This is a genomic window from Nocardiopsis sp. NPDC007018, from assembly GCF_040635075.1.
Lineage (GTDB): Bacteria > Actinomycetota > Actinomycetes > Streptosporangiales > Streptosporangiaceae > Nocardiopsis.
Window position 1 is genome coordinate 1 of record NZ_JBEYHA010000045.1, and the last position, 43,880, is coordinate 43,880.

Here is a 43,880-nt window from a genome sequence, read left to right on the forward strand (position 1 = left end):
GACGATCTCCCAGAGCCCATCGGGCAACACATCGCTCACAGGACGTGATCATGCCAGGCTCAGGAGCATCTCGCAGGGCTTTTGAGATGAGCTCTTAGGCCGTGTTCCCCACGCTCGCCCGGAAAAGGCCTATCCTCACCTTATCGACCCGTCGTTTGTCTGTGGGATGAAAGGAACACGCAACTCACGGCGCATCTGCTTTCACATGAGCCTCAAAAAAACTCCAGAAACATCGAGCGATGAAATTCCCACAGGTCGCACCGAACCCCACCCCCTCCTGGTCACGCTCTCCCCCTCCTGATTTGCCCCGCCCCGTCAGGGGAAGTGTTGTGGGGTAGCGCGACGATCCGGTACCTAGAGAGGTCCGCGACTGTGGACACCCCCCGCCAGCCCCCGCCCGACCCGCGTCCCAACGAGCCCTTCTGGCAGTTACGGGTGCTCGGTCGGCACGGAGCCGTGGTCGGGGGAGCCGTCCTGGTGTCGCCCGGCCTCCTGGTCACCTGCGCCCACGTCGTCTCGGACGTCCTCGGCACGGACCCCGACTCCCCGGACCACCCCGGGACGGAGGAGCCGGTCATCCTGCTCTCCTTCGACGGGCGCCCCTGGACGGCCTTCGTGAGCCCCGAGCTCTGGTCCTCCGGGCCGGGCAGCCGCGACCTCGCACTGCTCCAGTTCCCCAAAGGGCGCGGCCAGCCGGACACCGGGTTCCCCACCCTGGGCCGGGTCCGTGACCTGGAACGGGGGCAGCCGCTCACCACCGTCGGCTACCCGATGGACCTGCGCTCGCTCTCGGCCCAGCTGTCCTACGAGGGTATGAGCGGGCCCACCGACCACTCCCACCAGGTGCTCACGCCCCATCCGCACGCGGCACAGATCTCCCCCGGGTTCAGCGGATGCGCCGTGCGCGGCGCCTCGGGCGAGGTCGTGGGCATCGTGCAGCACACCCTCGACGACGGCCACCGGGACTCCGGCATCAGCTTCTTCCTCCCGGTGGAGGAGATGGTCGGGGCGCGTGACGGGGTGGGGGAACCCGTCACCCTGGAGCGGCTGGCGGTCGAGGCCCTGTGCGGCCGCCAGACCTACGAGAGCCTGCACGACACCCTGGAGTCGGTCTCCGTCGACCAGGCGCCCCCCGAACACCTGTTGAGCCCCCTCGAACTCCGCCGGGCCCGGCAGCGGCACGGCGCGCTCACCAACGCGTGGGACGTGTTCGTCCCGCTGCTGGACCACGTGTCGCCGCGCGGCGAGCCCCCACTGCACCTGGCCTGGGTCCACCACGTGTTCTGGGAACTACGGGGCTCGCGCCGGATCGTCCCGCCCGTGGTCTGGCGGTGGATCGGCGAGGAGGCCGACGGTCTCGGTCTCGGAAGCACCTGGGAGGAGGCCCTCAAGGAGCAGCGCGACCAGCGGACCGGCCGGACCGGTGAGCGGCTGGCGGACCGGAACGGCGCGCCCGGGGCGGACGCGTCGAAGCGCGCGCCCCAGCCCGAGACGATGGTGCTGTTCGAGCTCGAACAGGTGAGCGACGGCTACCAGCTGTCCCATAGCGTCGCCTACCACGTGGGGAGCGGTTACGATCTGCGCCCGCAGGACACCCGGCTGGTGCGTGAGGAACAGATCTGTGACCAGATCGGCGCGCTCATCAGGGACGTCTCCATGAACCGCCTGGTGCCGGCCAACGGCCGCCCGTTGCGGCTGCGGGTCCTGCTCCCCAAGAACCTCCTCCACCTGGACCTGGGCCAGGCCACGCTGCCGCACGACTCCGCCGCGATCCGTCCGCACCTGGGCGCGCTGCACGAGATCGTCTACCACATCCGCGACCGCGTCCTGGACCCCGACTTCATGACCTGGATGCCGGGCCAGTGGCAGGACCGTTCGCAGCGGCAGGCGCGCCAGGGGACCATCGGACCGCACAACCTCCTCCGCACCTGGGAACAGGAGGTGTCGGAGCTGGCCAACGTGCTCACCAACGACGACTACACGGTCTGTGTCGTGGACTCCGACGACCCGGACGCCGGACACGTGTACGAGGCGGTCATCCTCCAGGGCATCCCGACCATCCTGCGCGGCCCCAGGGCCGAGGTGGCCGCCCTGGTGAAGGAGATCCTCGAACAGGCGCCCGACGCACGGGTGCGGGTGGCCGCGCTCGCGGACCACCTGCGCAAGCGGTCGTGGTCCCACCCGGAGGGCCGGAGCGTGGCCCTCGTCCAGGACGACTTCGGCGACGAGCTGCTCCAGAGCGTGCTCACCAGGCCGCACCCATGAGAGGTGATCGGGATCTTCGGCAACGTGAACAAGTTTCACACGGAGCAATAACTCACGCAGGGGACTCACGACAGGAAAGACCTGACATAACACCGAAATCGGAGGAAACGACCACAGCTCGGGACGCATCTCGAACTCCGTTCCGCACGCATATGCTAGCGTGGAATGGTCCGGCATCCTTCGGCCGAAGAATGCCTCTCGCCGGAGCCTGCTTCTTGACGCCACAGGGCGGAAAAGACGAATGCCTCAGGATGATCTGACGCAGAAGTACCACCACGCGCTGCTCGAATTCGCCGAGACCGGTGGTCCCTCCGCCATCCTGATGGACGTCTCCCCCCTGATGGACCTCCACCACCGGACCGTCACCGCGCTCTCCCGCGCCGCACGTACCGCGCACCTGCCCGTGGTGCCCTTCGCCCCCGGCCGCTACCTGCCCCCGCAGGCCGAGCGGGCGGCGCCCTGGCCCCTGCTCTGCCCACTACCCCCCGAGGTCACCAGCGCGCTGGTCGTCACCGACGCCCACGACCGCGCCTGGCGCCAGCCCCGTGTGGGCACCTGGCTGGCCGCGCTGGGCGAACGGGTGTCCATCGCGCTCCTGCACCTGCTCGACCGCGGGTCCTGGGCCCGGGGACCGATCACCACCCAGCCGATGTCGTGGACGGGGCACGCGCCCAACGCGCCCGACGCGTGGGAGCCCGCCACGCCCCCGGACCCCGCCGACCCCGGACCGCCCCCAGGAGTGGTCCGCGCCGCGCCGGTCCTGGAGTGCTCGCCCGAAGCGATCACCGCCTGGGCCAGGGCCCTGCGTGATCCGGCGGGCGGCTGGGAGGCCGACGTGTGGGCCATCGGAGCCCCCCGCCGACAGGTGCGCGGACCCGACGCCGAACCGGTGACCCAGTTCCTCACCCACTCCTCGGCCGGGGCCCGGGAACTCGCCGTCCGGCTCGCCCAGGCGCCCGTGAACCTGCCCGTCGCCGAGATCATCCAGCGGAGCATCCCCCAGGCCCCGCGCGACGAGCGCGCCGCCATCACCGAGATCGCCGAGGTGTTCGGCAGCGACCTGATGGACCCGACCCACGTGCCCGGCCCGCTCAACGACCCGGCGAGCGCGGCCCTGCGGTTCCGTTCGGGTGCCCGGAGCGAGCTCCTCAGCCGCGACGGCGAGCTGAGCGCGATGAGGGCGGTCTTCTACGCCCTGGGCATCGAGTTCAAGGACCACGCCCGGGTCTACCAGTGGCTGTCCCGCATCGAGAGCGGGGTCTCCCAGGTGACGCCGGAGTCCCTGGAGGGCGAGGAGGAACTCGCGCGCGCGATGCTGCCCGCCCTGTCCGAGATGCCCGGCGAGTACCGCAGGTTCGCGGACCAGCTCCGCCTCGCCCTCGGCGACGCGCCGCCGGACCCCGTGGCCGCACGCGTCCCCGATCCGGGCCCGGTGCAGGGTCCGGGGCCGACGGGTCGGCCGGTCGACCCGGCCCCCGTCACGGAACCGCCGCCCCGCAAACTCCGCAAGCGCCACCGCCGACCCCCGCCCCTTCCACGAGAGGAACCCAGCGCCGCCGTGTCCGAGACGTCCACGCCCTCCACCGCCAGGGAGCCGTACGGTTCCGAGCCCATCCGGATCGGACGGGGCACCGGCGGTCAGCCACGGCACCAGCGCACACGGCAGATGGCCAGGTTCGGCGGCGTCCCGCCCACCAATCTGCACTTCACCGGGCGGGCGCTGGTCCTCGGACGCATCCACGAGTCCCTGGAGGAGGCCGAGGGGCCCGGCACCTTCCTCCTGTGCGGTGGCGGCGGCATCGGCAAGACGCAGATCGCCACCGAGTACGCGCACCTGCACCGGGACGACTACGACCTCATCTGGTGGTTCCCCTCCCACAACGACACGGACGTACAGCAGTCCTACGCCGCGCTCGGCCGGTACCTGGGCATCCAGGACGAGGCGGGCGGCCCCAGCGTCACCTCCCAACGGGTCCGGGAAGCTCTGGAGGACGACCCGGAGATCGGTCGCTGGCTGCTGATCTTCGACGACTTCACCGACCTGAGCCGGCTGGGGGTGCGCAACATCCCCCTGAACGGCCCCGGCAGCGTGCTGGTCACCTCCCGCGACCAGACGTGGCTCTCCAGCGGACGCAGCAACGGGATCGTCGTCCCCAAGCTCACCCCCGAGGAGAGCGTGGCGCTGCTGCGCAAGGTCTGCGCCCAGGGCCTGGAGGACGACACCACCGCCCTGGACATCGCCGAGAAGCTGGAGTACCTCCCTCTGGGCCTGGCCCAGATGGGCGCCTACCTGCGCGACTCGCTGATGAGCGCGGAGGACTTCCTCCAACTCCTCCAGGAGAAGTTCGCCGACCTGCTCGACCACGTGGAGCCGGAGGGTACCTACCCCGTCCCGCTCGCCGCCGCCTGGAACGTGCAACTGGACGACCTGCGGCGCAGCAACGAACCCGAACGCGAGCTCAAACGGATGGTGCGGGAGTTCATCCAGCTGTGCTCCTTCTTCGCCCCGCGCCCCCTGCCGCGCACACTGTTCCACCGGGCCCGGGGCCTGAGCACCGACCCCGCGCTGTCCCGGCTCCTCGGCAACGAGATGTACCTGTCCCGGGTGCTGAGGTACGTGAGCAGGCACAGCCTCGCCGAGTTCGACCGCACCAAGCACACCTTCCAGCTGCACGGCACCTTCCAGGCCGTGGTCCGCAGCACCCTGAGCACCGAGGAGCGGGTGCGGCACCAGGACCTCACCCACCGGCTGCTGGCCCAGAGCGACCCGCTGGCCCCCGACCGGCCGCAGAACTGGGACGAGTACCAGCTGCTGTTCACGCACGTCCGGGCCTCCGAGGCCTGGCGCAGCCACGACCCGCAGGTGCGCGGACTGGTCCGCAACGTCATCCTCTACCTCATCGAGACCCGGCACCCGATCGCCGCCCTGGAGCTGGCCGACCACGCCATCGGGGCCTGGTACGACGACCCGGCCCAGCGGTTCCAGATCCAGCTGATGCGCAACCGCATCCTCAGCAGCCGCGGCGACAACGAGACCGCCCTGGCCGAGGCGAGGGCGATGCACGCCGAGCAGGTGGAGCTGGAGGGGTCCGAGAGCGAGGAGGCGCTGGACGCCCACCGTGCCAGTGCGGTCGCCCTGACCAACCTGGGCCACTTCGAGGAGGCCCGGCGGATGTACGAGGAGATCCACCGGATCAGGGTGAGCCGGAACGGTGAGGAGGACGAGAGCACTCTGTCCTCGGCCCACGACCTCGCCTACTCCCTGCGGATCGCCGGTCGGTTCCGGGAGGCGCTGGAGATCGACGAGCGCAACCTCGAACAGCGCACCTACGTCTTCGGACCCAACGGCATCCCCACCCTGCGCAGCCGCCTGTCCGTCGGGGTCAGCCAGCTGGAGCTGGGCCGCCTCGACCAGGCCAGGGCCACCCTGGAGGACGCCCAGCGCAGGTTCGAGGCCACCGAGGCGGACGGCAGTGTGCACTCCATGGAGATCCCGCTGTCCCTTTCCCTGATCCACCGGAGGCGGGGCGAGCACGAACGGGCGCTGGAGTTGTCCGAAGGGGCCGGGGAGGCGCAGGCCCGCTGGTACCCGGGTACGGCCCGCTCAATGCTGTACTTCCAGAACGTGCACATGGTGAACCTGGCCTTCGGGGGCGAGCTGGCCGAGGCCGAGCGGACCGCCCGTGCCCTGTTGGACTCGGTGGAGACCACGTACGCGGAGCGGCACGTCTTCCCGTGGGTGGCCCGGGCCAACGCCGCCCTGGTGTTCCGGCTGTCCGGCCACCACGCCGAGGCCCTCGAACTCGACCGGCTGGCCCTGCGCAAACTGCGGGAGACGCACGGGGACAACCCCATGCTCTTCGCCCCGGTGGAGATCAACCTCGGCAACGACCTGTTCGCCCTCGGGCGGCTGAAGGAGGCGCTGGCCCAGGACCAGGCCAGCGAGCGGCTCTGCCAGGAGGTACTGCCCGAGGACCACCCCTCCCGGTGGGTGATCCGACGCAACCTGCTGATCAGCCGACAGGCTCTGGGCGAGGACGTGGAGGAGTCCTGGACGGAGCTGCGGAACGGGTACGCGGTCCGGTTCGGCCCCGATCACACGTTCGTCACCAGCATGAACGCCTTCGAACGGCACGACTGCGAGGTCTCCCCGGTCGCACGCTGACCACCCCGGAACACGGGGGCGGTCCCCCGGCTGTGGTCAGCGCACCCTCGCCACCAGGGACAGCCACTCCTCGGGGCCGAACCGGAGGAAGCCCCGGCCGGGGTTTTGCGAGTCACGCAGGAGCACCCGCCCCCGTTCCCTCAGGGAGGCCTCGCAACAACCATTGTTGGGCTCCGACCAGGACGACTTGCGCCACCCGGTGCCGTCACGTCCGTCCCGCCAGGTAGAACTGGCCGTTCCTCGCCCGGTCATAACTGTCAGGGCCCACCATCTCTTCACCACGCACGGCACCGTTGTGTAGTCGAATCAGGGACATCCTCCAACATTTTAACCTTTGGTCCACAACACCGCATTAATCGGTATCAGGAATGATCGAAGACTGGGGTCACAGTGAGCAATGTGATTGATTTTCGCACCGACGACGACGCCGTGATCAGCATCGAGGCCGTTCCCGTGCGGCGCCCGGGCGCCCAGCCGGTCTCCCGTGGCGGGACCGTCACCGGAGACCGCCGGCTCGACGCGGTCGTCTCCCGCGTCCGGCAGGTCGCCGCCGCCGTCTCCCGGGAACTGGGGTCCTTCGACCCGCGGGAGTTCGGGCCCACCAAGACCGAGATCGAGTTCGGGGTCAGCGTGAGCACCGAGGCGGACGTGTTCGTCGTCAGGGGCGCCGCCGAGTCCTCCTTCAAGGTGAAGATGACCTGGGAGCACGGCGGGTCCGGCGCGTAGCGTCCGGCCCCGGCCGCCACGCGCACCCCCGGACCAGGTCAGCCGACCCCGGCGACCAACCGATCGGAGAGACGGGCGGACCACTGCCCCCGGTCCGTCCCCAGGGCCGCCTCCCCCAGCCGCAGGAGCTGCACGTCCGAGGTCCCGGCGGGCGCGAAGACGTGGTGGGCGTCCCGCAGGTAGCGCTCGATCGGCCGGTGGGTGTAGAGCCCCTGAGCCGCGTGCACCTCCATGGCGTTACGCGCCGTGTCCAGGACGTACTCCACGTTCACGAGCTTGGCGTTGATCAGCTCGTTGTCGCAGGGCCGCCCCCGGTCCAGCAGGGAGACCGCGTGGTAGAGCGACAGCGCCGCCACCATCAGCCGGGACTGCATCTGCCCGAGCCTGAGCTTGACCGACGGCACCTCCGCCAGCGGCTTCCCGTATCGGAAGACCTCCGAGGCGTAGGCGCAGGTCTCCTCGACCAGGGCCCGGTGGATGCCCAGGGCCACCGCCGCCAGGTTGGCCCGCCCGTACAGCACGCTCGACGAGTAGGCCACCGACAGCCCGTCCCCCTCCGCGCCCAGCAGGTTCGCCGCGGGCACGCGGCAGTCCTCGAAGACCAGTTCGCCGAAGCTGAAACCGTGGAGGCCCATGGTGCCCTGGTGGTCTCCGAGCGAGAACCCCGGGCGGTCGGACTCCACCAGGAAGGCGGAGAGCCCCCGCGAACCGGGTCCCGTGCGGACCACCACACCGTGCAGGTCACCGACGTGGCTGTTGCCCACGAACACTTTCTGCCCGTTCAGGACGTAGTCGTCGCCGTCGCGCACCGCGCTGGCGGTCATCCCCAGGACGTGACCGCCCGAGCCGTACTCGGTGACCGCGATGGTGGGCAGGCAGCGCCCCGCGGCGACCTCCGGTAACCACGTGACGCGCTGCGCCTCGTCGCCGAAGTGCACGATCTTGGCGACCCCCAGCTGGGAGGCCTGGACCATGGCGCCCATCGCGCCGCTGACCCGGGCGATCTCCTCGATGACGATCGTCTTGGCCAGGTGCCCGAGCCCCATCCCGCCGTAGGCCGGGTCGACGGTGATCCCGATCCACCCCTGCTCGGCGATCAGCCGCGAGAGCTCGTGGTTCACGCGACGGTCGCGCTCCATCGCCGCGACCCGGGGCCCGACCTCCCTCAGCGCGAACTCGCGGACCCGCGCCCGCAGCTCGTCGTGGCGCCCGTCCCCGAAGTGCTGTTCCATGCCTGTCCCTTCCGCGCCAGGAACCTCCTGGTCGCATGGGGTTTCGACGCGCTGGGAACGACGTGGTTGCGGTTCTGGCCCCCTCCGGTCAGCGTCTGACCGGAAGCGGTCGGGCGCTGCTCCCCGCCCGGGCGGCAGCCGTGGCGCCCCGGGCACGCGAACGGCCCGGGGCGCGCGCCCGCCCCGGGCCGTCGGGAGGGAGGGACTGCGTGTCCTCCCGGGTAAGGACCTAGTCCCAGTCCAGGCCGCCACCCGTCTGGTACTCGATCACTCGGGTCTCGAAGAAGTTCTTCTCCTTCTGGAGGTCCATCATCTCCGACATCCACGGGAACGGGTTCTCGGTCTCGCCGAAGATGGGGGCGAGGCCGATCTGCTCGGCGCGGCGGTCGGTGATGAAGTGCATGTACTTCTCGCACAGCTCGGCGTTGAGGCCCAGCACGCCGCGCGGCATGGTCTCGCGGCCATAGGCGACCTCCAGCTCGCAGGCGTCGGTGAGCATCTGCCGCACCTCGGCCTGGAACTCCTCGGTCCACAGGTGCGGGTTCTCGATCTTGATCTGGTTGATCACGTCGATGCCGAAGTTCAGGTGGATCGACTCGTCGCGCAGGATGTACTGGTACTGCTCGGCGATGCCGACCATCTTGTTGCGGCGGCCCAGCGACAGGATCTGCGCGAAGCCGGTGTAGAACCACATGCCCTCGAAGATCACGTAGAACGCGACCAGGTCACGCAGGAAGGCCTGGTCGGCCTCGGGCGTGCCGGTGCGGAACTCCGGGTTCTCCAGGTTCTGCGTGTACTTGAGCGCCCAGGCGTCCTTGGCGGTGATCGAGGGGACCTCGCGGTACATGTTGAAGAGCTCGCCCTCGTCCAGGCCGAGGCTCTCGCAGATGTACTGGAAGGTGTGCGTGTGCACCGCCTCCTCGAAGGCCTGGCGCAGCAGGTACTGGCGGCACTCCGGGTTGGTGAGCTGGCGGTACACGGCCAGGACGATGTTGTTGGCGACCAGGGACTCCGCGGTGGCGAAGAAGCCGAGGTTGCGCTTGAGCATGAGGCGCTCGTCCTCGGTGAGCCCGTCCTTGGACTTCCACAGCGCGATGTCGGCCTGCATCGCCACCTCGGTGGGCATCCAGTGGTTGTTGCACCCGGACAGGTACTTCTCCCACGCCCACGTGTACTTGAGGGGCAGCAGCTGGTTGACGTCGGCACGGGCGTTGATCATCGACTTGTCGTCGACGTTGACGCGCTCGGCGTCGCGCTCGATCTCGCCGAGGCCGCTGGTGGCCGCTGCGCTGTTCTCGGAAACCGCGGTCATGCTCGAACTTTTCCGTTCTCCGGTCGGGCCGGGGTCGTCTTCGGGGAGAGGAGGGGGCGCGAGGGAGCGGGGGCGCCCGCCGGTGCGGCGGGCGCCCCGGGGCCCCTCGTTACTGGCAGGCCTCGCACTCGGGGTCCTCGATGCTGCACGCCTGGCCGTCGACGATCTCGAACTCGTCCTCGGGCTCGGGCGCCACCGGCTCGGTCACCGGGGCCGGGCTGGGTACCGGGCTCGCGACGGGAGCGGGCGACGGGGCGGCCACGGGAGCGGCGGGGGTGGAGGCGACCGCGTTCAGTCGGCCGTCCGTGCCCTTGAGCGTGCTCTTCTCCACGTGGGTGGCGCTCTGCGAACGCAGGTAGTAGGTGGTCTTGAGACCGGAGCGCCAGGCGCGGCGGTACAGGGCGTCCAGCTTCCTACCGCTGGGCGCGCCCATGTACAGGTTGAGCGACTGGGCCTGGTCGATCCACTTCTGGCGGCGCGAACCGGCGTCCACGAGCCAGTTGGGGTCGACCTCGAAGGCCGTGGCGTACAGGGCCTTGAGGTCGTCGGGCACGCGGTCGATGGCGCCCAGGCTGCCGTCGTGCATCTTCAGGGCGGACACCATCTCCTCGTCCCACAGGCCCCGCTCCTTGAGGTCGCGGACCAGGTAGTCGTTGACGACGGTGAAGTCGCCGGACATGTTCGACTTGACGAACAGGTTCCGGTAGACCGGCTCGATCGACTGGCTGACGCCGGTGATGTTGGCGATGGTCGCGGTGGGCGCGATCGCCATCACGTTGGAGTTGCGCATACCGGTGGTCCGGACCCGCTCGCGCAGGGAGTCCCAGTCCAGGGTCTCGCCGCGGTCCATGTCGAGGTCGCCGCCACGGGAGTCGGCCAGCAGGCGCAGGGAGTCGATGGGCAGGACGCCCCGGCTCCACAGCGAGCCCTCGAAGCTCTCGTAGGAACCGCGCTCCTTGGCCAGCTCCATGGACGCCTCGATGGCGTAGTAGCTGATCAGCTCCATGCTCTCGTCCGCGAAGGTCACCGCGCCCTCGGAGGCGAACGGCGTGCGGATCTTGAAGAGCGCGTCCTGGAAGCCCATGAGGCCCAGGCCGACCGGGCGGTGGCGCATGTTCGCGCGGCGCGCCTCGGGGATCGTGTAGAAGTTCACGTCGATGACGTTGTCGAGCATGCGCACGGCGGTGCGGACGGTGCGGCGCAGGCGCTCGACGTCGACGCCGTTCGGGCCGACGTGCTGGGCCAGGTTCACCGAGCCGAGGTTGCAGACCGCGACCTCGTCCTTGCTGGTGTTCAGCGTGATCTCGGTGCACAGGTTGGAGGAGTGCACCACGCCGGTGTGCTGCTGCGGCGAGCGCAGGTTCGACGGGTCCTTGAAGGTGATCCACGGGTGGCCGGTCTCGAACAGCATGGTGAGCATGCGGCGCCACAGGTCCACGGCGGGCATCTTCTTGAAGACCTTGATACGCCCGGCCTCGGCGGCGGCCTCGTACTGCTCGTAGGCCTCGGCGAAGTCCTTGCCGTACTTGTCGTGCAGGTCGGGGACCTCGTCCGGCGAGAACAGGGTCCAGGTGCCCTGCTCCTCCACACGCTGCATGAACAGGTCCGGAACCCAGTTCGCGGTGTTCATGTCGTGGGTGCGGCGGCGCTCGTCACCGGTGTTCTTGCGGAGGTCGAGGAACTCCTCGATGTCGATGTGCCAGGTCTCCAGGTACGCGCAGACCGCGCCCTTGCGCTTGCCGCCCTGGTTGACCGCGACCGCCGTGTCGTTGGCGATCTTCAGGAACGGGACGACGCCCTGGCTCTTGCCGTTGGTGCCCTTGATGTGCGAGCCCAGGCCGCGGACCGGGGTCCAGTCGTTGCCGAGGCCGCCCGAGTACTTGGACAGCATGGCGTTGTTGCTGATGCCGTGGAAGATGTCCTGGAGGTCGTCGCCGACCGTGGTGAGGAAGCAGGACGACAGCTGTGCGCGGACCGTGCCCGAGTTGAACAGGGTGGGCGTGGAGGCCATGAAGTCGAACGAGCTCAGCAGCTCGTAGAACTCGATGGCACGGGCCTCGCGGTCGTCCTCGTTGAGCGCCAGGCCCATCGCGACGCGCATGAAGAACGCCTGCGGGAGCTCGTAGCGGACCTCGTCGCTGTGCAGGAAGTAGCGGTCGTACAGGGTCTGGAGGCCGAGGAAGGTGAACTGCTCGTCACGGTCGGCGTGCAGGGCCTTGCCCAGGCGCTCCAGGTCGAACTGCGCCAGCGCCGGGTCCAGCTGTCCGAGGTCGATGCCGCGACCGACGTAGGCGGACAGGTAGGTGGCGTAGCGGTCCTCCATGTCGGACTGGCCGGCGGTCTCGGGGGCGCCGCTGACGAAGCTCAGGGCCTCGGTGCGGAGCTTGTCGAGCAGCAGGCGGGCGGCCACGTAGGAGTAGTTCGGGTCGACCTCCACGTAGCTGCGGGCGGCCATGACCAGGGCCAGCTCGACCTCGGAGTCGGCGATCCCGGGGTAGAAGCCCCGACGGGCCTCGGTGAGGACCTTGGCCGCCGAAACACCGGTGAGCCGCGCACAGGCCTCGGTTACGACGTGCTCGATCCGGTCGATGGCGGCGGGGGCGCCGCCGCCGTGGGTCGGCGCGGGCCGAACGGATGCGGGCACGGCCTCGACGTCAAGGGTCATACAGCGGCTCCAACCTCGGTAAAGAAGAGTCCCGGCGGGGAACGGGGTTCACGAGTAGCAGACGCGCGGCTCGCACCGGCGGTCCCATCGCACTGGATGCGGGTGGGCCCACGACCGGAGGGTCGCGGCGACTCCCCTCGAAGCCCCCTCGTCTGCGTTGTTGATGTCGGGTCCTGGAACCCGTGGGTGACCTACGCGATCTCCGCTTCCCGTGGCCGATCGGGCCTCGTGGCGCGGGCGGTCGTCGTTCCCGTCTGCTTCACCAGGGTGGGAACCCCGGTGAACCACCAACGGGACCCGATACTACATCTAGGGGGTGCCACCTTGGAACACCGCAAGATGATGGCGTGTCGCGGATTTCTCGGATTCATCGACGGATGTCGAACACACGCCTGGAGCGTGGTATGAGTGCCTCACGGGCGCCCTGTGACAGGGCGTCTCCGGCCGGGCTCGCGGGCCTTCGTGGGGGGTCGGACCCAGCCTAGGACGTCGGCGGGGCGGACGTGTCCGCACACCCGCCGGAGATCGGCCACAGGGCCCTGCCGACGCGCGGGAACGGGGTCGTAAGGCCGGGGGTCGACGACCGAACCTGGCGTACCCGGTCGGCCCGGATACGGGAATCGGACCCCGCGCGTCCGGAGGCGGACGATCACGACCCCGGGCGGGGCGGGAACGGGGGCGCGTCAGAAAGCTCACTTCCCGGGGGTGTCGCCCGCCGCGGCACGCCCCTTCCCCGTGCGGGGCGGCGTCCCGACCCGCGCGGCGCGCACCGTGCGGGTCACGCGTCCAGGAGGCGGTCCAGATCGTCCTCGGGCAGGCCCAGGTCGGTCCGGATGCGGAACCGGATGCGCAGGAGCTCCTCGAACAGGTCACGGGTGTAGGACGACAGCGTCCTGTGCGCGAACCAGCGCGCGCCCGCGGTGGCCCAGCGCTCCGCGCCCTCCAGGTCGTCGTGGGCGTAGAGGACCTCGGCGACGTGGATGTGGGTCTGGAGCCCGGGATGGTGACCGCTCTCCAGACGCTTGAGGTGTTCGTAGGCGAGCTCGCGCTCGTCCAGCTGGAGCAGCGCCCCGGCGCTCAGGGCGTGCGCGTCGACCACGGTGGGACCGCCGTCGTCCATGGCCCGCTGGTAGGCGGCGCAGGCCCGCTCGAACTCCTGGGCGATCTCCCACTGCTCACCCGCGCGCACGAACAGCTCCGCCCGGGTCACCTCACTGCCCGCGTCGACCCGGTTGGCCAGGTCCAGCAGCTGGGCGGCGATCCGGCCGTGCTCACCCGACCGGACGGCGTGGAATTCCAGCCGGTCGAGTTCTGCCGTCGTCACCTGGGTCAACCGCATCGCCCCCATCCCCTACTCGCACTCGCGCGTGCCGGTCAGGGCCTGGCACGCTCCAGCGCCTGCCAGAACCCCTGGCGCAGTCCGTCACGGACCTCGTCACGCAGCAGGTGGTCGATCGGGAGTGAGGACCCCTGGAGAAGTCTGGCCTCCAGGTCGGAGGGCATCCTGGGCCTTCGGGCCAGGACGGCCTCCACCCACAGGGCGGGCGCCTCACGTGCGATCGACTCCGCGAAGTCGTTTCCTTCCTTGTGCGCGACATGCACCGCGTCATCAACGGTATGCGTGCCGGGGCCCGTCTGCTGGGCATATCCAGGACTGGGGATGGATTCCTGGTATCCAGACGTGCCGAACCGGCTGTCGTACTCGGGACCAGTAGGCCGCCGTTCCCCGAATCCGGGGGCGGCGCCACCGCGGCGCGCGGTGTCAGTTGCCGTACTGGTCCCATAGGTAGGGTTTGCGTCCGCCCCACCTCCGAAGCCTGGTTCCTCACCGGGACCGAACCGCGGGTCCGGGCCGGGCGGGGCCGCGTTTCTCTGCGGTGGCCCCTGCTGGAGGTCGGCGAAGGAGGCCTGGGGCCCGGTCCCCGCGTCGAAGGACCGTTGCGGGCCCGTGCCGTTGAAGGACGGCTGGGGCCCGGTTCCGTTGGTGAAGGCGGGCTGGGCTCCGGTCAGTGTGTGACCCTGCGGCGGCGCCTGACCCGGTCTGCCGGGGAGGCCGAAGGCGCCCGGGTCGGCTCCGCGCATGGAAGGGTGCCCGCCGGTGCCGGAGGGCGGGTAGCCGCCCTGGCCGTTGGGCCCGTGGCCGTTCTGCGCCGCGGCGGGGTTCGGGGCGGGATGCGCCCCGGAGGCGCCGGGGTAGGAACCGTCGCCGTTCACACCGGGCGGTGCCTGACCGCCGGACGGGAAACCGTTCGCGTCGATGCCCCCGCCCGGGGAGCCCTCCGTTCCGGGCCCGGCCAGGTGGTCGACGCCGCGCTGCTGCGCTATCGAGCGGCGCATCGCGCGCAACTGCTCCATGGCGCTGCCCTGGGGCACGGGCTGTCCGCCGGTGCCCGCGAACATCGCCTCCAGGCCGCCGGTGGAGGCGGTGACCGACTCGGGCCGGCCGTTGCCGCCGGACGGGGCCGTCGCGGGCTGGCGGGGCTGGGGGGCCTCGGGTGCGCGCGGGGGCTCGTTGGCGGAGCGGCCGCGGCCGTTGGCGAAGGGGGTGGTGGTCTTGGCCGCGGTCTCCTGTGTGGAGCCGCCGCCGGAGAGGAGGTTGACGTGCGGGCGCAGGTGACCGGCGCCGATCTCGATGAGGTCGTCGCTCTCCCGGCGCAGGGCGCGGGAGATGGTCCAGTTGCCCTCGACCGAGATGTGCACGACGGTGACGCGCACGCCCATGTCCTGTACGTCGGCGACCACGGGCGCCATGTCCTCGTCGCCGCTGACCAGGACCGCGTCGGACAGGACCCCGGTGCGGGCCAGGGTGGTGAGGTCGCGCTGGACGTAGCTCTCCACGCCCTCGCGGCGGCCCGGGCGTATCCGGGCGGCCCTGAACTTGATGCCGGGGATGTCGGCGATGCCGTCCTGTTCCTGGGCCCGCCGGTCGTCGGCGATCGCCTCGTACCAGTAGCAGCGCAGGAGCGGCAGCCCCGTGCGGTCCCGGGCGACCTCGTTGAGGAACTGGACGAGACCGGAGTAGTCCCAGGCGACGGAGTCCCGGTTACGGGTTCCGTGCACGGCCATCGCACCGTCGGCGAGAAGGTATCCCGCGTCGACGAACAACGCGCAGCGGTCCACGTGACACCGCCCCCTTCCCTGTCGATCTCTGGGGCCATATCCATGACCGGGGCACAGCCTAGCCAAGTCTGTCTCGTTTTGCGTGCCATCGACGGACACCGAAAGTGACTCGGCGACTACCCACAGGAGGGGATTCGGGGTCGCACGCGTCCCCCCGGATGCCCCACCAGGCCCGGAAGGGCCACGGAAGGGGCATCCCGACCACCGGGCTCAGGTGCGCATGGGAGCCGTGAGAGCGACGACCCCGACCACCACCGCGTCCTGGCCGGACGGGATTCGGATATCCGTTTCGCGCCCGAGAACCGCGTCGAATCGGGCGACGTCGGTCCCGAACGCCATCGGATCGCCCACCGCCCCGCGAGCGGAACCCACGAAGACGTTGTCGGCGCTCCCGTGCCCACCGGTCGGCGCGAGCGGGGTTCCGCCCACCATCACCCGGTCTCCGCCGAGGTCGGCGTCCCCCTCCCAGGCCACCACGTCGAACCGGGCCGGGACCGACTCCGGCAACAGGCCGGACACCGGGAAACGCGCCCCCGTGTCGTCCTGGAAGACCGCGGTGGTCTCGTCGAGCACCATCGCCTGGTGGTAGCCCTCCACCGACGGGTCCTCCAGGACCACCACGAGGCTCCAACCGGCGTGCACGCCCCTGCCCTCGCTGGCCGGGACGTCGGCGACCCACCACTCGCCGCCGCCAGCGGAGCGCACCAGGGCGGTGACGTCGGCGAACGCCTGGTAGGCGCGGTAGCCGGGCAGGTCGGCGACGCGGGTGTCGGTGGCGGTGACGGTGGTGTAGGCGGCCATACCGGGGCCCTTGACCCGCGCGGTGGGCGACGCCGGCTCCCCCGCCGCCGAGAAGTACAGCCCGGCCCAGCGAACCGCGCCGCCCTCGGGGAGCTCCCAGACCGCCGAGCTGGACGAGGTGGTGGTGGGGTCCAGGTCGCGGTCGAGCGGGGCCATCACCCAGTTGTCGTTGTCGAGCCGGTCGCCGATCCGCTGGCGGGCGTCGGCGCAGGCCCCCGGGGCCTGCTCCGCGTGCTCTTCGTCCTCGTCGGTGTATCCGGGGTCGGTGGGTTCCGGGGAACCGGGGGGGTCGGAGGGCACCTCGGGTTCCGGCCCGCCGCCGTGACCGCCCTCGGCCCCCTCGCCGCCCCCATCGCCCTCGGGGGCGCCCGATTCCTCCTCCTCCGGCTCGGGTGAGGAGCCTCCCGGGGCGTCACCGAGCAGGTCGCCGAGCCCGCCCCCACCGGAACCCGGCGCGGCGGGCTCGTCGGCGTCCGCCGGGGCCGGACGCAGGTCCGCGTCCGGCGGGGGGTCCACCCGGCCGTCCCGGGCGGTGGTGCGCCCGTCCGGAGGGGCCACCTGGCCGCCGCCGGGCCACCCCCACCACGGCCAGGGCCACCCGCCCTTCGGCGGTTCGGGTTCGGTGCAGGTCAACAGGGCGTTGCCGACGGTCTCCGTGCGTACCTGCCCGGCGGTCGCGTAGCGGGCGGCGATGCCGTCCGGCGTCACCCCGCGCTCCCCGACCGCCTCGAATCTGGCCTCACCCGAGGAGATCACCACGCTGGCGGGCACGTGCACGTCGGCGTCGGACGCCACCCGGACGTCGAGGAACTGGGTGCTGTTCTCCCCCTCCGCCATACCGGTGCGTACGCACTCGCCGCCGCCGCTGCCCGCCGCGCAGCCCCAGTCGCCGTGACCGACCGCCAGGGGAACCGCGTTCCCGGCCCCGCCCGAGGAGACCATCTCCACCCCCGGGGGCAGGGTGATCGCGGCCAGTACGTCACCGGCGGTGGCCGTGCCGGTGTTGAGCACGTCGAGGACCATGATCCCGTCACTGCCCGGGACCAGCGAGCCGACCGGGTCGATGCCCGCCGCGAACACGGGGCCGGGGTCCTGCGGCGCCTCGGGCGCGTCCGGCTCCTCCGGGGCGGGCGGGGCGTCGGGGGTGTCCGGCGCCGGCGGCTCCTCCGGCTCGGGGGCGGGCTCCGGCACCGAGGCGGCGGGGACGTCGGCGGGCACCGAGGGCGCGGGTTCCGGATCGGGCGCGGGCGCCGCCGGGGCCGGGTCGGCGGGGTCGGCCGGGCCCTGGGCGGGCGGGTCGGCGGGCGCCGCCGGGTTCCCGGCGGCCGGGGCGTCCTCCTGGGGAGCGGCCACCGGCGGGGGGTCGGAGGGCGGCACGCCCTCTCCGCCCACCAGGGCGAGCGCGACCGCGACGGCCACGCCCGCGGCAGCGGCGGCCCCGGCGGAGACCTGCTGCTGGCGCCGGGACATCCGGTTCCACCAGGCCCCGGTCGCGGCGCCGCCCGGTGTCACGGTGAGGTAGCCCGTGGCCCCGAAACCCACCACCAGCGGCAGCACGATCCCGCGCAGGCCGACGTTGACGTCCATGAGCTCCGCGTACACCTCGCGGCAGTCCCCGCAGTCGTCCATGTGCCGGTCGACCTTGGTGGTGTCGCGCTTGGACAGGCCGCCGCGCACGTACGCGCCGAGCAGGCCGAGCGTGGGCCGGCAGGCCTCGGCGGCGCCCCCGCCCGCCAGGTGCATCTGGAGGTAGGCCTGGCGCAGACCCTCCCGGGCGCGGTAGGCCAACGCGGCCACACCGTTGGCGTTCATCCCGAGGATGGTGGCGGCCTCGGCGGGTTTGACCCCCTCGATCTCCGTGTGCCACAGCACCGACTGCCAGCGTTCGGGCAGGGACAGGAAGGCGCGGGCGATCAGCGAGCGTTCGAGGCCCTCCAGCGCCGGGTCGACGAAGGGTTCGCCGGAGTCGTAGGTCTCCATGTCGTCGGTGACGACCTGGCGTCGGTCCCCCCGCCCCCGGTCGTAGGCGGCGTTGCGGACCGCCGTGAGCAGGTACGGGCGGAAGGCGTCGCTGGGTCCGCCGCCGCGCTGGATGACGCTGAGCACCTTCGTGAACGCCTCGGCCACCGCGTCCTCGACCTCGGCCTCACCCCGTAGGAGCTGGCGGGCCAGGCCCCGGGCGGCTCCCGCGTGGCGTTCGTAGAGGGTGCCGTAGGCGGCGTTGTCGCCGGCCTTCACCCGTTCGATGATCTCCGCGTCACCGATGAGTGTCTCAGTGTGCTCGCCTTCGGCGTGGGTCACACCGCGCCCTTTCCCTCGTGGTCCCGTATCCCCCCGCCGCGAGCCAGATCCGGGGTTCGGGAGGCAGGGGTTCGGCGTCGGGGCATCACGTGCTCGAAAAAATATCTCGTATCCGCGTCATAGCCGCTACCGATCTCCGTGATTGGGGTGAGGGCGAACGGAGGGGGCCCACCGCGGGGGCGCGGGCCCACCTTCGTTCACCTGGCCAAACGACGACCGGGAGCGATGCCATGCGCGAGACCGATGTGGGAGCCGGAACACGGGGCCGTGTGGTGCGCCGTGCCCGGGATCTACGGACGCCGTGGGGGCGCCGGAGCGCGGAGCGGGGATGGGGCCCGGCCGAGGACTGGTGGACGCCCTCCGTGGACGCCGTCTGTGAGGCGCACACGTCCGGGGAGGACCTCGTCGACGCGTGTTCCCGGCTCGGGGAGGCCCGGGCCCGTTCGGGAGTGGACGTCGGCCGGGCCCTGGCCGACCTCGCCGCCTTCGGCGAGGTCGTGGGCTGGGGGCACGTCCCGCTCTCCCTCGTGCGGGCACTGGCCGAGGGCTGGGTCGAGGGCGGCCGGGGCCGGGACACCTGCCAGGACCCGTTGACGGGGCTGGCCAACGCGTCGTACCTGCGCACCCGTGTCCGCGAGCTCTACCGGAGCGCGGAGGAGACGGTCCCGGCCGCGTTCGACCACCGCCTCGTCGTGGTGTCCCTGGACCCCGCCCTCGACCCCTGGCGGCGCGCGGCCCGGCTGATCGTCCTGGGGCACGAGCTGAGCCGCTTCTTCACCCGGGGCGAGTCGCTGTGCCTGGTGAGCCGGGGCCGGATCGCGGTCGTGGCGCGGGACGTCCCGGCGCTCAGGACCGAGCTCGACGAGCTGCGGTCGGGGATCGGCTGGGAGCACGGCGCCGCCGTCTGGTCCGTGCCGCTGCCCGCGACCCACGGCGAGGCGGCCGCCCTGATCGACGGCCTGGGCGGTGCGGTCCGCGACGAATGACCCTCAGACGCCGCGTCGGAGCACACCGCCCTCCCAGAGGGGAGAGGGCCGGTCCCGACGCGGCACCGCCGACCGCCGCGCACGTCTGAGGGGGCGTACGCGGGGCGGTCGGCCCCGTCCGACGGGCCCGGGCCCTCTGGCCCCCGAGTCGAGGGGCGGCCCACGAGGCCCGTCGGACGGACACGGGCACCGCACCGCGGTGCCCCGGGGGCGCGCTCACACAGGGGAGGTGGGCGCGCCCTTCGTCGTCCGGTCCCGGGACGTCCCGCCCCACGGGGCACGGGAGAATCGCCGCGAACGACGGACGCCCCCGGCGTCCGCCCTCCGCCCCCGACCCCCCGAAGGAAACCATGGAGAAGGAAGAAGAGATCCGCCTGCTGTCCCGTATCGGACAGATCCTCCTGCACTCGGCGCCTCCCGGGTCGAGGGAGGTCGAATGCACCGCCGCGATGGTCGGCGACATGGGAGAGATGTGGACAAGGGCCGTCGTCGCCGACGGCTCCGAAGCACACGTCAGCACCCCGATCGATCTCAGTTCCGCGTTCAGGGAGCTTCGCTCAGGGATGTGGGCGCCCGGGAGGGGGACGTGGTTCTCCGCCCGGTACCTACTCACTCCGCCCTCGTCGTTCTCGGTCACCTACAACTTCGACCGCGAAGTCGAGTTCAGCCGCCCGCGACCCGACTCCGTCGACTACTACGAGGACCTTCTCGAACACCCCCGCAGCCCCGAGAACACCCCCGTGTGGCTCCGGGAGAGGATCGAGGCGGCGGCGAGGGCGATCGCCACCCCGCGAGAATGAGAAGGGGCGCCGTCCCGCACCGGCACGGCCCGGAACCCGACGGGTGGACGTGCCACGGCCTCCTCCAGCACGGGAAAGAGTTCGTCCGCCCTCCAGGCACGCAGGACAGAGGAAATGACACGAGAGCCCGTCGAAGACGGGTCCGAGCTCCGACAGACGGAGATCCTCAGGAAGATCGGCTTATCCACGAAAGATGGAGGTCGCGGGTCAGGGCGGCGACCGCCTCACCACCGAATACGGAACGGTGGAAACGAACAGAGCAGCGCACCCGAGGCGTTTCCCAGCGTGGAAGACGGACTCCGGGCCGACACGCACAAGGAGAGCGGCGGAACCCGGTTCTCCATGAATGACGTCCTCACGCGCCCGTCCCCGGCCGTTTCGGATCGACTTTCGCTACCCACACACTCGGGAAACGCGACGCAACTCCAACACAAAGCGATACCGAAATCACCTTGCGTCACGGAAATCGTGCGGGTGCCATTGATCGCATCGTCCCCTGGTAAATTCCGGGAATGTTCTCACGTTTTTCCGGGTTCTTCGTCGGAGCCTTCTTCGGGCTGGTGTTCGTGCTGGTCAACAGCGGCCCCCCGCTGCCCGACGCGGCCGCCCTCGCGGTGCGGGTCCTGGCCGTGGGCGCGGCGGTCGCGATCGTCGTCCTGACGGTGCTCGCCATGCGCGGGAGCGCCCCGTCCGAGGACGACGGCTCCCCCAAGCCGAGCTTCGGCGCCTTCTTCGGGGTGGTCACCATGGTCGAGGTCGCCCTGATCGTCGGCGGCGCGATGACCATCAGCAGGCTCGACTCCGTCCCGGACGAGGCCGGTGTGGCCTGGGTGGCCCTGGTCGTCGGCCTGCACTTCTTCCCGCTGGCCTGGCACTGGAAGCAGCGGGAGATCCTGGTCGTGGCCGGGTACGCCTCGCTCCTCGGCGCGACCGGACTCGTCATGGCCCTGACCGGCCACCCCGCGTGGGTTCCCCTGGTCAGCGGCGTCGTCACCGGCGCGGGCATGCTGTTGGGCAGCCTCGGCGGCGTGGTGTGGATGTCGCGCCAACGACGCGTGACCGCCTAGGCGGGGAGCTCGCCCAGTCCGAAGTACGGCAGGCACCGTTCCAGCCCCTCCACCTCGACGGGGACCGTGCGGTGCCGTTCCCAGTCCTCCCGGGTCAGCCGGAACCTGGTCTCGCCGACCCGTTCGCCCCGGACCGCGACCAGGTTGGTGCCGTCGGGCCGGTAACCAAGCCCGAGCGACACCCCGCGTGAGGCGACCGAGGTGTCGAAGGCCTCCGACACCGCGGCCACCGCCCCCAGCTCGGCGAAGGCCAGGTGGAGCACGGCCGCGCGCATCTCCTTGCCGAGGCCCCTCCCCTGGTACCGCCGGGTGAGCCACGACCCCGTACCGACCTGGCGGGCCACGCCGAAGTCCCGCGCCGCGAGCTCCTGGATACCGATCACGGTGCCCTCGTGCACCACGACCGCGTTGAACCTCCAGTTCTCCGGGGTCCACGCCGCCATGGTCTCCCAGTTGTGCTGGACGACCGAACGAGCCAGGTGCGCGGGCCCGCGGTCCGTCCACGGGGTGAGGAAGGGCATGTGCGCGGGGTCGTGGACCCCCGCGAGGGCCGCGTCCGCCAGCTCGGACAGGTCCTGGTCCGAGGGCATCCTCAGCTGGAGGCGCGGGGTGTTCAGCCGAAGCCCCGCCGGGGGGAAGTGGTCTGCGATCATGCCCCGATTCTGCGGGCCCCCGCCGCGCCTGTCACGCGGGTTTCGGTCAGCTGACCAGGGCCGCGACGAGCGCCGCCAGCTCCACCGAGGCCGTGGCCCGGCTCCCCGTGGCGTCACGGACCACCCAGCCGCGCATCCCGGCCAGGTGCGCGGGGTGCGCGTGGGCCGGGTCGGTGAGCAGGTAGCCGCACGGGGCGTCCGGCCAGTCGGGGACGGTGGGGAGGCGTTCGGAGCGGTAGGCGGCGGGTTCGTCCTCCCGGGCGGGCACGCCGGTGAGCAGTTGGTTCCGGGCCAGATCGGCGCGGGTGGGGCTGCCCGGCTGTGGCAGGGGCGCGTCGACCAGCACGTAGCCGAGCACCGGTCGGTGCGCGGAGCGCTGGGCCGCGCCCACCGCGCCCAGGAGGGGGCCGCCGTCGCCCTCGGCGACGAGGACGACGGGGGTGCGATCGCCGACCAGCCGACTGATCTCGAGGCTGGCACGCGCCACGTAGCGGGCGGCGTGGGGGGCGGTGACGTCGTCCGTGATCCGGGGGAACACCGGGCGGGTGAGGACGTCGGCGGCGCTCGGGAGGGAGAAGGGCGCCCCGAGGCCCGGGGGGAGGAGAACGGTGATCACGCGGGGCCGCCCCCGCGGGTCTCGTCGCGCACCCAGGCCAGGTAGGAGGGGTTTCCGCCGGTCACAGGCGTGGCGACGACCTCCGGGACGTCGTAGGGGTGCGTGGCCACCAGGTGCGCGACCAGGTCGTCGAGGCGGTCGGCCCGCGTTTTGATCACCACCGTCCACTCCTGGTCGGCCCGGACCTCGCCCTCCCAGCGGTAGAAGCTGGAGACGGGCCCGCCCACCTGCGCGCAGGCGGCCAGCCGCCGTCCCACCACGGACCGGGCCACCTCCTCGGCGCCCTCCCTGCTGTCCACGGTGGTCTCCACCCGGTAGGCCCCGGTGTGCTCCTGCATGGTCCTCCCAACCAGGGCGGAGCGGGCCTGGTCCGCGCGGCCCCACCCGGTGTTCTAGGCTCACTGGTCATGAGCGAACGTGATGAACTCCTGCGTCAGATCAACGATAAGGCGGTCGTGCGCGGGAAGGTGACCCTGTCCTCCGGCAAGGAGGCCGACTACTACGTCGACCTGCGCCGGATCACCCTGGACGGGGAGGCCGCGCCGCTGGTCGGCTCGGTCCTGTTGGACACCGTCGAGGACCTGGAGTTCGACGCGGTGGGTGGTCTGACCCTGGGCGCCGACCCGGTGGCCGCCGCGATGCTGCACGCGGCGCACGCGCGCGGCCGCACGCTGGACGCCTTCGTGGTGCGCAAGGCGGGCAAGGCGCACGGTCTCCAGCGGCGGATCGAGGGTCCGGACGTGAAGGGGCGCCGTGTCCTGGCGTTGGAGGACACCTCCACCACCGGCGGTTCGGTGATGACCGCCGTGGAGGCGCTGCGCGAGGCGGGTGCGGAGGTCGTCGCGGTCGCGCTGATCGTCGACCGGGGCGCGCGCGGGCGGCTGGAGGAGGAGGGCCTGGAGTACCGGCCCGTCTTCGAGGTGTCCGACCTGGACGTGTGAGGACCGGTTCCGCGGGGCGGGGCGTTCGCGTCCCGTCGCGGGGCGGGCTCCGGGCGGGGCGGCGGTAGGACCGGCGGGCCGCGCGGGGGGTGCCCGAAGGGCGGGGGCCGTCAGGGCTTGAGGGTGAAGCTGTGGCCGGGTGAGCGGTCGGAGACGTCGCGGAGGCCGCCGTTGACGTACACCTCGACGGCGGTCGGGTCACCGATGGTGACCTCGAGTCCGGCCTCGTTGTCGGGGTAGGTCACGGAGCTCCCCTGGGTGAGCTCCTGGTCCAGGAGCACGTCCCCGCCGGGGACGCGGACGAAGACGTCGCTGGACTCGCCCACCACCCGGATGTACAGCGCGCCCATGTCGTCGGGGTCCACGCTCTCGGCCGCGGCCTCAGAGGCGTTCACGCTGGCGCTGGCGCCGTTGCCCGGGAGGGACTGGTACAAGAAGTACCCGCCGAGGGCCACCAGGGCGACCAAGAGCGCGACAGCCCCGACGATGGCCATCACCTGGCCAACGCCGCGCGGATCATTCCTATGCCTTCCCACGGCGACGAATGTAGCGCGTATCACGACAAAAAGCGACAGCGGCCACTGGAAACGCGCGGCTCACCACCGGTCCGGCACCCGTCGGCCCGCAATGGGGGTCCTGTTCCGGGGCCCCTCAGCCGCCTATCGTCGCCGCCCCCGTAAGCTGCGGGTACGTCGCCGAACCCGGAACAATATGGTCTAGACCTTTCCAACGGCTCAGGCCATTCGGGATACTTGGACGACACCTGGCGGACGCCACCGGACACACGGCCCACGGGCCGACCCCGGCGGTCCGGTTTCCGCCGCCAGGGCAACGCACGTGGGGTGCCGCCGGAACGCGAGGGTCTCGTGTCGGCGGCCGCTCGCTCCAGGCCGAACCAGGGAGAGTCAAGCATGCCCATCGCCAGCCCCGAGGTCTACACCGAGATGCTGAGCCGCGCGAAGTCCGAGGGCTTCGCCTACCCGGCGATCAACGTGACCTCCAGCCAGACGCTGCACGCCGCCCTGCGCGGCTTCGCCGAGGCAGAAAGCGACGGCATCGTCCAGATTTCCACCGGCGGCGCGGAGTTCCTCTCCGGTGCTTCGGTCAAGGACATGGTCACCGGTTCGGTCGCCTTCGCGGAGTTCGCCCGCGTGGTCGCCGCCAAGTACCCGGTGAACATCGCCCTGCACACCGACCACTGCCCCAAGAACAAGCTCGACGGCTTCGTCCGCCCGCTGCTGGAGATCTCCAAGGAGCGCGTGGCCAAGGGCCAGGAGCCCCTGTTCCAGTCCCACATGTGGGACGGCTCCGCCGTCGAGCTGGAGGAGAACCTCCAGATCGCGGACGAGCTGCTCGCCGCCTCCAAAGCCGCCCGCACCATCCTCGAGATCGAGGTCGGCGTGGTCGGCGGCGAGGAGGACGGCATCGTCGGCGAGATCAACGAGAAGCTGTACACCACCCCGGAGGACGCCCTGCGTACCGCCGAGGTGCTGGGCCTGGGCGAGAAGGGCTACTACATGACCGCCCTGACCTTCGGCAACGTGCACGGCTCGTACAAGCCCGGCTTCGTGAAGCTGCGCCCGGAGGTCCTGAAGGCCGCGCAGGAGGCCGTCGCGGCCGAGTACGGCCGGACCAAGGCGTTCGACTTCGTGTTCCACGGCGGCTCCGGCTCCACCATGGAGGAGATCCACGAGGCCATCGAGTACGGCGTCGTGAAGATGAACATCGACACCGACACCCAGTACGCGTACACGCGTCCGGTCGTCGACCACATCATGCGCAACTACGACGGCGTCCTGAAGGTCGACGGCGAGATCGGCGACAAGAAGGCCTACGACCCCCGCGCCTACGGCAAGGTCGCCGAGGCCGGCATGGCCGCCCGCGTGGTCGAGGGCGCCCAGCACCTGAAGTCCGCCGGGAACAAGATGAAGTAGGACCCGCCCCGGCACGGTGCCCGTCGGCTCGGCCGCCGGGCACCGTCGTCGTTTCCGGCCCCGCCGGGGCCGGGCCCGGGTGCCGGGCGACCCTTGATCGCCCCTTCGGGCATCGGCCACGGCGCAATACGGACCGTGTCATGTCCGCATTCGTCCGACAACGGCGTCCCGGGCGCCCGCCCCGGAAAAAGCCGGGATCACTTTTCCCCGCGTTTCGCGACCAACCCTCCGAAAACGAATCGCGCTCTCCACACACCGCCTCCGCCTGCGGTTTCGCGCCCCCGACCCCGGGAATTCCTTCTGCACCCTCCCCCCGAACGGATCGAGGAATCGTGGAAGGCAATCGATCTCTCCGTCTGGTGGTCGTCGGCGCGCTCGTGGCCGGTGCCGCCCTGGTCGGCGGTTCCGCCGCCAGTGTCGTGTGGGCGTCACCCGCCGACGCCGCCCCCTCGGCGGCGTCCTCCTGCGGGCTCGGCGCCGACACCCCCACCACCTCCGGTACCCACATCTCCGGCGTCGGCTCCCGCACCGGCTGCGCGGGCTCGGTGACCCTGACCGTCGAGGTGCGCAAGCACCGCCCCGCCTGGCCCGACGCGGTCGTGGCCGAGAACAGCCGCTCCGGGTTCGGCGCCGGATCGCTCCGGGCCTCGGGCGGCTGCGACGGCAGGGGCACGTACTTCACCGAGACCAGGAGCTCCAACGGCAACAAACTGTCCTCCGCGAGGGTGACGCGGTGCTGACCGGCCCCCTCCGGCCCCCGGAGAGGGAGGGGGCACCGACGGATGCGGGTCACCGCTGAGGGCCTGGACTTCGGCTACCGGGGCCGCCGCAGGGTGCTGGACTCCCTCACCTGGACCGTGGAGCCCGGGGTCACCGGGCTCCTCGGGCCGAACGGCGCGGGCAAGACCACACTGCTCTCGCTCATCGTGACGCTGCTCCCCGTGCGCGGGGGGCGGCTGGCCATCGGGGAGCACGACCTCTCCTCCAGGACCGGCCGGACCCTGGCCCGCCGGGAGCTGGGGTTCGTGCCGCAGCGCTTCTCGCTGGCCGGAGAGCTCTCCGTCGCGGACACCGTGGCCTACGCGGCGTGGGTCCACGGGCGCGAGCGCCGTGAGTGCGCGGCCGCGGCCGCCTCGGCCCTGGCCGCCGTCGACCTTTCCGACCTGGCCGAACGACGCACCCGCACCCTGTCGGGCGGCGAGCGCCAGCGCGTGGCCATCGCCGCCGCCCTCGCCCACGACCCCCGGGTCCTGGTCCTGGACGAACCCACCGCTGGGCTCGACCCGGGGCAGCGGCTCCGCGTGCGCGAGGTCCTGGCCGGCCTGGGAGAGGACCGCACGGTGCTGATCTCCACCCACCTCATCGAGGACGTCGCCCACCTGTGCTCCCGGGTCGGGGTTCTCGCGGGCGGCCGGATCGAGTTCCACGGCACCGTGACGGAACTGGAGGCCCTCATCGACGACTCGACGGGCGGGAGCCGCCTCGGCTCCGGGTTCGAACGGGCCTACGACCAGCTGGTCACCCGGGTGGGGGAACGCGGGTGAGCGCCCCCGAGGCCCGCTGGACGTCCTCCCCGCTGCTCTGGCCGCTGCCGCCGCACGCGGTGCTGGTCCCGGCGGGGCTCATCCTGGTCCTGACCCTGGCCTCGACCTGGGGCCAGCTCTCCTGGCGGGCGCTGGACTGGGTGTACCTCTCCGGGCAGGTGGGGGCCCAGGCCCGGCTGCCGGTCGCGGTGGCCGCCGGTGCGGCGGCCCTGGTGGCGGTTCGGTTCGCCCGTTCGAGCCTGGTGTTCGCCCAGTCCTGGCAGCCCCGGGTGGAGCGGGACGTCCCGGTGCGGCAGGCGGCGCTGGTCACCGGCTGGTGCCTGGGCGCCTATCTACTGGGGCTGCTCCCCCTGACCGCCGCCGTGGCCTCGGCGGGAGCGGGCCTCCCCCAGCCGGTGCCGGTCCTGGGCGCGCTGACCGGTTTCGCGGCGCTCACCCTGTTCGGCTACCTGTGCGGGGTGGCGCTGCGCGGGCTGGTGGCCGTGCCCGTGGCGGTCGGCGCGGTGTTCGTGTTCACCAGCCTGCCGCTGGTGACCGACGCCTGGACGGCACTCGCCCTCCAGCTGCCCTTCGACACCTTCCTGGGCGTGCGGGAGAACTCCGCGCTCGGCCTCTACCGCCTGGGGTTCTTCCTCCTGTTGGCGGCCGCCTCGGCGTGGACGGCCAGCTCGCTGCTGCGCGCCCCGCGCCGCCCGTCGGCCCCGCACGCGGCGGCGGTGGCGGCCGTGGCGGCCGCCGTCGTCCTGCCGCACCTGTACGCGTTCCCGCTCGTGGTGCACGCCACGGGCGGCACCGAGGTCTGCGAGGCGCGTGACGGGGTCCGCTACTGCGTGCACGAGGGCCACGCGGACGAGCTCGCGCCGATCGTCGACCTGGCCGCGCCGGTGGTGGCCGCGTACGGGTCGGCCGACGCCACACCGGCCCAGGTCCGGGACCAGAGCCTGGCCACCGGCGACCGCGAGGTACTCGACGGAGTCGACCGGGGCGTGCTCTGGCTCCGCGTCCACCCCGGCTGGGAGCCCCGCCGAGAGGTCCCGTGGGCGGTGGCCGAGTGGCTGGCACCCGACGTGTTCGTGTGCGACTCCAAGGGCGTGGCCAGCACGGACGAGGGGGCCACGCCGGAGGAGCGCCGGGCGGCCGTGGTGGCCGGACTCCAGGCCTGGCTCGCCTCGGAGTCGCTTCCGGGCGGCCCCCGGGACGGGGGTCCCTTCGCCGGGGCCGACCCCGACCAGGTCCGGGCGTGGATCAGCGCCAACGAGGACGCCCTCGCCTCCTGTTCCGTGGAGCCCGAGGACCTGCCGTGGTGGCCGTGACCCTGCGCCCTTCCCTGCTGCCGGGGCTCGGGGCCCTGGCCGCGGCCCTCGCGGCGGCGGTCCTGGGGCTGGTCACGGCGGGCGCGGTGGTCCCGGTGGCGATCCTCGACTGGCCCCACGAGGAACAGCGCGTCCCCGTGGCCGAGCTGCTGTGCGTGTGCGCGGCCACCGCCGGGGCCTGGGCCCACCGCCCGCGCCTGTGGGAGTGGGAGCGGCTGGGCGGGGCCCGGACACGGGTCCGCGCCGCCTCGGTGGCCGCTTCCGGCGTGCTGATGCCGGTGGCGGCCGCGCTGGCGCTGCTGCCCTCGGCGTCGGGTGCCGACAACGCCTGGCTGCTGGTGACCAACGTCCTGCTGGCGGTCTCGGCCGTGTACCTGATGGCGCCCTTCCTCGGCGCGGTGCCTTCGGGGATGGCCGTGCTCTCCGGTGTCCTCCTCGGGGCGGCGGCCTGCAACGTGGTGACGGGCCTGAACCGTGTGAGCCCGTACGCGTACGTGGGGTCGGACGGGTGGGTGGCGCCCGCCCTGTGCCCCGGGGCCGGGGTCGCGGTCCTGGCCGTCGGCCTGGCCGGGGCCGCGGTGTGCGCGCACGCGGCCACGCACGGCTCCACGGCCCGGCTCCGCGGGCGCGGGTCCCCCTGAACCCGCCCGGTGGCAGGATGGGGGCATGAACCTGCACCAGAACCTGCTGAACGAGCCGCCCGAGACCCGACTGGCCGACGACCCCGAGGCGCGCGAGGCGCTGTCCTTCTCCGACGACCCGACCCCGGTGGCAGGACGGTTCCCGAGCTACTCCGCCGCGTGGGCCCGCCTCGCCGAGCTGGCCCTGGCCGACGGTCAGCCGGTGGCCGCCTACGCGTACGCCCGGACCGGGTACCACCGGGGGCTGGACCAGCTGCGCCGCTCGGGGTGGAAGGGGCACGGCCCGATCCCGTGGGAGCACGAGCCGAACCAGGGCTTCCTGCGCGCCCTGCACGCCCTGAGCCGGGCCTCGGAGCAGATCGGTGACACCGAGGAGGCGGAGCGCTGCGCGACCTTCCTCCGGGAGTCGAGCGCGGAGGCCGACCGGGTGCTGAACGCCTGATCCCCGGGTTCGCCGACGGGCCCGACGCGGTGTGGGAACACGCACGCGCCGGCCGGGGGCGGGGCCCGGGCGACCACGGCCCCGCCTCCCCGCCGACGGTCCCGGAGGGGTGCGCCGCACCACGGTGACCCGAAGGGCGCAAAGCCCCACTTAACCCGGATGCGCAGGTCGTGTACGCTCAATACGCAACGGCCCCTGTCGCTGCCTTGCGCCAGGGGTTCTTCCGTGTCCGGGGTCGGAAAACGCCCCGGCCAGGTGTCGAGCGAAGAGGTAGAGACCAATGCCGGCGATCACGCTCGTGGGTGCCCAGTGGGGCGACGAGGGCAAGGGCAAGGCGACCGACCTGGTCGGTGACCGCGTGGACTACGTGGTCCGTTACCAGGGCGGCAACAACGCCGGTCACACGGTGGTCATCGGCGACCAGAAGTACGCCCTCCACCTGCTGCCCTCCGGCATCCTGTCCCCGAACGTGGTCCCGGTGATCGCCAACGGCGTCGTCATCGACCCGGGCGTGCTGTTCGAGGAGCTGCGCGGCCTCCAGGAGCGGGGCGTGGACACCTCCCGCCTGGTCATCTCGGCCAACGCGCACCTGATCATGCCCTACCACCGGGCCCTCGACAAGGTCAGCGAGCGCTTCCTCGGCAAGGGCAAGATCGGCACCACCGGCCGCGGCATCGGCCCGACCTACGCCGACAAGGTCACCCGCCAGGGCGTGCGCGTGCAGGACATGTTCGACCCGAAGATCCTGCGCAAGAAGATCGAGCTCGCCCTCCACGACAAGAACCAGCTCCTCACCAAGGTGTACAACCGGCGCGCCCTCGAGGCCGAGCCGATCATCGAGGAGTACCTGGGCTACGCCGAGAAGCTGCGGCCGCACGTCGCCGACACCTCCCTGATCCTCAACAAGGCGCTGGACGAGGGCAAGACGATCTACCTGGAGGGCTCGCAGGGCACCCTCCTGGACATCGACCACGGCACCTACCCGTTCGTGACGTCCTCCTCGCCCACCTCCGGCGGCGCCGCGGCCGGTGCGGGCATCGGCCCCAACCGCATCACCAAGGTCGTCGGCATCCTCAAGGCCTACACGACCCGTGTCGGCTCGGGCCCCTTCCCGACCGAGCTCGTGGACGAGCAGGGCGACTGGCTGCGCACCCAGGGCGGCGAGTACGGCGTGACCACCGGCCGCGACCGCCGCTGCGGCTGGTTCGACGCCCCGATCGCCCGCTACGCCACCCGGATCAACGGCATCACCGACTTCTTCCTGACCAAGCTCGACGTGCTCACCGGCCTGGAGCGCATCCCCGTGTGCGTGGCCTACGACGTCGACGGCGTGCGTCACGACGAGATCCCGATGACGCAGACCGACTTCCACCACGCGACGCCGGTCTACGAGTACTTCGACGGATGGTCCGAGGACATCACGGGTGCCCGGACATTCGAGGAACTCCCCAAGAACGCGCAGGCTTACGTGCGTACTCTTGAGGAGATGGCCGGTGCCCCGATCTCCGCCATCGGCGTCGGTCCGGGCCGCGAGGAGACCCTCCAGCTGCGCTCGCTGGTCTGACTCGGCGACACACGACACTCCTCCAGTAGAAGAAGAGGCCCCCTGTAGTGAAAGCCCTCGTTCTCGGCGGCGGAGGCCGCGAGCACGCACTCGTCCGCGCCCTGTCCCTTGATCCGGGCGTCACCAGCATCCACAGCGCCCCCGGCAACCCGGGGATCTCGGACCTGTCCGAGAACCACGTCATCAACGTGACGGACGGGTTGGCCGTGACCGAGCTGGCCGCGCGCATCCGCGCCGAGCTGGTCGTGATCGGACCGGAGGCACCGCTGGTGGCCGGGGTCGCGGACGCCCTGCGTGACCGGGGCATCCCGGTGTTCGGCCCCGACAGGGAGGCCGCCCGGCTGGAGGGTTCCAAGGCCTTCGCCAAGGAGGTCATGGAGGCCGCGGGCGTGCCCACCGCCAAGGCGCGGGTGTGCCGGAGCGCGAGCCAGGTCTCCGAGGCCCTCGACGAGTTCGGCGCCCCGTACGTGGTGAAGAACGACGGCCTGGCCGCGGGCAAGGGCGTCGTGGTGACCGAGGACCGCGCCCTCGCCGAGCGGCACGCCCGGGAGTGCGGCCGGGTGGTGATCGAGGAGTACCTCGACGGTCCCGAGGTCTCCCTGTTCGTGCTCACCGACGGCGCCCACGCTCTGCCCCTGCTGCCCGCCCAGGACTTCAAGCGCGCCTACGACGGCGACCAGGGGCCCAACACGGGCGGCATGGGCGCCTACGCGCCCGTGCCGTGGGCGCCCGCCGGGCTGGTCGACGAGGTCATGGAGTCGGTCGTGCGGCCGACCGTGTCCGAGATGAACCGCCGGGGCCACCGCTACCAGGGCCTGCTCTACGTGGGTCTGGCGCTGACGTCCAAGGGCCCGCGGGTGGTGGAGTTCAACGCCCGGTTCGGCGACCCCGAGACCCAGGTCGTGCTCGACCGCCTGGCCACCCCGATCGGGGCGGTCCTCCAGGCCACCGACACCGGCGGGCTGGGTGCGATCGGTTCGCTCCAGTGGAAGTCCGGAGCGGCGGTGACCGTCGTGGTCGCGGCGGAGAACTACCCGGGCGACCCGGTCAGGGGCGACCTCATCGGGGGCCTGGACGCCGCGAACGCCCTGGAGGGCGCCTACGTGCTGCACGCGGGCACCGCCTGGGACGGGGTGCGCGACGTCAAGGCCAACGGCGGCCGGGTGCTGAACGTGGTCGGTACCGGCGCGGACCTGCGTCAGGCCCGTGAGCGCGCCTACGAGGCGGCGAGCCGGATCGAACTGCGCGGTTCGTTCTACCGCACCGACATCGCCGAGCGCGCCTCCGCCGAGGTGTAGGCGGCCCGGGGGCCGTCTCCCGAACCCCCGCCGGGGTCCGCGACCGCGGGCCCCGGCGCTTGCGGCCGCCGTCCGGCGGCCCTCGCAGAGCACGGACGGCACGACCGAGAGAGAAGCGTCATGAGTGGCTTCGTCACCGTTCCCGAACCCGTCGAGGTCCCGGGGCTGACCCACCTGCACACCGGCAAGGTGCGCGACCTGTACTCGACGGACTCGGGCGCCCTGGTGATGGTGGCCAGCGACCGCGTGTCGGCCTTCGACTGGGTGCTGCCCACCGAGATCCCGGGGAAGGGCCGCCTGCTCACCCAGCTGTCCCTGTGGTGGTTCGAGCGCCTCGGAAATCTGGTCGCCAACCACGTCGTCTCCGACACGCCGCCCGAGGGCGCGCCCGCCGACTGGGCCGGGCGCACCCTGGTCTGCGAGCGCCTGGACATGGTTCCGGTGGAGTGCGTCGCCCGCGGCTACCTGGCCGGGTCCGGGCTGGCGGAGTACCGGGTGGACCGCACGGTGTGCGGGGTCCCGCTCCCCGAAGGGCTGGTGGACGGCTCCGAGCTGCCCGAACCGGTGTTCACCCCGGCCACGAAGGCGGAGGTCGGCGACCACGACGAGAACGTGCCGTTCTCGGTGGTGGCGGAACGGCACGGCGAGGCGCTCGCCCACGAGCTGCGCGACCTCACCCTGCGCGTGTACGGGCGCGGCCGCGACGTCGCTCGGGAGCGCGGCGTGATCCTGGCCGACACCAAGTTCGAGTTCGGCCGTTCGGCCTCCGGCGGGCTGGTCCTCGCCGACGAGGTGTTCACCCCGGACTCGTCCCGGTACTGGCCCGCCGACGAGTGGCGCCCCGGCCGACCCCAGCCGTCCTTCGACAAGCAGATCCTGCGCGACTGGCTGACCTCGCCCGCCTCGGGCTGGGACCGCGCCTCCGACACCCCTCCGCCGGAGCTTCCCGAGAACGTGGTGGAGCGCACTCTGTCCCGCTACAAGGAGATCCACGAGCGCCTGACCGGCGCGGCGCCGGTGCTCTGACCGACGCCGCGCGCGTGATTCCGCGCACGGGGACGTCGTTTCGGCTGCGGGAGCACGTATGGTGGTGAGGTCGTAGGCAACACCGAAGTAACGGCCAGCCATGCGTACGACCCATGGTCTCTCCCTCCGGCGTAATGCCTCTTTGGCCGTTTGGCGGGACTTCAACCGCGATCTGCGGGTATACCACGTTCTGGGCGGATTTTCGCGATCCGCTTGCTATAGAGTCGTCGCGAACCGACCGGCTCACCGGCCGTGCAGGTCACACGAGATGGTCACAACGTTTCAGGGCGAACCCGCGTCTCAAACGCATACAGGCGATACCCGACGAGGGTGACCCTTTCTTTTCACATCTGCCTCACGAAGGAGCACATGAGCATGGGCCAGGAGGTTCGTTACCGCGTCCGCGGCGGACGCCCCCTCAGCGGAACGGCGTTCATCCAAGGCGCGAAGAACGCCGTCCTGCCGATGATCGGGGCCGCCCTGTTGGCGTCCAAGGGACGTACCGTGCTGCGGAACGTCCCCGTCATCGAGGACGTCTACCGCGCACTTGAGCTCGCCGAACACGTGGGCGCCAAGGTCGAGTTCCACGAGTCCGAGCGCACCGTCGTCATCGACGCCTGCGGCCTCAACGACCCCGAGCGCGCCGTCCTGCCCGCCGATATCGCGGCCCGCTTCCGTGGCTCCGTGCTCTTCGTGCCGGCGCTGATGCACCGCACCGGCCGCGCCCGCATCGAGGGCGTCGGCGGCTGCAACCTCGGTAGCCGCAACCTCGACTTCCACTACCGCGGCTTCGCCCGCCTGGGCGCGGAGGTCACCGAGGACCTGGAGCGCAACCACATCAACGTGGAGGCGAGCCGGCTCCGGGGCGGTCGTCTGTACCTGGACACCCCGTCCCACACCGGCACCGAGAACCTCCTCATGGCGGCCGTGCTGGCTCCCGGCACCACCGTGATCGAGCACGCGGCCCTCGAGCCCGAGGTCATCGACGTCATCAACTTCCTCTCCGCCATGGGCGCGAAGATCAGCGGTGGCGGCACCGGTCTGATCACCGTCGAGGGCGTCGAGGAGCTCACCGCCGTCGAGCACAGCATCATGTCCGACCGCATCGACGCCGGTGTGTTCGCGATGACCGTCGCCGCCACCGGTGGCGAGGTCAGCCTGGTGGGCGCCCACCTGGACCACCTGGGCGTGGCGCGCTGGAAGCTGGAGCAGATGGGGGTCGGCTTCTCCCAGGAGGGCGCCGTCCTGCACGTCCAGCGGGACCCGTCCGTGCCGCTGCGCCCGATCAACGCGGTGACCTCGCCGTTCCCGGGCTTCGCCACGGACCTCCAGTCGCCGCTGATGGCGCTGGCCACCCTGGCCGAGGGCGAGAGCTACATCCACGAGGCCATCTACGACGGCCGCTTCGCCCTGGCCGACGAGCTCAACAAGATGGGCGCCAAGATCGAGGTCGAGGGCACCCGCGCCATCGTGCACGGTTCCACGAACCTGCGCGGCGCCGAGGTGATCGCCCACGATCTGCGCACCGGCGCGGCCCTGGTCCTCGCCGGACTGGTCGCCGAAGGTGAGACAATCGTGGCGCCTGGTTATCTGGTTGACCGCGGTCACGCTCAGTTCGCGTCGCGGCTCGCCGCGCTGGGCGGCGACGTGGAGCGCGTCACCGTCTCGTAGGAGCCGTAGGCGCAGTTCAAGCCGGGGTGGGGGGCCTCCTCCCACCCGGGCTTTCGGCGTTGATATGGAAAACGATCTTCTTTGGCCCCGCACAATGGGTACGATCTCGGCAATCATGCCGTGACAGAGATCGGGTCGGGAAACCAGTGGGCGCACATAGTGAAGAGCGTGGAATGGTAGCGGGGAGCAACCCGAGGTGAGTGCGCAGCGTACTGGCGATTTGACGATCGGCGTCATAGGACCTCATGAGGTGGTCGAACGGGTCATGCTCATGGGTCCGGGGTCCACTGGACCCCTCAACGCCAGACTCATCGCCGCCGCCTACCGAGACGAGCAAGAGGCGACGGACAAGGTCGTCAGGCTGGGGTCGGCGATCGACGCCTACCTGTTCGCCAGCCCTGTCCCCTACGAGTTCGCGCGGAAGGCGGGCGTGTTGACCATGCCCGCGACCTTCGTGCCACTCGGCGGGGCGAGCCTGCACGAGGCCCTGCTCCGAGCGACACTGGACGATCGATACGACCCGACCAGAGCCAGTCTGGACGTCCTCAGCCGCGCCGACGTGGTGGAGGCCTACTCCGAGGTCGACCTGCCCGTGGACGGCATCCACGTGCACGAGGAGCTGACCAACACCGCCCAGCTCACCTCCTTCCACGAGGGCCTGTGGCGGCGCAAGGCCACCAAGATGGCGATCACCTGTGTGCGCGGGGTCGCCGAGCGGCTGGAGGCCATCGGGGTTCCGGTGATCCGGCTGCGGCCCACCAACGCGGGTGTGCGCAGCGCCCTCCAGACCGCCGGTCTGCTGGGTGCGCACCACCGTCTGGAGGAGGCCCAGCTCGGGGTGGTCGTCGTGGACGTGCCCACCCTGCGCGACTCCTCCCGGCGCTCCACCCCGCGCTACTGGCGTGAGGAACTGCGGCTCTCCCTGCACCGTCTGCTGCTCCAGGAGGCCCACCGGATCAACGCGACGGCGCACCGGCTGGACGACCACTCGTTCATGGTGACCGCCACGCGCGGCTCTTTGGTGACCGCCACCGAGGGGTTCCGGCAGCCGCCGTTCGTGGAGCGGATCAAGGCGGAGCTGGGGATCGCGATCGAGGTCGGCATCGGTATGGGCCGCACCACCCAGGACGCCGAGTCGCACGCCCGCGCGGCGCTCAACCGCGCGCAGGCCTCACGGCAGAGCTTCGCGGTGGACCGCGAGGGCCGTTCGCTGGTCCCGGCCCAGCGCGCCCCGGCCCGGCAGTCGTCGGAGCCGCTGCGCACCAAGGGCCGCGAGACCCTGGTCCGCCTCTCAGAGAAGATCGCCGAGGAGGACGGGCCGCTGGTGGTCGACGCGGAGAACGCCGGGCGCATGCTCGGGGTCACCTCCCGGACGGCACGGCGCCTGCTGCGCACCCTGGTGGAGGAGGGCCTGGCCTGGCCGCTGCCGCCCAACCGCACGCTCCAGCCCGGCCGTCCGCGCCAGCTCTACCGGCTGATCGTGGAGAAGCTGGACAAGGACGCGGCGGGCAAGTAGCCCGCCCGGGCATCCCGGACGGGGGCGGCTCCTCTTGGGGGCCGCCCCCGTCGGCGTTCCCGGCGCCCTCGGGGCCTCGGGTCAGCGGCGCCGGGCGTAGGCGGTGGCCACGCCGAGGAACACGTCGTTCTCCTCGGGGGTGCCCAGGCTCACGCGGGCGCCCTCGCCGTCGAACGGACGCACCGAGACGCCCTCCCGCGCGCACGCGGCGGCGAAGTCGAGGGTGTCCTCATCCAGCCGCAGCCACACGAAGTTCGCCTCACTGGGGGGCACGGTCCACCCGGCGGCCACGAGGCCCTCACGGACGCGCTCACGCTCCTTCACGGTGGTCTCCACACGCTCCAGGAGCTCCCCTTCGGCGTCCAGGGAGGCGATCCCGGCAGCCTGGGCGAGGTGGTTGACGGCGAAGGGCACGAGGGTCTTGCGCACGGCGGCCGTCACCGAGGGGTGGCCGACGAGGAAGCCGAGGCGGACGGCGGCCAGGCCGTAGGCCTTCGAGAAGGTGCGCAGGACCGCGACGTTGGGCCGGTTCCCGTACAGGGTGACGCCGTCCGGGACCTCGGGGTCGCGCACGTACTCGCGGTAGGCCTCGTCCAGGACGACGAGCACGTGGTCGGGGACGCGGTCGAGGAAGTCGACCAGTTCCCGCTCCCGTACGGCCGTGCCGGTCGGGTTGTTGGGGTTGCACACCAGCACCATGCGGGTGTCGTCGGTGATGGCGGCGAGGAGTGACTCCAGGTCGTGGGTCTCGTCCTTGAGGGGGACCCGGACCGACGTGACACCGGACAGCTCGGCGAGGAGCGGGTAGGCCTCGAAGGAACGCCAGGCGTAGACGACCTCGGCTCCGGGCTCCCCGACGGCCTCCAGGAGCTGCTGGAGCAGGCCGACCGAGCCCGCGCCGAGCGCGACGTGCTCCTCGGGGACGCCCAGGTGCGCGGCGAGCCTGGTGACGAGCTCGGCGGCCCCCGGGTCCGGGTAGCGGTTGAGGTCGGCGGCGGCCCGGGAGACGGCCTCACGCACGGACGGGAGCGGCCCGAGCGGGCTCTCGTTGGAGGACAGCTTGATGGAGCGTCCGTCCGGTCCGACGACCTCGCGGCCGGGCTTGTACGCGGGAATGGACTCCAGTACCGCCCGCAGATATGGCGATTTCGACTCCGACACCATGGTCCTTCCTCAATACTTTGTGCTAACCCCGCGACACTCTCGGCAATGAGTGACCCGGGCCGGTCACCGCTCCAAGCGGAAATATCGCACAAACGAGGAGATATCACCATGCGTTTGCGTCATCGTTCTGCCCGTTCCGCTCCGGGCGCGGCCCTGCCCGTCGCGGTCGCGCTGACCTCGGCGATCGTCCTGAGCGCGTGCGGAGGCGCCGACGGGGCCCAGAGCGACGACGCCAACGCCGAGGCCGCCGCCCAACTCCACGACGCCCAGCCGATCAACGTCGGCGACGTGACCCTGCTCCCCGAGAGCAGTGAGGCCGGAACCTACTCCGAGCTTGTCACAGTGCGGTACTCGGAGGAGGTCCGGGCCTCCACCGAGCTGGACAAGCCCGAGTGCATGGACGCCGCCAACCGCTGGGGCGACCTGGAGGCGGTGCGCGACGCCCCCGCCTCCGTGGCCGCCTACGAGTGGGAGAAGGGCAACGTCTCACACATCCTCGTCCAACTCGACGAGGAGACCGCGGCCGAGGCCCTGGCCGTCCGCCCACCCGACGCCTGCGCCGAGTACACCGCCACCTACGAGGACGGCAGCAGTTCCGAGTACGGCGTCGCCGACCTGGACGTCCCCCCGGTCGGCGACGAGTCGCGCTCCTTCTCCATCCAGGTCAGGGACGACGGCGGCGAGAACCAGATGTACACCGTCATGTACCGCAACGGCGGCCTGCTGGGCACCACCTCCGTGATGGGCCCCGGCGGGGCCGAGGACTACGAACAGCTCCTCCTCGACTTCAGCGAGGCGGCCATCAAACGACAGGGTCAGATGCTCTGATCCGGTCCAGACCGCGCCCGGACTCGCCCGGGAACTCCTTGGCGAGGGTGCCGGGCTTGGGTCCGCCCCGGCCCTCGGCAGCGTCCCGTCGCGCCGCCTCGCGCGGCCGGGGCAGCCTGCGCGGCGGCCCCTGGAGGTCGAGCGTGGTCACCGCGCCGAAGGAGGCGATCACCGTGCCGCTCTCACGGTCCACCAGGACGGCGCGGACCCCGGTCCGGCGCGGGCCGCCGATCCGCACCGCGTAGACCACGTCCACACGGCGGCCGTGGCGCAGGCCGTCGTAGCGCACGAACCGCCAGCAGCCGTGCCGCCAGGTCTCCTCGGGGGTGTCCTTGAGCATCACCTTGGTGTTCGTCCGCCAGACCTCGCTGCCGCGCAGTCGGCGCAGGGTCCGGCGTTCGGAGACCTCGCGCAGGGCGCAGGGTTCGGACGTGGCGGCCCGGGCCGCCGCCTCCCGGATTTCGGGGCTGAGCAGGGCCAGCACGAGCAGCTGCGCGCCGAGCACCACCCCGTGGGTCACGGTCGGGGTCGAGGCCACCTCCCAGCCGGTGGGCGCCAGCCCGACCGTCGCCGCCGCGCCCGCGGCCAGCAGTCCGGTGCGGGTGAGCGTGCGCCAGCCGATCGGCGCCCGGCTCAGTCCGCCGAAGCACCCGCACCCGGCCTCCGGGTCGCGGCGGCGGGCCACCAGCAGCAGCACCAACGACGCCGCGAACATCAGGGCGGTGAGCACCCGGGCGGCGTCGCCGAGGAGGCCGGTCGCGGTCAGCAGCGCCACCGCGAGGGCCGCCTCCAGCACGCAGGTGGCGAGGGTGAGCGGACGGCGCAGGCGCTCCGGCAGCAGCACGGACACGCCCGTACCGGCGGCGCGCGGGTCGGCCTTGGCGGCCGCGCCGAGCAGGAGCAGGGCGGCCAGGAGCGGTAGCGCGACCTCGCGGACCGCTTCGAGAACCTCCGGGAACATGGGTCACCCCTCCTGGTCGGCGACGGTCATGGTCGCGTTGAAGCAGCCCGCCTCCAGCCGCCCGCCGAGGGCGACGAAGGAGGTCATGGTGAGGGAGGCGAGGCGGCCCGCGCTCTGGCTCCCACAGGAGGGGCAGAGGTCGCACAGCCAGCTGTCAGCGGCGGCGCAGTCGACGACGGGAACGACGGCGGTGTCACCGGTGCAGTCGTTGCGCAGGCTGAGCGTGGCGCCCGTGGACAGCAGGGGCAACGGCACACAGGAGGTGCGCCGGTCGCACCCGTCCCCGTGTCCGACCCGGTCGAGCGCCGGATAGGCGGCCCCCGCCGCCACGGCTCTCGGGTCCAGGTGGCTCGCGCGCCCCCAGGCCGGGTCGTACCAGGTGGCGATCCCGGACACGGTCGTGGAGTACTCGCGTGTGGGCGGTCGGCGCGGGGTGGAACCCAGCGGGTACGGCGGCTGCGTGGTGACCGGGCGGACCGCCTCGACCTCGCCGTTCCTCCAGACCCCGACCGCGTCGAACAGGTATCCCGGTTCCAGTCGGGGGTGGCGCACCCCGATGCGCCCCGAGGAGCGGTAGGGCAGGACCACGGACAGGCGCGGGCGCCCGTGGCCGGGGTCGATACTGAGGCAGTCGCCCTCGCGGTCGGTGATGACACCGGTGGCCCGGGCGGCCTGGGCCCACACCCGCTCGGCGACCAGACGGCCGTCGTGCGAGCACCGCACCACGACGTCGTCGCCCGGGCGGAGCTCACCGGGCATGACCTCGCCACCGCGCCAGAAGGAGGTGACGCGTTCGTAGAGGAACCGCTCCTCACCCGCGGCTGTGGCCACACAGAGCATGTACGAGGTGGCGTCGACGACCACGCCGCGCGCGACGCGGTGGTGGACCGGAGTGGGCTCGGGTACGGCGTCGGCGCCGAGCACGGCGGCGGTGAACCGCCTACGGCTCCGATCACGGTCCGTCATCACTGACATGTCCTTCGCGCCCCCTTGTAGACCGACTCGTCCGTCTGCGCCCATTGTCTCCCCCGTCTCCCGAAACGCCCGTTCACACGCCGACACCCGTCCGTTCGTGTCGGCGCCCCGCCACGGTGCGCACCGCGCCGGCGCGGGCGGCCGCTTCGCCTGCCTCCCCGGGGAAGCGCCACGTCGCCACTCCACGATGCTCCGTCACCGCACGCAAGCATTTGTACACACTTTGTGCGCACGAGGTGATCGACGCGCCCCGAACGGCCACGCCACGACACGCCCGGGCCGCGTCCGCGGCCGACACCACCCGACTCCCCCACGGTGTTTGTTCGCAGTTGGTGCGGTTTGTCGGCACGTGGTGGTCAGATTCCTGGGGGTTTGCGTTCGCTGTGTGAGAGTGAGACTCCAGGGCGGCCCGTGAAGGCGGCACACGCGGCTGGGTCGGCACGGCCCGCGAAGGGCGGTGACGAGTGTGAACGGAACGACACGGACACCCAGGTCCGAGGAGTTCGACGCGTACGTGTCCGAACGCGGACCGGCCCTGCTCCGCATGGCCCGCTCCCTCACCAACAGCCACGCCGACGCCGAGGACCTCCTCCAGGCCGCGCTCGTCAAGACCTTCCTCGCCTGGGGCCGCATCGCCAACCCTCGCGCCCGGGACGGCTACGTGCGCCGGGCCATGGTCAACACCCAGATCTCCGAGTGGCGCCGTAAGCGCCTGGACGTCTACCCCACCGACGAGATCCCCGAACAGCGGATCGACGACCCCACCTGGCGCAGCGACCTGGCCGACGTCGTGGGCCGCTCCATCGAGCGACTGCCCGCCCGGCAGCGCGCCACCGTGGTGCTGCGCTACTACGAGGACCTCACCGAGGCCCAGATCGCCGAACGCATGGGCGTCACCGTCGGCACCGTCAAGAGCACGCTCTCCCGAGCCGTGCGGAAGCTGCGCGGCGACGCCGACCTCATCATCGAACGCACCACCTCCTGAGCCCCCTGTGGAGGCCCGGGACCGGGCCACCCGGTCCGCGCGCCACCGCCCGGCCGCCCCGGGTTTGCGGACACCGGGCCGTCCGCCACCGGCGACCTCCGGGCGGGCTTAGCGCTCGGCCGATTCGTACAGGTATTCGGATCGCGACTTTCCCCGGGAATCCGAACGCGACCCTCCCGGCCCCTCGGCGCGCTCTCGCGCCGACACCGGGATCCGGACCGTCCGCAACTCCCGAGGGCTCCCCGCGACGTCGTTCGCCCGGGCCATGATCGGCACCTCCCGAACCAGCCCCGGCCCTCAGGAGGACCACCCGTGCGTACCGCCCACGCTCCCGAAACCCTCGAACCGGAGGAGCCCGACAGCGGACTCGACCTGCCAGAACTCACCCCGCCCCGGTGGCTCGGGCACCACGCCGACCTCGCCGGGGCCTCCTGGTACCGGATCGCCCGCCACATGCCCGAACTCCTCGGCCGCGCGGCCGCGCTGGCCTGGCGGGCCGGCCCGCGCGACCTGGTGTCGACGGTCGTGTTCACTCTCGGCAGCGGCGCGGCCACCGCCTGGGCGCTGGTCGCCACCACCTCCGTGCTCACCGAGCTCTTCGCCGAGGTGCCCACCGCCGCCCGGGTGGCCGCCGCGCTCCCCTCTCTGCTCCTGCTCGCCGTGGCGCTGCTCTCCCGGGGCTGCTTCGGCGCCCTCGCCGGGCGGTCCCAGGCCCGGCTCACACCCAAGGTGGTCCTGGCCGCCGAACGGAGCCTGCTGCGCGACGCCACCTCCGTGGAACTGCGGGCCTTCGACGACAGCGACTTCCACGACCATCTGTTCCGCTCACACGCCAAGGGCTGCGACGAGGCCGGGGCGCTGGTCCGCCAGGCCACGGACCTGCTCACCGGCCTGGTGGGCATCGTCGCCGCGGCGGGTGTCCTCGCCGCCCTGCACCCGGTGCTGGTACCCCTGCTGGCCCTGACGATGCTCCCCCAGTGGTGGAGCGCGGCCTCGGCGGCGCGCACGCGGTACCGGATGGTGCTCGCCTTCACCGAGGGGCGGCGCCGCAAGTTCATGCTGGAGCAGCTCATGACCGCGCGGGAGAGCGCCGCCGAGGTGCGTTCGTTCACGATGGAGCGGCGCCTGCTCTCCGGGTTCGACCGCGTCGCCCGCCGGGAGCTGGACATCCACCTGAAGCTGGCCACCCGACAGTCCGTGGTGCGACTCGCCGGGGACGCCGCCAGCGGGGTCATGACGGCCGGGGTGTTCGCGGCGCTGGCCGTGCTCCTGGTCCAGGGAGTGGTACCGATCGCGGTCGCCGGCGCGGCCGTCGTCGCCGTCCGTGTGGCGCAGGGTGCCCTCGGCAACACCCTGCACGCGGTGGCCGGGGTGTACGAGTCGGGTCTGTACTTCTCCGACTTCACGACCTTCCAGCGCGAGGCCCGGGCCCGGTTGCCCCGGTCCGGTCTGGCACCCGCCCCCGCCGGGTTCGACCGTGTGGAGCTGCGGGACCTCACCTTCTCCTACCCGTCGGGCGAGGGCCCGGCCCTGGAGGGCGTGAACCTCACGTTCCACCGGGGCCGGACCGTGGCGCTGGTCGGGGAGAACGGTTCGGGCAAGAGCACGCTCGCCAAGCTGCTCTCGGGGCTGTACACGCCCCAGGAGGGGAGCGTGTGCTGGGACGGCACCGACCTGTCCGGTGTGGACGGGGTGAGCCTGCGCGAACGGATCGCCGTGATCGCCCAGGACCACACCCACTGGCCGCTCACGGCGCGCGGCAACACGGTGATGAGCAGCGCGGCCTGCGCCGAGCGGTTCGCCCGCGCCACGGCGGCGGCCCAGGCCGACGGCGTGGTCGCGGGCTTCCGGAACGGATGGGACACCCTGCTGGACAAGCGGTTCGCCCACGGGGTCGAGCCGTCCGGCGGCCAGTGGCAGCGGCTCGCGGCCGCCCGGTCCTTCTACCGGGGCGACGACGGTGACACGGTGCCGCTGCTCATCGCGGACGAGCCGACCGCGGCGATGGACGCCCGCGCCGAACACGGGTTCTTCGCGTCCGTGCACGCGCACGCCCGTCGCACCGGGGCGGCCGTGGTCCTCATCACGCACCGGTTGGCCTCGGTACGGATGGCCGACCACATCGTGGTGCTCGAACGCGGCCGCGTGGTCGCCGAGGGCACGCACACCGAACTGATGGCCGGCGGCGGCCTCTACCGGGAGCTGTGGGAACTCCAGGCCAGCGCCTACCAGGCCCCGACCGTTCCGGAGCAGAGGAGGCCCTGACCCGACGCGGGGTGGCCGTTGAGCATGAGCGGCCCCACGACCATCTCCACCACCGCGTACCCGTCCCGGGCCTCCACGAGCCGCATCCCCAGGCCCTTGGAGG

35 protein-coding genes and 1 pseudogene are annotated in these 43,880 nt (G+C 71.9%); 21 read left to right on the forward strand and 15 right to left on the reverse strand.

Features of this window, described 5'->3' with window-relative positions; genetic code table 11:
* The first annotated feature begins 372 nt into the window (after positions 1-372).
* Together ABZ635_RS20900 and fxsT are read left to right on the forward strand one after the other, a co-directional pair.
* Complete coding sequence (locus ABZ635_RS20900; protein WP_357767712.1) at positions 373-2,265, forward strand: serine protease; 1,893 nt, start codon at positions 373-375, stop codon at positions 2,263-2,265.
* A gap of 241 nt (positions 2,266-2,506) precedes the next feature.
* The gene (gene fxsT / locus ABZ635_RS20905; RefSeq protein ID WP_357767715.1) at positions 2,507-6,430 is read left to right on the forward strand and encodes an FxSxx-COOH system tetratricopeptide repeat protein; all 3,924 of its coding nucleotides are present in this window, start codon (positions 2,507-2,509) and stop codon (positions 6,428-6,430) included.
* Between the two features lie 36 nt (positions 6,431-6,466).
* Here fxsT and ABZ635_RS20910 read toward each other — a convergent pair whose 3' ends face one another.
* Positions 6,467-6,682 (reverse strand): DUF397 domain-containing protein, encoded by a 216-nt coding sequence (locus tag ABZ635_RS20910; protein ID WP_357767718.1) that lies wholly within the window; start codon positions 6,680-6,682, stop codon positions 6,467-6,469.
* 147 nt (positions 6,683-6,829) lie between these two features.
* Here ABZ635_RS20910 and ABZ635_RS20915 point away from each other — a divergent pair, with 147 nt between their 5' ends.
* Complete coding sequence (locus ABZ635_RS20915; RefSeq protein ID WP_357767721.1) at positions 6,830-7,156, forward strand: CU044_2847 family protein; 327 nt, start codon at positions 6,830-6,832, stop codon at positions 7,154-7,156.
* Between the two features lie 38 nt (positions 7,157-7,194).
* Here ABZ635_RS20915 and ABZ635_RS20920 read toward each other — a convergent pair whose 3' ends face one another.
* From ABZ635_RS20920 to ABZ635_RS20945, 6 genes are all read right to left on the reverse strand, one after another.
* The gene (locus tag ABZ635_RS20920) at positions 7,195-8,388 is read right to left on the reverse strand and encodes an acyl-CoA dehydrogenase family protein (protein WP_357767725.1); all 1,194 of its coding nucleotides are present in this window, start codon (positions 8,386-8,388) and stop codon (positions 7,195-7,197) included.
* A gap of 229 nt (positions 8,389-8,617) precedes the next feature.
* Positions 8,618-9,700, reverse strand: a complete 1,083-nt coding sequence (locus ABZ635_RS20925; protein WP_357767728.1) for a ribonucleotide-diphosphate reductase subunit beta — start codon at positions 9,698-9,700, stop codon at positions 8,618-8,620.
* Between the two features lie 109 nt (positions 9,701-9,809).
* Positions 9,810-12,365: a ribonucleoside-diphosphate reductase subunit alpha gene (locus ABZ635_RS20930; RefSeq protein WP_357767730.1), complete on the reverse strand. Its 2,556-nt coding sequence runs from the start codon at positions 12,363-12,365 to the stop codon at positions 9,810-9,812.
* A 778-nt stretch (positions 12,366-13,143) separates the two neighbouring features.
* Positions 13,144-13,713 (reverse strand): hypothetical protein, encoded by a 570-nt coding sequence (locus tag ABZ635_RS20935; protein ID WP_357767733.1) that lies wholly within the window; start codon positions 13,711-13,713, stop codon positions 13,144-13,146.
* Between the two features lie 26 nt (positions 13,714-13,739).
* A complete protein-coding gene (locus tag ABZ635_RS20940; protein ID WP_357767736.1) occupies positions 13,740-15,485 on the reverse strand; it encodes an NYN domain-containing protein in 1,746 nt (581 codons plus the stop codon).
* A gap of 210 nt (positions 15,486-15,695) precedes the next feature.
* Positions 15,696-18,587, reverse strand: coding sequence for a sigma-70 family RNA polymerase sigma factor (locus ABZ635_RS20945; RefSeq protein ID WP_357767739.1), 2,892 nt, complete (start codon positions 18,585-18,587; stop codon positions 15,696-15,698).
* A 230-nt stretch (positions 18,588-18,817) separates the two neighbouring features.
* Here ABZ635_RS20945 and ABZ635_RS20950 point away from each other — a divergent pair, with 230 nt between their 5' ends.
* The 3 genes from ABZ635_RS20950 to ABZ635_RS20960 all read left to right on the forward strand — a co-directional run bounded on the left by ABZ635_RS20950 (position 18,818) and on the right by ABZ635_RS20960 (position 21,440).
* A complete protein-coding gene (locus tag ABZ635_RS20950; protein ID WP_357767742.1) occupies positions 18,818-19,573 on the forward strand; it encodes a hypothetical protein in 756 nt (251 codons plus the stop codon).
* 350 nt (positions 19,574-19,923) lie between these two features.
* A complete protein-coding gene (locus ABZ635_RS20955; protein ID WP_357767745.1) occupies positions 19,924-20,373 on the forward strand; it encodes a hypothetical protein in 450 nt (149 codons plus the stop codon).
* A gap of 512 nt (positions 20,374-20,885) precedes the next feature.
* Positions 20,886-21,440 carry a hypothetical protein gene (locus ABZ635_RS20960; protein ID WP_357767748.1) on the forward strand — a complete coding sequence of 185 codons (555 nt, stop codon included), beginning with the start codon at positions 20,886-20,888 and terminating at the stop codon, positions 21,438-21,440.
* Here the strand turns inward: ABZ635_RS20960 and ABZ635_RS20965 are convergent.
* From ABZ635_RS20965 to cutA, 3 genes are read right to left on the reverse strand one after another with little or no spacing between them, the layout of a single operon-like run.
* Positions 21,437-22,093, reverse strand: a complete 657-nt coding sequence (locus ABZ635_RS20965; RefSeq protein WP_357767751.1) for a GNAT family protein — start codon at positions 22,091-22,093, stop codon at positions 21,437-21,439. The two genes, ABZ635_RS20960 and ABZ635_RS20965, sit on opposite strands and share 4 nt — an antisense overlap.
* A 46-nt stretch (positions 22,094-22,139) precedes the next feature.
* Entirely contained in the window at positions 22,140-22,709 is a 570-nt protein-coding gene (locus ABZ635_RS20970; RefSeq protein WP_357767754.1) for a hypothetical protein, read from the reverse strand.
* Complete coding sequence (cutA, locus tag ABZ635_RS20975; protein ID WP_357767757.1) at positions 22,706-23,047, reverse strand: divalent-cation tolerance protein CutA; 342 nt, start codon at positions 23,045-23,047, stop codon at positions 22,706-22,708. The genes ABZ635_RS20970 and cutA overlap by 4 nt, the downstream gene beginning before the upstream one ends.
* A gap of 69 nt (positions 23,048-23,116) precedes the next feature.
* Between cutA and pyrE the strand changes: the two genes are divergently transcribed.
* Positions 23,117-23,650, forward strand: a complete 534-nt coding sequence (gene pyrE / locus ABZ635_RS20980; protein ID WP_357767760.1) for an orotate phosphoribosyltransferase — start codon at positions 23,117-23,119, stop codon at positions 23,648-23,650.
* A 110-nt stretch (positions 23,651-23,760) separates the two neighbouring features.
* On the opposite strand, the gene ABZ635_RS20985 is transcribed toward pyrE, so the two are convergent.
* Positions 23,761-24,144, reverse strand: a complete 384-nt coding sequence (locus ABZ635_RS20985) for a RodZ domain-containing protein (RefSeq protein ID WP_357767808.1) — start codon at positions 24,142-24,144, stop codon at positions 23,761-23,763.
* Between the two features lie 417 nt (positions 24,145-24,561).
* Here ABZ635_RS20985 and fbaA point away from each other — a divergent pair, with 417 nt between their 5' ends.
* The 11 genes from fbaA to ABZ635_RS21040 all read left to right on the forward strand — a co-directional run bounded on the left by fbaA (position 24,562) and on the right by ABZ635_RS21040 (position 36,599).
* Positions 24,562-25,584 (forward strand): class II fructose-bisphosphate aldolase, encoded by a 1,023-nt coding sequence (gene fbaA, locus ABZ635_RS20990; RefSeq protein ID WP_357767763.1) that lies wholly within the window; start codon positions 24,562-24,564, stop codon positions 25,582-25,584.
* Between the two features lie 332 nt (positions 25,585-25,916).
* Positions 25,917-26,324 carry a hypothetical protein gene (locus tag ABZ635_RS20995; RefSeq protein WP_357767766.1) on the forward strand — a complete coding sequence of 136 codons (408 nt, stop codon included), beginning with the start codon at positions 25,917-25,919 and terminating at the stop codon, positions 26,322-26,324.
* A 42-nt stretch (positions 26,325-26,366) separates the two neighbouring features.
* Positions 26,367-27,128 carry an ATP-binding cassette domain-containing protein gene (locus ABZ635_RS21000; RefSeq protein ID WP_357767768.1) on the forward strand — a complete coding sequence of 254 codons (762 nt, stop codon included), beginning with the start codon at positions 26,367-26,369 and terminating at the stop codon, positions 27,126-27,128.
* Entirely contained in the window at positions 27,125-28,441 is a 1,317-nt protein-coding gene (locus ABZ635_RS21005; protein WP_357767771.1) for an ABC transporter permease, read from the forward strand. The genes ABZ635_RS21000 and ABZ635_RS21005 overlap by 4 nt, the downstream gene beginning before the upstream one ends.
* Entirely contained in the window at positions 28,429-29,082 is a 654-nt protein-coding gene (locus ABZ635_RS21010) for a hypothetical protein (RefSeq protein WP_357767774.1), read from the forward strand. Before ABZ635_RS21005 ends, ABZ635_RS21010 begins: the two co-directional genes overlap by 13 nt.
* 25 nt (positions 29,083-29,107) lie before the next feature.
* The gene (locus ABZ635_RS21015) at positions 29,108-29,524 is read left to right on the forward strand and encodes a DUF3151 domain-containing protein (RefSeq protein WP_357767777.1); all 417 of its coding nucleotides are present in this window, start codon (positions 29,108-29,110) and stop codon (positions 29,522-29,524) included.
* A 280-nt stretch (positions 29,525-29,804) separates the two neighbouring features.
* Positions 29,805-31,088, forward strand: a complete 1,284-nt coding sequence (locus ABZ635_RS21020) for an adenylosuccinate synthase (RefSeq protein WP_357767780.1) — start codon at positions 29,805-29,807, stop codon at positions 31,086-31,088.
* Between the two features lie 47 nt (positions 31,089-31,135).
* Positions 31,136-32,386: a phosphoribosylamine--glycine ligase gene (gene purD / locus ABZ635_RS21025; RefSeq protein ID WP_357767783.1), complete on the forward strand. Its 1,251-nt coding sequence runs from the start codon at positions 31,136-31,138 to the stop codon at positions 32,384-32,386.
* A 120-nt stretch (positions 32,387-32,506) separates the two neighbouring features.
* Complete coding sequence (locus tag ABZ635_RS21030) at positions 32,507-33,412, forward strand: phosphoribosylaminoimidazolesuccinocarboxamide synthase (protein WP_357767785.1); 906 nt, start codon at positions 32,507-32,509, stop codon at positions 33,410-33,412.
* Positions 33,413-33,787: 375 nt separating this feature from the next.
* Positions 33,788-35,083: a UDP-N-acetylglucosamine 1-carboxyvinyltransferase gene (gene murA / locus ABZ635_RS21035; protein ID WP_357767788.1), complete on the forward strand. Its 1,296-nt coding sequence runs from the start codon at positions 33,788-33,790 to the stop codon at positions 35,081-35,083.
* 250 nt (positions 35,084-35,333) lie between these two features.
* Positions 35,334-36,599: a hypothetical protein gene (locus tag ABZ635_RS21040; protein ID WP_017544398.1), complete on the forward strand. Its 1,266-nt coding sequence runs from the start codon at positions 35,334-35,336 to the stop codon at positions 36,597-36,599.
* Positions 36,600-36,680: 81 nt separating this feature from the next.
* Here the strand turns inward: ABZ635_RS21040 and hisC are convergent, their stop codons facing one another.
* Positions 36,681-37,763, reverse strand: a complete 1,083-nt coding sequence (gene hisC, locus ABZ635_RS21045; RefSeq protein WP_357767791.1) for a histidinol-phosphate transaminase — start codon at positions 37,761-37,763, stop codon at positions 36,681-36,683.
* A gap of 108 nt (positions 37,764-37,871) precedes the next feature.
* Between hisC and ABZ635_RS21050 the strand changes: the two genes are divergently transcribed.
* Positions 37,872-38,591 (forward strand): hypothetical protein, encoded by a 720-nt coding sequence (locus ABZ635_RS21050; RefSeq protein WP_357767793.1) that lies wholly within the window; start codon positions 37,872-37,874, stop codon positions 38,589-38,591.
* Here ABZ635_RS21050 and ABZ635_RS21055 read toward each other — a convergent pair.
* Positions 38,566-39,552, reverse strand: coding sequence for a MauE/DoxX family redox-associated membrane protein (locus tag ABZ635_RS21055; RefSeq protein ID WP_357767796.1), 987 nt, complete (start codon positions 39,550-39,552; stop codon positions 38,566-38,568). The genes ABZ635_RS21050 and ABZ635_RS21055 overlap by 26 nt on opposite strands.
* Before the next feature lie 3 nt (positions 39,553-39,555).
* The gene (locus tag ABZ635_RS21060) at positions 39,556-40,518 is read right to left on the reverse strand and encodes a hypothetical protein (RefSeq protein ID WP_357767799.1); all 963 of its coding nucleotides are present in this window, start codon (positions 40,516-40,518) and stop codon (positions 39,556-39,558) included.
* A 466-nt stretch (positions 40,519-40,984) separates the two neighbouring features.
* Between ABZ635_RS21060 and ABZ635_RS21065 the strand changes: the two genes are divergently transcribed.
* Complete coding sequence (locus tag ABZ635_RS21065) at positions 40,985-41,512, forward strand: SigE family RNA polymerase sigma factor (protein WP_357767802.1); 528 nt, start codon at positions 40,985-40,987, stop codon at positions 41,510-41,512.
* Between the two features lie 312 nt (positions 41,513-41,824).
* The gene (locus ABZ635_RS21070; RefSeq protein ID WP_357767805.1) at positions 41,825-43,777 is read left to right on the forward strand and encodes an ABC transporter ATP-binding protein; all 1,953 of its coding nucleotides are present in this window, start codon (positions 41,825-41,827) and stop codon (positions 43,775-43,777) included.
* 11 nt (positions 43,778-43,788) lie between these two features.
* Here ABZ635_RS21070 and ABZ635_RS21075 read toward each other — a convergent pair.
* Positions 43,789-43,880 (reverse strand): annotated as a pseudogene (locus tag ABZ635_RS21075) (phenylacetic acid degradation protein PaaD); the annotation flags it as partial.

Coding starts and splice junctions, on each gene's coding strand:
- cutA (WP_357767757.1), bottom strand. CDS start 23,047: ATGCAGGAGCACACCGGGGCCTACCGGGTGGAGACCACCGTGGACAGC.
- ABZ635_RS20960 (WP_357767748.1), top strand. CDS start 20,886: ATGTTCTCACGTTTTTCCGGGTTCTTCGTCGGAGCCTTCTTCGGGCTG.
- fbaA (WP_357767763.1), top strand. CDS start 24,562: ATGCCCATCGCCAGCCCCGAGGTCTACACCGAGATGCTGAGCCGCGCG.
- ABZ635_RS21030 (WP_357767785.1), top strand. CDS start 32,507: ATGAGTGGCTTCGTCACCGTTCCCGAACCCGTCGAGGTCCCGGGGCTG.
- ABZ635_RS21020 (WP_357767780.1), top strand. CDS start 29,805: ATGCCGGCGATCACGCTCGTGGGTGCCCAGTGGGGCGACGAGGGCAAG.
- ABZ635_RS21000 (WP_357767768.1), top strand. CDS start 26,367: ATGCGGGTCACCGCTGAGGGCCTGGACTTCGGCTACCGGGGCCGCCGC.
- ABZ635_RS20965 (WP_357767751.1), bottom strand. CDS start 22,093: ATGATCGCAGACCACTTCCCCCCGGCGGGGCTTCGGCTGAACACCCCG.
- fxsT (WP_357767715.1), top strand. CDS start 2,507: ATGCCTCAGGATGATCTGACGCAGAAGTACCACCACGCGCTGCTCGAA.
- ABZ635_RS20935 (WP_357767733.1), bottom strand. CDS start 13,713: ATGGGGGCGATGCGGTTGACCCAGGTGACGACGGCAGAACTCGACCGG.
- ABZ635_RS20910 (WP_357767718.1), bottom strand. CDS start 6,682: ATGACCGGGCGAGGAACGGCCAGTTCTACCTGGCGGGACGGACGTGAC.
- ABZ635_RS20925 (WP_357767728.1), bottom strand. CDS start 9,700: ATGACCGCGGTTTCCGAGAACAGCGCAGCGGCCACCAGCGGCCTCGGC.
- murA (WP_357767788.1), top strand. CDS start 33,788: ATGGGCCAGGAGGTTCGTTACCGCGTCCGCGGCGGACGCCCCCTCAGC.
- ABZ635_RS20950 (WP_357767742.1), top strand. CDS start 18,818: ATGCGCGAGACCGATGTGGGAGCCGGAACACGGGGCCGTGTGGTGCGC.
- ABZ635_RS20930 (WP_357767730.1), bottom strand. CDS start 12,365: ATGACCCTTGACGTCGAGGCCGTGCCCGCATCCGTTCGGCCCGCGCCG.
- pyrE (WP_357767760.1), top strand. CDS start 23,117: ATGAGCGAACGTGATGAACTCCTGCGTCAGATCAACGATAAGGCGGTC.
- ABZ635_RS20955 (WP_357767745.1), top strand. CDS start 19,924: ATGGAGAAGGAAGAAGAGATCCGCCTGCTGTCCCGTATCGGACAGATC.
- ABZ635_RS21055 (WP_357767796.1), bottom strand. CDS start 39,552: ATGTTCCCGGAGGTTCTCGAAGCGGTCCGCGAGGTCGCGCTACCGCTC.
- ABZ635_RS21015 (WP_357767777.1), top strand. CDS start 29,108: ATGAACCTGCACCAGAACCTGCTGAACGAGCCGCCCGAGACCCGACTG.
- hisC (WP_357767791.1), bottom strand. CDS start 37,763: ATGGTGTCGGAGTCGAAATCGCCATATCTGCGGGCGGTACTGGAGTCC.
- ABZ635_RS20920 (WP_357767725.1), bottom strand. CDS start 8,388: ATGGAACAGCACTTCGGGGACGGGCGCCACGACGAGCTGCGGGCGCGG.
- ABZ635_RS20985 (WP_357767808.1), bottom strand. CDS start 24,144: ATGGCCATCGTCGGGGCTGTCGCGCTCTTGGTCGCCCTGGTGGCCCTC.
- ABZ635_RS21060 (WP_357767799.1), bottom strand. CDS start 40,518: ATGACGGACCGTGATCGGAGCCGTAGGCGGTTCACCGCCGCCGTGCTC.
- ABZ635_RS21050 (WP_357767793.1), top strand. CDS start 37,872: ATGCGTTTGCGTCATCGTTCTGCCCGTTCCGCTCCGGGCGCGGCCCTG.